Source organism: Frankia sp. R82, assembly GCF_023716925.1.
Taxonomy (GTDB): domain Bacteria; phylum Actinomycetota; class Actinomycetes; order Frankiales; family Frankiaceae; genus Frankia.
The window spans coordinates 1-49,165 of record NZ_JAMQQG010000024.1; the positions used below are offsets into that span (position 1 = coordinate 1).

Here is a 49,165-nt window from a genome sequence, read left to right on the forward strand (position 1 = left end):
CCCGCGCGGTGCGTACCAGCCCCGGCACGCTCGCGCCCGGTGACGACGTGACCGTCGACAGCTCCGGCGGCTCCAGCGGCTCTGACGCCGCCGACGCCGCGCAGGCGGCGGACGGGCCGCAGCGGCCATCGCGTGGCCGTCGGACCTGGACGCGACGTTTCGGCCAGCACCTGGGCCGGCAGCACGGGGTCGAGCGGGTGGGCCGGCTGGCGGCGCTGGGGGTGGCAGGGGTGCTGCTGCTCTGCGTCGGTGCGCGACTGACCCACTTTGACGATCTGATCGGCTGGCCGTTCCCGGCGGTCAACGCGTTCACCCCGCTGCTGTGCCTGCCGGCCTATCCGCTGATCGGCTATGCGCTGGTGCGCCGTTCACGACTGCTCGCCGCGGGCATGGTCGCCACCGCCGCGCTGCACCTGACCTGGACGGTGCCCGAATTCGTCCGGGTCGGCCAGGGGCACCATCTGATACCGCGGGCCGCCGAAGTCCGGTTGATGACCGCCAACGTCAACGGCTGGAACACCGGGGTGGCCCGGATCGCGACACAGCTCGACCAGGAGAAGCCGGCCGTGCTGCTGCTCGAGGAGTACACCCCGCTGATCGCCGGGCAGCTGCGCGCCGTTCCCGCGCTGCGCGACTTTCGGTACTCCGTCCTGCGTCCGTCGTATGAGCCGTTCGGCTACGCGGTCTACTCCCGCTATCCGCTGACGACGGCGCCCGACCTGCACGCGGCCGGCTTTCCGTTCGGTCGGATGACCGTCACCCTCCCGTCCGGAAACCGCTTCGAGCTGGTCGTCGTGCACACCCGTTCACCGGTGGGCGGGGCCTACACCCGACGCTGGGCCGACCAGCTGGATGCCCTGCGCACCGAGGTTTCCCGCGCCGAGGCCGCCCGCACCGGGGGCGCCGGGGCACGCATTCCGCTGGTGCTGGCGGGCGATTTCAACGCGACCCGCGACCATCGGCCGTTCCGACGGTTGCTGGGTGCCGGGCTGCGCGACGCGCACGACGTGGCGGGGGCCGGCTGGTCACCCACCTGGAGCGCGACCGCCCGGTGGAAGGAAACCACCCGCATCGACCACATTCTGGTCTCTTCCGACGTCACCGTGGACCGCTACCACCGTGGTGCTCCGTTCGGCAGCGACCATCTTCCGATCTCAGCCGACCTGCAGCTGTGAGAACACCTGTGCGTATGGAGAGGCGAGCATGGACCAACGACTTCCCGCCCGCGACCGGCTCGAACTCGGCACGGTTTCGATGATGGGCTTCGGCCCGGTCCGAATGCCGTCCGTGGCGGCGGTGCGCCGCGTGGTCTGGAACCTGGCGGCACTCGACCCGGGCAACCGGCTGCTGCGCCGGGTGGATCTGGTGAACGGCCGGCTGCTCACCATTCCACCGAGCGCGCGGGAGCGGCATCTGCACGAGGTGATCCGCGAGTTCGACGACGATCCCGCGACGATCGGCGATCCGACGCAGGACGCGGGCCCGATCGGCGCCTGGATGGCCGCGCGGTACGCCGAAGGTCTCGGGCAGCTGCCGTTCCGGTTCTGGGTGGGCCGGAAGTACTCGATGCTCGAGATGTCGCACGCGGTCGGCGACGCCACGCTTTTCATGACCACCTGGACGAGCCTGCTGCAGCATGCGCAGGACGAGCAGCTGCCGTCGGAGCTGATCGAGACCTCGGTGCGCTACCCGCTGCTGCGCGCCCTGTGGAGGACCTTCGGGACCGGCCTCGGCCCGTCCCGCGACCTGGTCACCCAGTACCGCGCCTCCCGCCGAGCCCGCGAGGCCACCCCACCCCCGTCGCCCGCCTTCTCGCCCCCGACCACGTCCCCGGCCCCGGCCCCGGCCGGCGGCGCGATCCCGGCGCAGGGCGTCTCCACGGCCCGGGGTGAATCTGCTTCCCGGCTGGTCAGTGTCTGCGCGACGTCGGATGCCGAGCTGACCGCGCGGGTGCGGCAGTGGCGGGAACGGCATGCGCCGGCGGCGTCCGCGAACGGGGTGCTCTACGCGGCGGCGGTCGTCGCACTGGAATGTTCCCGGTTGCCGCGTCGCCAGCCCGGACTCACCGTGCTTTTCGATGCCCGCCGGTATCTGACGGGCGGCAACGCCATTGTCGGGAACTTTGTGGGATGCGTCGGTATCACCCCCGAGGACCCGACCTCGCCGGATTCAATCACCACGGAGGTGCGCCGGGTCATCGGCTGCGGTCGCCCGCTGGTGTCCATCGGCGCCGCGCTGGTCGCCCAGGCCATCCCGATCCCGCGGCGGCCGGGGTCCTCGCAGCCGTCGAACGGCACCCGGCCCAGCCCCGAGCTGACCGTCACCTCATTGGGCATGCTGCCGCTGCTGCCCCACGTCAAGGCGCTGGTCGCGCCGGAGCGGACGTGGCTGCAGGGCATGGTGACGACCGCCGGCTCCGACGCGCTCACCTGCTCGTTCACCACGGTCGCCGGTGCGATCAACGTCTCCATCAGCTTCGACGCCCACCGGTTCGACCCCGGCGCCGTCCAGGAGCTCGCCCGCACGCTGGCCGATGATCCGCTCGCGCTGCTGGACGCGCAGGCCGCCGCCAGCCGCGACACACTGACCCTGACAACCCACTGAACCCCACAACTCACCGACGGTGACCATTCAATCGGAAAGGCGGCCGGAGATGGCAGCGGTATCACCCGGGAAGACGGCGTACGCCGGGCCGCCGGTCGTCCAGGTGGGCGGTTTCTACCCGCCGCATCTCGGCGGGTTGGAGAACGTCATGCGCTCGATCGCCGAGGGCGTCGCCGCGTCGTCGGACGTCGAGGTGATCACCTCGGACTGCGGGGCGGCCGGGGTGCCCCGCCGGGAACAGGTCGGTCGGCTGCGCATCCGCCGGCTACGCGGGGTCGAGGTCGCCCACACGCCCCTGGCGCCCGGTTTCCTGCCGCGGATCCTCGCGATCTCCCGCCGGCACGTCGTCCACCTGCACATGGGCCACGCGCTGCTCCCGGAGATCGTGCTGCTCGCCGCCGCCGTCCGCCGCTTCCCCTATGTGGCGCACTTCCACATCGACGCCGACAGGTCCGGCCGGATGGGCATCCTGCTGCCGCTGTACAAGGCCCTGCTGCTGCGCCCCGCCATCCAGCGCGCCGCCTGCGTGATCGCCCTGTCCGACAGGGTCGCCGCAGACATGGCCCGCGAATACGCCATCCCGCTCGAACGTGTCCTCGTCATGAGCAACGGCGTCGCCCCCGAGTTCTTCGCCGCCCGCCCGGATCCCACACCCGAACCGCCCCAGGCGGCGGACCGCCCGCTGCGCCTGCTGTTCGTCGGACGGCTGACCCGGCAGAAGAACGTGCCGCGTCTGCTGGAAGCGCTGGGTTCGGTGAACGCCCCGGTGGAGCTGGTCGTCGTCGGCGACGGTGAGGACCGCGAGGCGCTCGAGGCCCAGGTCACCCAGCTCGGCCTGGGCAACGCCCGGCTCGTGGGCCCGAAGACCGGCGAGGAGCTCGCCCGCTGGCACCGCTGGGCCGACGTCTTCGTCCTGTCCTCCGACATCGAGGGCGGCCTCCCCCTGGTCGTGCTGGAGGCGATGGCCGGCGGCCTGCCCATCATCGCCACCGATGTCGCCGGCGTCAGCGACACCTTCGGCGACGCCGGCATCCTCGCCGCCCCGAACGCCCGCTCCCTGGCAACCGCGATCGACCGCATGGCCGCCGACCCGGACCTCCGCGCCAAGGCCAGCGCCCGCAACCGCGAACGCGCCGAATCCTTCTCCTGGACCCGGCGCATCACCGTCCTGCTCGACCTCTACCGCCAGGTCCACCCCGACCACCCGGACCAGCTCGACGTCGCCGCCCTGCGCCAGCTCCGCAAGGACGCCTGACCAGCTGCTCCGCCGATGACGGTTGGTACTTATTCGGCAGCCCCCGGCAGCTTGTTCTTCTTTGATGCAGCCAAAGAAATTTCCTGTCCGCCGACCGTGTGGACCGGACAGAAAAATCCCAGGATAACTGGGGGACTGTCCGCGTGATGTGGGACGGGCTGTCACGTGAGCGAACAACCGCCGATCAGTAGGCCCCTTCTCGGCGCAGCACGGCGAAGACCGTGCGCCACAGGATGTAGAAGTCCATGGGCAGCGACCAGTTCTGGACATAGCGCAGGTCAAGGGCCACGGACTCGTCCCATTCGAGGTCCGAGCGGCCGCTGATCTGCCACAGGCCGGTCAGGCCCGGCTTGACCATCAGGCGGCGGTGTACGTCGTCCTCGTACTGTTCGACCTCGCTGGGCAGTGGCGGGCGCGGGCCGACCAGTGACATCGTGCCGCCGGCGATGTTGAACAGCTGCGGCAGCTCGTCGAGGGACCATTTACGCAGGACCTTGCCGACCCGGGTGACCCGGGGGTCGTCGCGCATCTTGAACAGCAGGCCCTCGGCGCGTTCGTTGCTGTCGGCGAGCTCGGCCTTGCGGGCCTCCGCATCGATGTACATCGAGCGGAACTTGTACATGGTGAAGGGACGACCGTCCTGGCCGACCCGGGTCTGGCGGAAGATGGCCGGGCCGCGGCTGGTCAGCCGCACGGCGAGCGCAACGGACAGCAGAACCGGCGAGGCGAGCAGCAGCACGGTGAGCGCGACGCTGCGGTCGAACAGGCCCTTGACCGCCCGGCGGGCTCCGGTGAGCTCGGGTTCCTCGATGTGCAGCAGTGGGAGACCCGCCACCGGGCGGATCGTGATGCGTGGGCCGGTCACGTCGGTCAGGGCCGAGGAGATCAGCACGTCGACGTCGCTGCCCTCCAACGTCCACAGCACCCGACGCAGCGTCTCGCCGTCCATCTGCGGGCAGATCGCCACCGTGGTCGCGTGGGTGGCGCTGATCGCGGTGTGCAGGGAGTCGGACGTGCCGACGATCGGGACGCCGAGCAGGTCGAAGCCGCTGCGGTCCGAGTAGTCGTGGCTGTGGCGGCCGGGCTGGCGGTCGAGCACGATGCCGACGACCGTCCAGCCGGCGGTCGGGTCGCGCCGCGCGAGCCGGACGAGCGACGCCGCCGCATCACCGGAGCCGACCACCAGCACCCGGTGCAGGCCGCGGCCGGCGCGGCGCATCCGGTGCAGGTAGCCGCGGGCCGCACAGCGGCCGAGCACGGTGAGCAGGATCGCCGCCGGGAACGCGATCAGGACATAGGCGCGGGCGAGCTCCGCCTTCGTCGCATAGGACAGCACCGCCACGAGGGCGGTGAAATGCGCCGCGGCGTTCAGGACCCGGCGGAACTCCTCCGAACCGTTGCCGAGGAACCGACTCTCGTAGGACCGGCCGAGGAACATCGCCAGCACCCAGGCGATCGGCAGCACGACCGACATCACCAGGTACGGCCGCACCGACACCGGCTTCAGATCGAACTCGACGAACCCGCCGAACCGCACCAGGTAGGCGACCGCCGCGGCGACGACGCAGGCGGATGCGTCCAGCCCGACGAGCAGCAGGCCGTACCGACGTTCCCAGGGCAACCGGGCCCGGTAACGCTCGAGTACGGCCCGGCTGTCCGCCTCGGCGGCGCCGTTCTGCGTGGCGGTGCTCTGCTCGGCGCCGTCCGACCGCGACCGTTCGCCGGCCGGACCGATGCCAGAATCCGGGCCTGGGTTCGGGTTCGGGTTCGGGTGTAAGTGTGGCGTGGGTGCGTGGATCCGCTGGGCAGGCACGAGCCGATCGGCCTCCACCTGTACGCCGGGGTCGTCCGTGCTCGTTGTATCGAGCTCGCTCCCCGACTGTGTCTGGAAAATACTGATCATCGCGTCCGTCACCTCCCAGACCCCCGATGACCGATCGACCGGGGCGGGACAGACGGGGGCTGCACGGACGATCTCATGGACCCACCGAGAGCCGAATACGACGAAAGCACATCTGCCGAGCCACATGACGATGCCCGACAGCAAACACGACAAAAGACGCCTTCACAGCCGAGCCCCCCGAACCCGACGAGATCACCAGCCGCGCGGGACGCAAATCCAGTCGGCTTGGTGCGTACCCGACCACCCTAGCGAACCGCTCATTCCCGATCTACCGAGGTAACAGTCATCGCACGTCAGTGTGATCTGCGTCGCAGGCGATCCGCCCTCGCGGTTGGCCTACGCGGTGAGGTAGCTGCGCAGCAGGCGTTCGCCCTCGTCGATGGCGGCCAGTTCGACGTACTCGTCGCGGGTGTGGGCGAGGTTGGGGTCGCCGGGGCCGTAGTTGAGGGCGGGGATGCCGAGTGCGGCGAAGCGGGCGACGTCCGTCCAGCCGTACTTGGCGACGGGGGTACGTCCGGTGGCGGCGATGAACGCGGCGGCGGGGGCGGCGGTCAGGCCGGGCGGGGCGCCACCGGACAGGTCGGTGACCTCGAGGTCGTAACCGGCCAGCACCTCGCGGACGTGGGCGACCGCGCCCTCGGGCGTGCGGTCGGGGGCGAAACGGAAGTTCACCGTGACGGCGCACGCGTCGGGGATGACGTTGCCGGCGACCCCGCCGTCGATGCGCACCGCGGACAGGCCCTCCCGGTAGGTGCAGCCGTCCAGGGTGACGCTGCGCGGCTCGTACGCGGCCAGGCGGCGCAGCAGGTCGCCGGCCTTGTGGATGGCGTTGTCGCCGAGCCAGGACCGGGCCGAGTGCGCGCGGCGGCCGGCCAGGCGGGCGATGACCCGCAGGGTGCCCTGACAGCCGGCCTCGACCTCGCCGGACGTCGGCTCCATCAGGATCGCGAGGTCACCGTCGAGCCAGTCGCGGTGCTTTTCGGCGAGGCGACGCAGCCCGTTGCGCGCCGCCTCGACCTCCTCGTGGTCGTAGCAGATCCAGGTGATGTCGTGGCGCAGCATGCCCGGCTCGGTCAGCGGCAGGGTCGCCGCCAGATGCAGGGCGATCGCCACCCCGGCCTTCATGTCGGACGTCCCACAGCCGTAGAGCCGACCGCCGTCCACCCGCGAGGGCAGGTTGTCGGCGATCGGCACCGTGTCGAGATGGCCGGCGAGCACGATCCGCGAGGCCAGACCGAGCGAGGTGCGGGCGACGACGGCATCGCCGTCCCGCTCGACGCGCAGCCCGCCGATCCGACCGAGGGCCGCCTGCACGGCGTCGGCGAGGGCCGCCTCGTCGCCGCTGACCGACGGCACGTCGACGAGGCGCCGGGTGAGTTCCCCGACCGGCGCGCGAAGGTCCAGATCCATGCCGCCGACCCTACGACCTGACGGCGTCCGGCCAGGGCGCCGACGGCCCGCCCGCCTGCGTCAGCCGCCGGCGACGCCGTGTTCGCGCAGGACGTCGTTGAGGGCCAGCTTGTCGTGGATCTCGCCCTCGTCGAGGGTGCGCAATACCAGGATGCAGGGCATCCCGAAGTCGCCAGCGGGGAACGAGCGGATACGGGTCGAACCCACCGCGACGGCGCGCTCGGGGATCTCGCCGCGCGGGTACTCCTCGCCGGTGGTCGCGTCGAACACGTGGGTGGACGCGGTCAGGATCGCCCCGGCGCCGAGCTTGGCCCCGCGGCGCACCCGGGCGCCGTCGACGACCATGCAGCGGCTACCGACGAAGGCGTCGTCCTCGACGACGACCGGAACGGCGTTCGGCGGTTCGAGCACACCGCCGAGGCCGACACCGCCGGACAGGTGCACCCGCTCACCGACCTGGGCGCAGGAGCCGACGGTCGCCCAGGTGTCGACCAGGGTGCCGGCGCCGACGAACCCGCCGATGTTGGTGTAGCTGGGCATCAGGATCGCACCGGGGGCGATGTGCGCGCCCCAGCGAACGATCGCTCCCGGGACCACCCGCACGCCGTCGAAGCGGGTCTTGAGTGGCATGCGGTCGTGGTAGTGAAAGTCGCCGGCGGACGACTCCACCATGTCCAGGACCTTGAACGACAGCAGGATGGCCCGCTTGGCCCGCTCGTCGACGACGATCGTGTCGTCGGCGGCGACCCGGGCGACACGGGCCTCGCCGGCGTCGATGGCGTCGATGGCGGCGACAACGCTCTTGCGCGCGTCCGCGTCGCTGGGGGTCAGCTCGCCGCGACGGTCCCACAGCTCGTCGATGACGGGATCGATCACGGAAGCGGCGCCCGAGGCGGCGCCGGCCGGCAGGTCAGCAGAGGAGTTGGAGGTGCTCACGGGCCTGACCTTACGAGGTTCCCGCCGCCCCGGACGGCGGGACCGTCGTAGACCACGCAGCTGCCGCCGGCCGCAGGCGGCAGGTCAGCGGATGTCGGGCTCGCCGTTCCACGGGCGAGGGGAACCATCGGCGTCGTCGCCTTGGCCGTCGTACCGGGGGTCCGCCTCACCCTGGTAGCCGGCGGGCCCACCGGGCACGCGGGGCGGCACCCGTCGTCCGGTGTACGCCCCGGGACGTCCCGGCTGGCCGCCGGAATGAATCGGGTAGCCGCCGGTGTGGGTGTCGGGCTCCGGGCGCGGCGGGTAGCCGGAGCGGTCGTCGTAACCGCCGCCGTATTCCGGCCGGGATGGCGGATAACCGCCCCCGCGCGGATCGGGGTAGCCGCTCCGGTCCCTGTCCCGTTCGCCGGGGAAGGCATCGCGCGGGTCGCGGTAGCCGCCGTCGGCGGGGGCGGGATAGCCGGCCGCGGCTGGCGGGTAGCCGTCCGCAGCCTGCGGGTAGCCGTCCGCAGCCTGCGGGTAGCCGCCGGGCTGCTCGGCGTACCGGTTCGGGGCGTCGGTATACCGATCCGGCGACTCGCCATACTGGTTCGGCGCCTCGACGTGACGGCCCGGCGGCTCGGCGTACCGGTTCGGTGGTGCCCCGTAACCGTCCCCGGCGTAACCGCCGGCGCCGTACCCGGCCGGCGGGCTCGTCGGCTGCGGGTTCGCCACTGGCGGGATCATGGCCATCCGCTCGGGCACGGTGGCGACCTGCGAATCCGGCGCGGTGAGGGCAACCCGGACGTGGTGCCGGCCCGCCTCGCCGTAGAACGTGCCGGGAGCGACCAGAACGCCGACGCCGGCCAGCGCGTCCAGGGTGGACCACGCGTCCTCGCCGCGGGTCGCCCACAGGTACAGACCGGCCTCGCTGTGGTCGATGGTGAACCCGGCCACCGACAGTGCCGCCGCGAGCACGGCCCGCCGGTTGGCATACCGGGCCCGCTGGTCGGCGACGTGCAGGTCATCCGCGTAGGCGGCGGCCATCGCCGCCTGCACCGGGGTCGGCATCATGAACCCGGCGTGCTTGCGCACCCCCAGCAGACCCTCGACGAGCACCGGATCCCCGGTGACGAAACCGGCCCGGTAGCCCGCCAGATTCGATCGCTTCGACAGCGAGTGCACCGCGAGCAGGCCCTCGTGTGACCCACCACACACATCCGGGTGCAGCACCGAGACCGGCCGGCTCTCCCAGCCGAGCTCGATGTAGCACTCGTCGCTGGCGACGATCACACCCCGCTCGCGGGCCCAGCCCACGACCGCACGCATCTCGTCGACCGTGAGCACCCGACCGGTCGGGTTGCCCGGCGAGTTCAGCCAGACGAGGGTCACCCCGTCCGCCGGACCCAGGACCGGCTCGCAGCGCGCCAGCAGCGCCCCGACCTCGTAGGTCGGGTACGCGGGCGTGGGCACCCACACCCGGTCGCCGGGCTCGAGCCCCAGCTGACCGGGCAGCTGGGCGACCAGCTCCTTGGTACCGAGCACGGGCAGGACTGCACCCGGATCGACGAGGACGCCGAGCCGGCGGGCCAGCCAGCCCGCCGCGGCCTCCCGCAGATCCGGGGTACCCGCCGTCTGCGGATAGCCCGGGGCGTCCGCGGCGCCGGCCAGCGCCTGTTGGACGACGGCCGGCGTTGCGTCCACCGGTGTCCCGACCGAGAGATCAACCAGCCCGTAGGGGTGTGTGCGGGCCTTCTCCTTGTAGGACGCGATCTGGTCCCAGGGGAAGTCGGGCAGCCGCACACGGGAACGAGCCGGTGATCTCAGGACCCCCGAGGTGTTGCCCGACCTCCCAGGGCCGCTCAGGACTCACCCTGGGGAGCCAGCGCGGCGACGGCCGGCGGGTCGAAGTCCAACGCGCCGACCTTCGAGGCGCCACCGGGCGACCCGAGCTCCTCGAAGAAGTTCGCGTTGGTGTCGGTGAACCCCTTCCACTGATCGGGGACGTCGTCCTCGTAGTAGATGGCCTCGACCGGGCAGACGGGCTCACATGCTCCGCAGTCGACGCACTCGTCGGGCTGGATGTAGAGCATCCGCCCGCCCTCGTAGATGCAGTCGACCGGGCACTCTTCGATGCAAGCCCTGTCCTTGACATCGACACAGGGCTCCGCGATGACGTAGGTCACCGGATGTTCCTCCTCGGGCTCACGGGCGACTGAGTCCCTAGTATCGACATGGACGGTTCCATGTCGACAGCAAGGGCGTGCGCTGGTGGTGTATGTCGTCCGCATCACTCGGGCCGACATCGGCGCGCGAGTCATGATCCGGCGGCGCATCCCCGGGCCAATACCTCTCAGTGATGTCCTGGGAACGCTTCGGTCATGGTCGTCGCGCGTACTGACGGTCGAAACGGCGGAAGGTGCTGCTGTTCAGATTACCGAGGATGACCTCGTCGCGGCACGCGTTGTCCCCGCCAGACCCCCCGCGCGGCGTTCACGGGACGTAGCCGGAACACCTGACGACGGGCCTGGCAGCGATACCCGGACGAACACGGACCTACCAGATTCTGGCACCATCGTTCGAACCCGGTCAGTCGCAGGCGCGACACTTTCGTCCATGACACACGCGACCACGGATGCCGGGCCGGGGAGCTCCGAGCCCGGCCACGACCAGGGGGCGCAGGGCAGGTGAGCAGCCGCAGTCACAGCCGGGACAGGTTCGCCGAGGTCGTCCGCCGGGAACCGATCGATCTGGCCGTGGCCTGCCACCTGCTCGCCGTCGAGGCGGACATCGAGTCCGGCCGCACCGCCCGACCCGCCGGTCCCGCCGGTCCGGCTGATCCGGCTGATCCCGCCCGTCACACCGCCGCCACAAATCCGACAGATCGCGCCAATCACGCAAATTTTGCCAATCTGGCAGATTCGGCCGGCCCGGCCGATCCGGTCGACCCGTCAGCCACCCTGGCGGCGCTGAACATGCTCGCCGCCCGGGCCCGTCCGTTGTTCGCCGCCCGGGCCACCCCGGCCCGCCCCTTTCCCCGCGTCGAGCACGGCAGAACCGCCGGGGCGGGGCCGGGCGGCGGATTCGGGTGGCTCGAGCCGCGGATCGCCGCCGAGGCGTTACACGAGGCGCTCGGGCTGGACGCCGGGTTCGCCGGCTCCGCGGACGACTATGACGATCTGCGCTCCTCGCTGCTGCCCGACGTGCTGCGCCGCCGCCGCGGGCTGCCGATCCTGCTGTCGGTGATCTGGGTGGAGGTGGCACGCCGGCTCGGCGTCACCGCCTACCCGGTGGGCCTGCCCAGCCATGTCGTCGTCGCGGTCGGCTCGCCGCAGGACTTCGTCCTCGTCGACCCGTTCGATGCCGGCCGGCTGATGACCATTCACGATGCGGCCGCGAAGGTCCGCGCGGCCGGCGCGGCGTTCAACCGGGCCCACCTCGCGCCGATGGACACCGCCGACGTCCTGTCCCGCATCCTCGGCAACATCCGCGTGCTGGCCGCCCGTACCGACGCCCCGCGCACCCGACTGTGGGCGGTCGAGCTGTCGCTGCTGCTCCCCCACCATCCAGCCAGCCTGCGTCGCGAGCGCGGCGAACTGCGCATTCGGCTCGGTGACTTCCTCGGCGGTGCGCAGGACCTCACGTCCTTCGCCGACACCGTCGCCACCGTGGAGCCAACCGCCGCCGCCGCCGCCCGCCAGGCCGCCGTCACCGCCCGCGCCCGACTGAACTAGCCGGCCGCGGGCCCGCTCGGCGGCACACCCGGACGGCACGCACCGATCCGGCTCGTCCGGATGGACACTCCCGTCGCGAGGCGCCCGACCGCCCCGCCACACTCACCCGCGTCCAGGGGCGCCCGGACGGCGGACCGGCCAGGCCGATCCAAGCCGGGCCGGGCCGGGGGTGTCATCGGCGCGGGGGCAGCGCGGTCAGCCCACGCCGCGCCCGGCCAAGAACCGTCACCACCACCGGGCTCAGCCCCCCCAGCAGCAGGAACGCGTACGCGTTGCCGCTGGAGGTCAGCATCAGATCCCCCTCCGGCCGGGTACTCGCCAGCAGCAGCACCACCGGCGTCCATCCGATCAGGACGGTCATCGGCCCCAACCGCGTCCCCGTCAACCAGCGCAGCAGCAGCGCCGCGGCGCTGTTCCCGAACAGCGCCAGGCCCAGCCCGTACGACAGCAGCACGTCCCCCGGGCGCGGGCCGTCCGCCAGGAAGACCACCCCGTACAGACCGAGCCCGATCCCAAGCACAACGCCCAGCGCGTACGCACCGCCGAGAAAGACCCGCCCGGGCTCCGTCTCTTCCACTCCCACTCCCACCCGCACGCCGGCACCCGCCGAGCCGGTGGGCGCCGCCGAGCCGGTGGGGCTTGTGTCCCGGGCGGAGTGTCCCGCGGAACCCGCCGGGCCGCCCGCTGACGACGTCGGCCGCGATGACGTCGACCGCGATGACGTCGGCCGCGAACGCGTGGACCGCGGCGGCGTAGGACGAGGACCGGAACTGCGGCTGGGCATGTGTCGACAGTAGGACATGCCAGGTCCCACCTGACATCCGTCGAACACCCACGGGCCGACGGGACGGGCGCAACGCGACGTTCGGATCAGGCCGTCACGAGTTCCCGGGGCACCACGACGACGTCGACGAGCGCCCCGCGCCGCCACACGGTGAGCTCCACCGGCCGCCCGATCGTCTCCTGCGACAGCAGTCGCTGCAGATCGCCAGGCGTGACGACCGGGGTACCCGCCAGCGACAACACAAGATCACCTGTGAACAGACCCGCCACCCCCGCCGCGCTCCCCACGACCACTTCGGCGAGGCGCACCCCGAACTGCTGTCCGGTGAGCCGGACCACCGCCGGCGGCAGCGCAACCCGCATCCCGGCCACCCCGAGATAGGCACGCCGCACCCGACCATCCCGCATCAGCGCCGCAAGGATCGCCCGGGTCGTCGCGTTCACCGGGACGGCAAGCCCCAACCCGATCCCGGCCACGGCCGTGTTCACCCCGACCACCCGACCATCCGCCGTGGCCAGCGCCCCACCGGAGTTACCGGGGTTGAGCGCCGCATCCGTCTGGATCACCTCGTCCACCACCCGCGCCGCCAGGCCCGACCGTGTGGGCAGCGACCGTCCAAGCGCACTGACCACCCCCGCCGTCACACTCCCGGTAAGTCCGAGCGGATTGCCCACCGCGACCACCAGCTGCCCGACCTGCAGGCTCGCCGCATCCCCAAGGACGGCTGCCGGCGGCGTACCCCCCCGTGCCCGCAGCACCGCCAGATCGGACAGCGGATCGGCGCCGACCACGTCGAACTCCCGTTCCGTCCCGTCGGCAAACTGCGCAATCCCGACCGCGGACCCCGACGACCCACCGCCGCGCCCCGGCACGCTGGGCGCCGGCGTGCTGTGCCCCTCAACGACATGCGCCGAGGTGAGCAGAAACCCGTCGTCGGTGAACACCACCGCCGACCCCGCCCCCACACCACGCCTGGTCCGCACCCGCAGACTCGCGACCGACGGCGTCAGCGCCGCAGCCACCCTGGTCACCACCGCCGAGTACGCGTCCAACGGCTCCACACCCCGCCCACCGTCGCCGCGTCGGTCGTCGTTGCGTCCGTCGTCGTTGCGTCCGTCGTCGTTGCGTCGGTCGTCGCGCGCGCCGTCGTATCTGCGGTCGCCGCGTCCGCCCTCGTTGCGCCTGCTGCCGAACATCCGACCTCCCGGGCCAGACACCCCTGATTTGCAGGGATTACAGCATTACAGACGCCTCTCGGCCCGCGGGGATTCCCCGCACTCCCCGATCGGGCACCCAGATGGTGGCCGTCCGCGCCAACAGCACAAGACGACACACGCTCAGCAACACATCAGGCACACCATGGCGTCGCATCGCGCTCCGCATGCAGCCTTCGAGGTCGCAACCCTTCACGATCAGCGTAGGTGGCACCCAAGCCCTCGACGTCACAGCACAAGGTTCGCGAGCAGGGGTCCCATCCACCGGGCGGCGCAGAAGATCACCCCGGACGACCGCGTCGCCGAGCAACCCGCGCCTCGGCAGGACGCGATCACGCCCTTGTCCACGGCCCGACGGGGGTGCCAGGACGGTTACGGACGTCCGCCCGCGGCGCCGGAAGTCGAGCCTGGACCTCAGATCACGACCCGAAACAGCAGGACAGCACTTCGTCCTGCGCTCCACCAGCAACCGCCTCACCTGGACGCGGGTGTCCCGGGAGGCGGCAGATCACCTGATCAGAGGTTGAGGCCGGCGAGGAGGTCCTGCTCACGACCGTCCGAACCGGTGCCGGGGCCGCGCTGGCCGGCGGCGAGGACGAAGTACTCGGTGCCCCAGGCGTGCTGGCCGATGCCGTCGGCGAGGGCGAAGAAGAAACCGTCGACGGCCATCTGGGTGCGATGGGAGCGCATCGCGTCGATCTTGGCCTCGAGGAAGCGGCCGGGGGCGGTGATCTCGGCGGTGACGGCGTCGTCCTCGACGAAACGGACGGGGAGCTCCTCCACGGAGGTGAGGCCGGCGTAGGGGTTGCCGGGCGTGTCCACGTTACGGAAGTGCTCGAAGCCGGCGACCGCTTGGGAGCGGGGCATGGCGGTCTCGTAGCGTTTGGCGGGCTGCCAGGGTGCGCCGGCGCCGGGGGCGAAGGAGGAGTCGGCGGCGTCGGTGAAGGCGCGGGCGGTGAGCTGGTGGGCGCGGATGTGATCGGGATGGCCGTAGCCGCCGAACGAGTCGTAGCTGACGAGCACGTGCGGACGGACGTCACGCACGATGCGGACCAGCTCCGCGGTGGCCTCGTCGAGGTCGGCCTGCCACAGGCTGCGGGGATGGTCGTTCGGGGGGGTGCCCATCATGCCGCTGTCGCGGAAACGGCCGGGGCCGCCGAGGAAGCGGTGGTCGGTGACGCCGAGCGCGGCACAGGAACCGGCGAGCTCGCCGATGCGATAGCCACCGAGCTGGTCGCCGAGATCGGCGCGCAGGTGGACCAGCTCCGGCACCAGGACCTCGCCCTCCTCGCCGAGCGTGCAGGTCACCAACGTGACCGACGTATCCGGCGCGGCGGCGTAGGAGGCGATCGCAATACCGGTGGAGATGACCTCGTCATCCGGATGCGCGTGCACGAACATCAGCCGACGGGTGGCGCCGACGCCCGGGGTCGCCGGCGCATCCGAGGCCGCCGACACACCCGGGACCGCCGACACACCCGGAGAAGCCGACGCGGCATCACGCGGTCTGGTGGAGGACGGCGGTACGGCAGAAGACGTCACGGTTAGGACCCTACGACCCGCCTCCGACAGAACCACGCCGACGGTGGGCAGTCATCCGCGGCCGAGGACCGGCCCCACCCGGGCCGGCCCCCTGCCGCACCGCGGTGCGGTCAGCGGCGGCGGGAGCGCAGCTTCTCGCGCTCGCCGGCGGTGAGAGCGACCTTGCGCAGCCGGACGAAGCCGGGGGTGACCTCGACACACTCGTCCTCGCGGCAGAACTCCAGCGCCTGCTCGAGGGTGAGGACACGGTGCGGGGTGAGGCGCACCAGCTCGTCACCGGTGGACGAGCGCATGTTCGTGAGCTTCTTCTCCTTGGTGGGGTTGACGTCCATGTCGTCCGCCCGGGAGTTCTCGCCGACGATCATGCCCTCATAGACCTCGATCGTCGGGCCGACGAACATCGTGCCGCGCTCCTGCAGGTTGAACAGGGCGTAGGCGGTGGTGGGACCGCTGCGGTCGGCGACCATGGAGCCGGTGGCGCGGGTGCGCAGCTCACCGAACCACGGCTCGTAACCCTCGAAGACGTGGTGCAGCAGGCCGGTGCCGCGGGTCTCGGTGAGGAACTCGGTGCGGAACCCGATCAGCCCGCGGGCGGGGACCAGGTACTCCAGCCGGATCCAGCCGGTGCCGTGATTGATCATCTGCTCGACCCGGCCCTTGCGCAGGGCGAGCAGCTGGGTGAGGGTGCCGAGGAACTCCTCGGGGGCGTCGATGGTCAGGCGCTCGACCGGCTCGTGCACCTTCCCGTCGACCACCCGGGTGACGACCTGCGGCTTGCCGACGGTGAGCTCGAACTCCTCGCGGCGCATCAGCTCGACGAGCACGGCCAGCTGCAGCTCACCACGGCCCTGCACCTCCCAGGTGTCAGGACGCTCGGTCGGCAGCACGCGGATGGACACGTTGCCGACGAGCTCGGCGTCCAGGCGGTTCTTGACCAGACGGGCGGTGAGCTTCTTGCCGGACTTCCCGGCCAGCGGCGAGGTGTTGATGCCGATCGTCATGCTGATGGACGGCTCGTCCACGGTGATGACGGGCAGCGGACGGGGATCCTCGACGTCGGCCAGGGTCTCACCGATGGTGATGTCGGGAATGCCGGCGACGGCGATGATGTCGCCGGGCCCGGCCTCCTCCGCCGGGACCCGCTCGAGCGCCCGGGTGATCAGCATCTCGCTGATCTTCACTCGCTGCTGGGTGCCGTCGGCACGGCACAGCATGGCCTGCTGGCCGCGGCGGATCGTCCCGTTGTGTACCCGGCACAGCGCGAGGCGGCCCAGGTACGGGGACGCGTCGAGGTTGGTGACCAGCGCCTGCAGCGGTGCGTCCGGATCGAACGACGGCGCCGGGACGGTGTCGAGCAGCACGTCGAACAGCGGCTTGAGGTCGGGTGAGTCGGGGCTCGCACCGTCTTCGGGACGGGTCGTCGAGGCCCGGCCGGCCTTGGCGTTGCAGTAGACGATCGGGAAGTCGATCTGCTCCTCGTCGGCGTCGAGGTCGAGGAAGAGCTCGTAGGTCTCGTCGACGACCTCGGCGATCCGGGCGTCCGAGCGGTCGACCTTGTTGATGACCAGGACGACCGGCAGTCGCTTGGCAAGCGCCTTGCGCAGCACGAAGCGGGTCTGCGGCAGTGGGCCTTCGCTTGCGTCCACCAGCAGGACGACCCCGTCGACCATGGACAGGCCGCGCTCGACCTCACCACCGAAGTCGGCGTGGCCGGGGGTGTCGATGATGTTGACGGTGATGTCGCCGTAGCGGACCGCGGTGTTCTTCGCGAGAATGGTGATGCCCTTCTCGCGCTCCAGGTCCATCGAGTCCATCACCCGATCGGTGAGCTCGGCATGCTCGCCAAAGGCGCCGGACTGACGCAGCATGGCATCGACGAGCGTGGTTTTGCCGTGGTCAACATGGGCGATGATGGCCACGTTACGAAGATCGGCACGTGTGGACACGGTGGGACGCTCCGGGGCGGACATGGGGCTCTCAACCCCGCAACAGAAGGACGGCGGCGCGCACGCAGGGCGACACCACATGGGACGGCCCGGCGCACACACTCCCGCACTCGGGTGGCGGCGACAGCCGTACCACTCCCCATGGTACGGACCCGGGCGCCCATCCATGTCCACCCCACCACCGACCACCCACACCTGCCACCGCACGCCCACCATCCGTACACCGGACGGCCACCTCACCCCTGCCATCCACCCGCCGAACGCGCGCCTGCCCACCGACAAGTCCCGCCACCAACCCGGCCAACCCGCACCGTCCCGGCCAACCCGGCCAACCCCACCGTCCCGGCCAACCCGCACCGGCGATCCTGGCCCGTCGAGACGCAGGCCTACCATCACGTTCCGCGCAGACATGCCGGAGAGTGACCGTCCCAGGGGCCGGTGGACGTTCCACCAGCACACCCCCGCCCCCATCCACCCCCGACACCCACCAACCGGCACCCTCCGTGCCACCCACACCACTTCCTGCAACGAAACCGGCTCGGTCACGGATGACCGAAAGCCATGATCCGTTCCTGCCGAGGCTTGGTGAAGGATCTGCGGGCCGGAACCTTCACTCCGCCTCGGCAGGAATCCGTGACTTGGCGTACTGGTCGCCGGCCACGGCGGACACGGCGGGACGGAAGCACAGAAGGGGCGGAAGCACGGAAGCACGGACGGGACGGACCGGACGGACCGGACGGACCGGACGGACCGGACGGCTGACCGGGCGAGGGAGGAGCCACACGGGTCACAGCCGGGGGGCGTGTCCGATTTGCCCCCACGGCAACCCGCGAGGGCGAATCTTTCTTCGCGGCAGACCGCGTGGAGTAGCAGACGACAGGCCTCGGGAGGTGGACGGTCAGCGAGCAGGCGGCCAGGTGGGCAGCAGTCCAGGGGTGGTGAGGACCTCGCGCAGGCGCTCGACCAGGGGACCGTCCGCGGGCATCCAGGGGACGTCGTCGAGTTCGGCGGCGCTCAGCCAGCGCAGCGCGTCATGGGCCACCAGCCGCGGTTGCCCCTGCGTGATCCGGCCGAACCAGACCCGCAGCACCCACCCGGGACTGGCCAGGCCCACCTCACCCAGGGACGGCCCGATCTCGATCCCGACATCGAGCTCCTCGCGACACTCCCGGGCCAGCGCCTCGTGCTCGCTCTCCCCCGGTTCCACCTTGCCGCCCGGGAACTCCCACATTCCCGCATAGGCCGACGGTTCCTGACGCCGCGCGGCCAGCACCCGCGGCCCAGGGCCGGACCCCACGCCGACGGGGTGGGGGGCCGCGGGGTGGGGTTCGACATCGAGCAGCGCGACGGCGACGACCAGGCGTCCCATCGCCGGCGGGTGGGGGGCGCAGGCACCCGGACCGCGCGCATCCACATTCATGCTGCCGGACTCTCCCAGACTCCCACCGATTTCGGGCGCAGTCCCCACGGTTGGAGGCCCCCGAGGTACGCAGACCACCGGGAATCACAGCCTTCGGCGGTTCGACGCGGTACGGCCGGGGGAACCCCTCCGAAACCGATCATCGGATGCGCTCGCCGCACCGGCGGGCCCGAGCGCGCGGTCCGTCGGCCGGATCGCGCCGCCGGGCGGACGGTGCGGCACCCCGCCGGACCACTATCAACGTGTTCGACTGGGCACACCCTGACGTCATTCCCCGTCGACGGCCGTTCGGACCGCCGGCCCCCCTGCCAGGAGGATAATGATGCCGACAAAGCCAACCAAACTGGACGACTCCGAGGTTGCCGCCGCATTGTCGGCCCTGCCCGGCTGGCTCGGTGATGCCGACCGGATCCAGCTCGAGATCCTCGTCGACAGTGACGAGGCCGACGCGATCAGCGCCGAGGTGCTGCGCGCCGCCGACGAGCTGGACCACCACCCGGTGATCGACCGAGGCCCCGGCACGGTGACCTTCACCGTCTGGACCCACTCGGTCGGCGGCGTCACCGATCTCGACATCACCCTTGCCCGCCGCATCTCCCACCTGCTCAGCTCCGCCGGCATCGCCTACTGACCGCCGGCGGCGGACGGCTCGTGGCCACGGCCGCAGCCACGCCTGCGACCGTGCGCCGATGGGTCACCAGGCCGATGGTCACCAGATGGTGGCCGGCATGCGGAAGGTGCCGTCCCGCTCCGGCGGGAACGGCACCACCACCGCTACAGCCCCGGCATCGATCGGGCCGTAAAGGTGCGGAAAACGGGTGTCGGCCGCCGCCGGCCCGGTTCGGGCAGCGACGGCCGCCGATGCCGGCGGCGCCGGCGGTTCCCAGCGCAACGGGGCGGTCAGTCGCCGTGGGTCGACCACGACGAGCAGCAGGTCGTCCCGCCCGCGGTAGTACCGGTTGGCGGTGGCGACCACCTGTGCCGGGGTGGAGAAGTGGATGAACCCCTCGGCCCCGAGGCTCGCCGGCCGGTAGGCCGCCGCCCCCATCGACCAGGCCGAACGTTCGACCAGATGGCAGATCACCTGCTCGTCCGGTGCCGGCTTCTCGTCGACTGTCACCTGCACCAGCCTCCTCACCGACTCCGCGCCCCTACCTGGCGTCGTACCCCGTGCGGACCCTGCGCCCAACGGGTCGACGGACCCACCGCGAACGGCGACAGCCGATCCCGCCGGGCTCCGACCAGCTGGGCCGCTGGCGGCTGGCGGTCACGCAGGTCCCATCCGCACCACTACCCCACGCCACGTCCGAGGCGGCACAGGGGAACTGGAGCGCCGTCACGGTGTTGCGGGTCGTCTGGCCGAGATGACGCCGGACGTGGTCAGACGTTGAAGCGAAACTCGACGACGTCGCCGTCGGCCATGACGTAGTCCTTGCCCTCCATGCGGACCTTGCCGGCGGCGCGGGCGGCGGCCATGGAGCCGGCGGCCATCAGGTCGCCGTAGGAGACGATCTCGGCCTTGATGAAGCCACGCTGGAAGTCGGTGTGGATGACGCCGGCGGCCTCGGGGGCGGTGGAACCGGCCGTGATCGTCCAGGCGCGGGCCTCCTTCGGCCCCGCCGTGAGGTAGGTCTGCAGGCCGAGGGTGTGGAAGCCGATCCGGGCGAGCTGGGCAAGGCCGCTCTCGCTCTGGCCGAGGGACTCCAGCAGCTCGGCGGCGTCGGCGTCGTCCAGTTCGGCGAGCTCGGACTCGACCTTGGCGCACAGCACGATCGCGTCGGCCGGGGCGACCGAGTCCACGAGTTCCTTGTGTCGACCCGGGTCGGCGAGGACGTCCTCGTCGACGTTGAACACGTACAGGAACGGTTTGGCCGTCAGCAGGAACAGTTCCCGTAGCACCTCACGGTCGATCGACGGCTCGGACGACAGCGTCCGCCCGGCGTCGAGCACCTCACGGGCGGCCTTCACCGCGGCGAGCAGGGGCTGCTTGGACCTGTCCGCGCGGGCTTCCTTCTCGAGCTTGGGCAGCCGCGCGTCGAGGGTCTGCAGATCGGCGAGGATGAGCTCGGTGTTGATCGTCTCGATGTCACTGGGCGGGTCGACCCTGCCCTCGACGTGGACGACGTCGGGGTCGGAGAACACCCGCACGACCTGGCACACCGCATCGGACTCGCGGATGTTCGCCAGGAACCGGTTTCCCAGGCCCTGCCCCTCGGACGCGCCCCGCACGAGCCCGGCGATGTCGACGAAGCTCACCGTCGCCGCGACCACCCGGGCGCTGTCGTAGAGCTTGGCGAGCTCGTCCAGACGCGGGTCGGGGACGCCGACCACGCCGACGTTCGGCTCGATCGTCGCGAACGGATAGTTCGCGGCGAGCACCTCGTTGCGGGTCAGGGCGTTGAACAACGTGGACTTGCCGACGTTGGGCAACCCCACGATTCCGATCGACAGGCCCATGGCGGATCAGTCTACGGGCCGCGCCACCCCGGCCCGCCCGCCGGTCGGACCCCTGCCCGGACCACCGGAGACCGAACTGTCGGACGGGCGTGATTGCCTTGCGGTGTGGACACGACCAGCGCGCTGCTGACCCTCGTCGGGCTGGTGCTCGGTGCCGTCGGTGGCTTCCTCGCCGCCCGGGCGCTGGCCGATCCGCGCCATGCCGCGCTCGCCGCCGCGCACACCACGGTGCTGCGCGAGCGGGACGAGGCCCGCTCGGCGAACACGGCCGCACTGGAACGCGCCCAGCTCGCCGAGGCGGACGTGTCGGGTCTGCGCACGGCGCTGGAGTACGAGAAACGTTCGGCGGGCGAGCGGGTCGCCCTGGTCGAGCAGAGCCAGCAGCGGCTCGCCGAGAGCTTCCAGGCCCTGTCCGCCCAGGCACTGGCCGGGGCGAGTCAGCAGCTCGTCGAGCTCGCCACCGCCCGGTTCGACGAGGCCGGCGCCCGGGCCCGGGGCGATCTCGATGCCCGCCGTGCCGCGGTCGAGAGCATGGTCAGCCCGCTGGCCGACGCGCTCGGCCGGATGGAGGGGCGGCTACGCGAGCTGGAGACGGCCCGTACCGAGGCGTATGCGTCGCTGGTCGAACAGGTCCGCTTCGCCCGGGAGGCGTCGGAGCACCTGCGCACGCAGACGGCTGCGCTGGTCACCGTGCTGCGCCGGCCGCAGGCCCGGGGGGCGTGGGGGGAGATGCAGCTGCGCCGGGTCGCCGAGGTGGCCGGCATGCTCAACCGCTGCGACTTCACCGAGCAGCTGACCGTCCAGGGCGACGACGGGCCCCTGCGGCCCGACATGGTGGTGCACCTGGCCGGCGGACGCAACGTCGTCGTCGACGCGAAGGTGCCGCTGGCCGCGTTCCTCGATGCCGCGGAGAGCAGCGACGAGCAGTTCCGTGCCGGGCGGATGGCCGCACATGCCCGCCATCTGCGCGCCCACGTCGACGGGCTCGCCGCCAAGTCGTACTGGCGGGCACTGCCCTCCTCGCCGGAGTTCGTCGTGCTGTTCGTGCCGGCGGAGGCGTTCCTCGCCCCCGCCCTCGATCATGATCCGGGCCTGCTGGAGCACGCGGCCACCCGCAAGGTCATCATCGCCACGCCGACGACGCTGATCGCGATGCTGCGGACGATCGCCTACGCCTGGACGCAGGAGGCTCTCACCGCCCGCACCCGGGAGATCTTCGAGCTCGGCCGGGATCTCTACACCCGGCTCGGAACTCTCGGTGAACACCTCGACCGGCTCGGCCGCTCCCTGGGCCGGGCGGTCGGGGAGTTCAACGCCACCGTGGGCTCGCTGGAAAGCCGCGTGCTGACTCCCGCTCGCCGCCTGGCCGCCATGAACGTCGTCGAGGGCACGCTGCCCAGCCCCGATCCGGTGGCGACCGGGGTGCGCCCGTTGTCCGCCGCCGAGCTCCTGTCCGACGCACGCCGACCCGACAGCCCGCCGCCCGCCGATAACCAGCAGCTGGCGGATACCGGACGGGTGACAGAACCCGAAACGGAGGACATCAAGGGCAAACAACCAGAAAAGTCATCAGATTACGACGCAAAGCAGTGGTCTGAACACAGATAGCTCCGACACGCTCGTCGCGACCGTCGTCGGATCCATCGTCCTGACGCACAGGAAATCCACGGGCGGTACCTTGCGTTCGTGAGTGTGCCGCCACATCGGCAGTCAGCCAGGCCACCGGGCAGGTCCGGGCGTGCCGACCGGTTCGACGATCCGTATGTCCGCGGTTCGCGTGGCCGTTCGGGTGCACCGCCGCCCACGCTGGTCACGGGAAGCCGCCGCGGGCTGACCGCTCTCGGCACCGCACTGGTCGTTCTGGTCCTCGGCGGGATCGGCGCGGCGATCGACACCGCCGCCTTCGGCTCGTTGAAGTACGCCTTCGGCGTGCTGTTCATCGGCGCCTGCGTCCTGGCCGCCCTGCGCGTCCACACAGACGACCTGATCGGCGTCGTGATCATGCCGCCACTGGTGTTCGCGCTCATCACGATCGGCGTGGGCTACCTGCACCCGTCCACCGGCAACGGCAGTTCCGGGCTGCGGGACAAGGCCATCGACGTCGCCTCGGAGTTGATTCTGCACGCGCCGATCCTGCTGGCGGCTTTCCTCCTGGTCGTCCTGATCGCACTGTTTCGTGGCCGGCGAGCCCAGATCGCCCGGCGGGAACGTCTGCGCGCCTCCGCCGCACACCCCGGCGAACGCCGGGGCCGGCCCGCCCAGTGATGGCGGGGCGTCCGTCGGTGAGCTCGTCCTGGTGGGACCGGTGCCGCTGCGGTCACAGCCGGAGCGATCACCGGCACTACCGCAAAGGCAGCGACTGCGCCCGCTGCCCCTGCCCGGGCTTCACCCACCTGCGACCCAGAGACCAACCCGCAGACCGGTCCGCCCCACCCGACAAGGGCACCTCCCAGGGCACCCCGGGGACCCCCGGAGCCTGAAGCACCCGGTCACCCGCGGTTCAGCCGCAGTCTGGCTCGCGGCCAGGCCACAGGCCCGTACGCACAATTTCCACCCCACAGGTGCACGCCCGATGCCCTATTTCGATGACGCTGGTTAACCGGAAAAAGTCCAGATAAGTAAAAACAGTGCCCGGATGACGGGTACGCGGTGTCGGCCGGATGCTTGCTGCTGGCGCATCACTTGCCTTTGCAGCTGCGCGTGCTACATTCCATCCCCATCACACCATGGCCATCACGGATCCGCCCCTCGGACGCACTTCTGTGTCGTTCACCTGTGCCGCGTCCACGGCCGCGGCGCCCGCAGGGAGGTCTGCTTGTCGTTCGCACCGAGGACATCCACCGGGGCGATATCAGCCTTCCCGCGATGTCGCGGGACCAGCCCATGGTGACCGCCGGTCAGCACCCGCCCGGCCGCGGGCACCTGGTCCCGATTCTGCGGTACCGCTCCTTTGACCCGCACACCACTCGCGGCGCCCCGCGCCGTCCGATGCCGCTGGCCACCTTCGCCCGGCACTGTCAGCTGATCGCGGCATCCGGCCGGCAGACAATGAGCCTTTCGGGCCACATGAGCATGATCGGAAACGCCGCGGCGCCCCGCCGGCCGCTCGTCATCACGATTGACGACGGCGGCGGGATGACAATGACCGCGCTGCGTCTGCTGGTCGAGTTCGGGCTGACCGCAACCGTGTTCGTCACCAGTTCCCGAGTAGGAGATCCGGGCTATTTCCACCGGACAGACCTTCATCGCATCCGTGGTCTGGGAATCGAGATCGGCGGTTCCGGGCATACCGGCCGGCCACTCAACGAGCTGGCTCGCACCGATGTCATCACCGAGCTGACCCTTTCCCGGCGGCGGCTGGCCGGCGCGGTCGGCGACGAACCGCGCACCTTCGCCTATCCGGGTGGCGGGTACGACCTGTCCGTCCGGCAGCTGGTGATCTCCGCCGGCTACAGTTCGGCCTGTGCGGTGCGTGACGTGCTGTCCCACCCCAACGACGATCGGTTCGCCCTTGCCCGGCTGACCGTCGACGCCGCCACTCCCGACAGCCGGCTGGTGGCCTGGCTCGGTGGATTCGGGCACAGCGAGCCGCGCCATCCCGTGCTGGCCACCGACCGCCTGCTGCGCCTGCGCCGCATCGGTCGAGCCGTCGGCCCCTTCCGCCCCCGACTCGGCCGCACCATCCTTGGCTCTCCCGCCCGCGGCCTTGACGATCTCGACGATCTTGGTCTTGCGGAGGCTGCGGCTTCGGTCGATCCGGGGGCCACCGGCGCCCCCGCCGGTTCCGCGGAACCGGCGGAGTTGCAGACCGTCGGCGACCTGGACCGAGGTTGACCGTCGACGCAGCCATCCGACCGCGATGGATCACTGGTGGGCAGGAGACAGGTCCACGGCGTCACGGCGGGGATTCGTCCGTAGAGCAAGATCACCAAGTGGGCTGGTGACACCGAGCCAATACCGTTCGTTACGGTAATGGTGCATTCTGTGCCCGCGCCACAGGGCGCGGTAGTACCGCGAGCGCGGTGGGACGCGAGTGTGCAGCAGAAAATGCGTCCAGTCGTAGGCGAGGACGCCGGCCGCGGCGCACAGCATGCCGGTGGCCATCCAGACCGGGCCGAGGGCGGCCGGCACCACCGCAAGCGCGGTGCCGGTGATCACCTCGCGGGGGCGCAGGAACATCGTGTCCAGGTTCGTCGGATCCTGGTGGTGCTGCCCGTGGCCATATCCGGCGAGCTGGTAGCCGATCGCCCCGAACCGCGTCCCGGGGCTCGCGTGCAGCAGCAGGCGGTGCACACCCCATTCGACGAACGGCTGGGCCACCACCGCGCCCAGGACGACGGCGCCGTCACGCCCCGGCCGCCACGGCCCGCGGCTGGCCCGCAGCGCGGCCAGGGTGCCCACGCAACCGAGCAGGACCGGGGGCCGCGGATGACGCGCAAAACGCCCGAAGGCCGCCCGCAGCGTACGAATCTCGGCCGCGCTGCCATGCGGTCCCGGCCGATCAAGCCGATCGAACAGCCAGGCCTGCGGGGAAACCCGGCCCTGCGGCCCGCGATGCCGGGAGGCCAGCAGGCTCCGCACGGACTGCGGGCCAGGCGGCGGGGAGGTGGCCGGTGGCATCACGCGTTCGCCTCCCCCCGCTGGCGCTAGAACGGAACGGTGGAGTATGCCTGCAGCTTGGTGAGCTGGTGCTGGCTGTCCACCCGCCGGATGGTGCCCGACCGCGACCGCATGACCAGTGAGGACGTGCTGGCGCCACCTGGGCGGTACCGTACCCCGGCCAGCAGCTCGCCATCCGTGATTCCGGTGGCGACGAAGAAGACGTTGTCGCTGGCCACGAGGTCCCGGGTGGACAGCACCTGGGTCGGGTCCTGGCCGGCGTCGAGGACCTTCTGGCGCTCCGCGTCGTCCCGCGGCCACAGCCGGCCCTGGATCACACCACCGAGGCAGGTCACCGCGCAGGCGGTGATGATCCCCTCGGGCGTGCCGCCGATGCCGAGCAGCAGGTCGACGCCGGTGCCGGCGCTGGCGGCCATCACGGCGCCGGCCACGTCTCCGTCGGAGATCAGCTTGACCCGGGCGCCGGCCGCGCGGATCTCGGCGACCAGCTCGGCGTGCCGCGGCCGGTCCAGCACGACGACCGTGACGTCGCGGGGATGGATGGCCTTCGCCTTGGCGACGGCGCGCACGTTGTCCTCGACGGAGGCGGTGATGTCGACCACGTCGGCCGCCTCCGGGCCGGTGACCAGCTTCTCCATGTAGAAGCAGGCGGTCGCGTCGTACATCGAGCCACGCTCGCTGACGGCCATGACCGACACAGCGTTGTTCATGCCCTTGGCCGTCAGGGTCGTGCCGTCCACCGGGTCGACGGCGACGTCGCAGTCGGGGCCCTCGCCCGAGCCGACCTGCTCGCCGTTGAACAGCATCGGGGCTTCGTCCTTCTCCCCTTCGCCGATGACGACCACGCCGCGCATTGACACCGTGCCGACCAGCCGGCGCATCGCGTCGACCGCGGCACCGTCCGCCCCGTTCTTGTCGCCACGGCCGACCCAGCGCGCGGCGGCGAGCGCAGCGGCCTCGGTGACCCGGACGAGTTCGAGCGCGAGGTTGCGGTCCGGGGCCTGTCCCTCCACGGCCAGCGGGTCGGGAACCGCGTTGGCCTCGGACCTGGCGGCGGCCTGCGACCCTGCGGCGGAGCCGGTGGCATGGCTGGCGGCGGTGGCGTGAGCGTCGGAAGGCACGATGCTGAGCCTAGTTCGGCCATCCCCGGGACGCCTGCGATAGCCGTCCGTCAGGGCGGCTCCACGTCCGGTCAGCGCACCGGGCACAACCGGCCGAACCTGGCCGGAGCGGCCGGCCGGAGTGTTGCGCGGACCACACCCACATCACCCGGAATCCGGCGCAACCTTCGGGCCGCACCCGGCGTCAAACGCTTCGGATCGGGCGGGCGTCACGCGGAGGGGGCGTGACGGCCGCCCGACAGTGTTTTCGGCCCGTGCCGCGTCGGATCAGGACCCGGCCTGGCCCGGATGTGGTCCGCGCGGCCGGTCCCGCCGCCCCGTTTGGCGGCTGGTACCTGGAAGATGGGGTCGTGGCACAACGACAGCGACGCGGCCAGGAAACGGTCCGCGACATGGTTCTCTCCCTCGGCGTGGTCATGGCCGGCGTCGTGATCTTTGTGATCTTCGTGATGCCCCGGGGCAGTGACGAGCGGACGGTCAAGGTCGTCGAGACGACCCAGGCCATGGCGGCGTTCGCCCGCCAGTCCCCCTACACCCCGGTGACCCCCGCGGGACTGCCCGCGGACGTGTGGAAACCGACCTCACTGCGGGTGGTGGTGCCCGTCGGCGGCTCCTCCGGCGACACCACCGCCGAGGCCACGATCGGCTACGTCATCGACCGCCCCGGTCACCGCGCCTTCGCCCGGCTGCGGCAGACCAACGCGCCGGACGGCGTGCAACACCTGCTCGGCGACCGACCGACCAGCGGCACGGTGGACGTCGACGGGGAAACCTGGCAGTCCCGCCCGGACGACGACGGCCATGTGGCCATCACTCATACCGAGCAGGGCGTCTCGATCGTCCTCGATGACGGCGACGGCAAGGGCGGCGGCGCATCCCAGACCGACCTGATCACGCTTGCCCGCTCGCTTCGCCCGGTGCAGCCCACCACCACGAGCTGATCCTCGGCGGCCTGTTTTTGCTCGAAAGCTCGGTGTTGTGGCCCGATTCGGCCCATTGTCGCGCGACGACGACGAAAACCGCCGACTGATTCTGCCTGCGGTCATGCCCGCCCGGCCGAGGCCATTGATGGGTGGCCGGCCCCGCCGCGACGAAAACGACGGTCAGTGCTGGGCGACGCCGGCGGCGACGGGCGGCGGGCTGCCGGGGTGACCGTCATGCCCGTCGTTCACCGCGGTGGCAACGGGAAGGAGCACGGCCAGGCCGAGGACGAGGCCCGCCGCGCGCCGGACGAGTGGCCGTGCGGCGCGCGGCGACCGCAGCGGGCCCGCCGGTGCGACGGTCGGTGTGGCAGCCGAGGACCGGCCGTGGGAATGGAAGCCACCGACGGCCTGGCGTCGGGACGTCGGACGTGCGCCGGGCATGCGTGTTACCTCCGAACCGCCCGCGACGGAGCGGTCAGTCAGACGAGGCCGGTGCCTACCGGACCACCGTCAATCGGAAACGTCTCGCGGTGACCTCGTACTGCGATGGCCCTGTACTGCGATGGCCCTGACCCTGCACTATGGATCTTTCCCAGGCCATCCCACTTCGACCATTATTGTCCTGCGCTTGGTACCACGTTGCGCCGGGTGGCAGTGGGATTTCGCTGGCCGGACCCGCCACCCGGGTGCCACGGATCGCGTCGGCAATACTGGTGGGCGGGCCGACAGGAATGCGTCCGGCCACGCCGGACGCGCCGCAGCAGCACGATCGGGCCCGGGGCCCGGACCAACAAGGAACCGCTCATTAGACGGCCCGGAGGTGGCGATGCCGGAAAGTTCCCGGAGCACGACGACAAGTGACATCGACGACACCGGACCCGCTGACGCTTCCCCGCGGCGCAACAACGCACCGTCACCATCTGAGGCTCCCGCACCGGGCACCCGATCGACTCCCGGCAGCTACGAGCAGGCCCGGGCGGAGCTGGAGGAGGTCGTCCACCAGCTGGAGGCCGGTGGGGTGACCCTGGAGCAGTCGCTGGCTCTGTGGGAGCGCGGCGAGCAGCTCGCCCATGCCTGTCAGGCCTTCCTCGACGGCGCCCGGGCCCGCCTGGCTGCCACCGACCCCGCTGCTTCCGCCACCCCGCAGCGACCACAGACGGCCTAGCCACGGCCAGTGGCTACCTGAACACGGCTTTTGGTGTCCGGCGGCGCCGGCACGAGTCAGCCATCGGCGACCACAGCGCGTAGCTGACCGCCCGTCAGGCGCACGGCCAGTTCGTCACCCACCGTGACCTCGCCGGGTTTCCGCAGGACCGCCCCGTCGGATGCTCGCTGGACCACGGCGTAGCCCCGCTCGAGCGTCGCCGCCGGGGACAACGCCCGCATCCGCGCCCGGGTCGCCACGACATCACGATCGGCAACCTCGAGGGCATGACGGACGCAGCGACGCGCGCGGGCCAGCAGCGCCGCCACGTCCTGCTGGCGGCGATCGAGCTCACCCCAGGGGGCGGCAAGGACGGGCCGGCGGCGCAGATCCGTGAGCCGACGCTCCTCCCGGTCGAGCCGGTGGCCGAGCGCACGGCGCCCACGGGCCCGCAGTTGGGCGACCGCCGCCGACTGCTCGCCGACGTCGGGCACGACCCGTTTGGCCGCGTCGGTCGGCGTGGAGGCCCGGACATCCGCCACGAAGTCGAGCAGTGGAGCATCCTGCTCGTGTCCGATGGCCGACACCACCGGGGTCCGCGTGGCCGCCACCGCCCGCAGCAGCGCCTCGTCCGAGAAGGGCAGCAGGTCCTCCAACGAGCCGCCGCCGCGCGCGACAACGATCACCTCGACCTCCGGCTGCGCGTCCAGCTCCCGCAGTGCCTCGATCACCTGGCCGACGGCCAGTGGCCCCTGGACGGCGACCTCCCGCAGTTCGATGCGTACCGCCGGCCAGCGCCGCCGCGCGTTCTCCACGACATCACGCTCGGCCGCACTGGCCCGCCCGGTGATCAGCCCGACCGCCGCCGGCAGGAACGGCAGGCGCCGCTTGCGGGCCGCCGCGAACAACCCCTCGGCGGCGAGCGTGGCCCGCAGCTGTTCGAGGCGGGCCAGCAGCGCCCCGGCCCCGAGCGGACGAATCTCCGTCACCGCAAGGGAAAGCGTGCCCCGGCCCGGGTGGAACGACGGCTTGCCCCACACGATCACCCGCGCCCCGTCCACCAGCGCGGGACCCACCGCATCGCAGACCGCACGCGGGCAGGTGACCCGCAAGGAGATATCCGCCACGGGGTCCCGCAGGGTGAGGAAAACAGTGCCCATTCCAGGCCTGCGCACCACCTGCGTCACCTGCCCCTCCACCCACACCCGACCGAGCCGGTGGATCCAGTCCCCGACCGCGCGCGAGACGGTGCGCACCGGCAAGGGCTGCTCGGGTGTCGAGGTCAGGGCCATACGGGGCACCGTAGCGGGGACGTCCGACAACGTCTGCGACGGTCGCGAGGACAGCCGTCGCGACGACGAACGGCCCTTGTCCGGACCGGTCAGGACGCTCTCGCCATCGGGTGACGCATCCCTCGAGCCTCTTGGCGCACGGCCCTGACCGCGTAGACTGCCCTGCATGGGCCGGGTCCTTCTTGCCAAGCCGCGCGGCTACTGCGCCGGTGTCGATCGAGCTGTCGTGACCGTGGAGAAGGCGCTGGAGCTCTACGGCTCACCTGTCTATGTGCGCAAGCAGATCGTGCACAACCTGCACGTCGTGAAGACGTTGGAGGCCAAGGGCGCAATCTTCGTCGAGGAGACGGAAGAAGTGCCCGAAGGTGCCACCGTTGTCTTCTCCGCGCATGGTGTCGCACCGACGGTGCACGAGGAGGCCGCCGCGCGCCAGCTACGCACCATCGACGCGACGTGCCCCCTGGTCACCAAGGTCCACTCCGAGGCGCGCCGTTTCGCCCGGGAGGACTACGACATCCTCCTCATCGGCCATGAGGGCCACGAGGAGGTCGTGGGTACCACCGGGCAGGCGCCCGAGCGTATCCACCTGGTCGACGGTCCGGAGGACGCCGCTCGCGTCGTCGTCCGCAACCCCGAGCACGTCGCCTTCCTCTCGCAGACCACCCTGTCCGTCGACGAGACGATGACCACGGTGAACGCCCTGCGGGAGCGTTTTCCGCACCTGCAGGGTCCGCCGAACTCGGACATCTGCTACGCCACCCAGAACCGCCAGGTCGCCGTCAAGGACATCGCCGACAAGGTCGAGCTCCTGATCGTCGTCGGCTCGGCCAACTCCTCGAACTCCGTCCGCCTCGTCGAGGTCGCCCTCGACGCCGGCGCCCCCGCCTCCTACCTGGTGGACGACTCCACCGAGGTCCAGGACAGCTGGCTTGACGGCGTCGAGACCGTCGGCGTCACCTCCGGCGCGTCCGTCCCCGAGGAACTCGTCACCGGCGTCATGGCCTGGCTCGCCGAGCGCGGCTTCGCCGACGTCGAGGAGGTCACCTCCGCCGACGAGCACCTCCTGTTCGCGCTTCCCCCCGAGCTCCGTCGCGACATGCGCGCCCGCGAGCGCGAGACCGCCGCTTCCTAGTGATGCGTTAGGCCGGGGGGACCAGGCAGCGGCCAGCCGCGCTGCCGACCTTCCCGGTCTGCCACGTCGCCTCGGCTCGATCCGCACCACCACCCACCCGACCCTCCACGCCGCGGCACCCACCACGTCTGGCACCGATCTCTCGCAGGTCGGTGGCGGCCCCCGGGTGCCGCGGCGTCGTCGTTGTTCCCGCCCGTCCCACCCCGCGCCCGTCGGCACAGCGCCCTGTCTTACGGCCGACCCGTCCGTCACGGTCGACCGCCGGTGGCAACCGACCGTCTCGATTCTCGATACTGGCGGATTTCGATACTGACGGACTCCGTGCCGACACGACCTGCCGAGATCCAGTTGGACTCCAGTGCCAAGGCCAGCACCAGTCGCCGGGCAGGCGGCGGGGGGCCGCCTGTTCCCGTCCCGGGGGCGAACGCCGGCCAGATGTGGCGGCCGAACCCACGCCACGGTCCAGCTCCCTGTGCAGCGTCGCGAAACGCGGCGTCGAGAACAGTCCTGCACCACCGCCGCGTCACCCTGCCCGCCCGCGAGGCTTTGGACCGTGTTCGCACCTGGACCGGCCCGCGATCAGGCTGCGGCAGCAGCCACCCGCGTCGCGCAAGCCGCCGGTGAATTATCCTGCCACCACCGGTGCAGCGCAGGGGGAGTCAATTGTCCGCAGTTTTATGGAACATCACTGTCGGTCTTGTCACAAGCGTCCTCAGCGGCGGAACGGTCTGGCTTTGGCAGCGGGCGAAAAACGCTCGCGTTCTGCAGCGCAGAGCAGCTTTTTTTGGCGTGAGTCCCAGCGGAACCTGCCTCATTGTCATGAACAACAAATGGAGCAAGCCGGGCTCCATGGACCATCAGGACGTTCAGGCTCTCCTTGAGGTAGCCGTACTTGTGCACCAGCTCCGAGCGAGATCCTCTGTTCGAGCATGCGACGAGCTGAGAGAGAGCAACGGGGATCGCACCGAGTTCTGCCTGGGCGGCCCCTGGGGCGGATCAAACCCTAGAACGGGTGGACATCTGGCCGCCCATCTGCCGGGAGTCGCCCTCCTCGCCGGAACCCCGGGATCAGCCAGGACAAACGCGTTCCGCATCGGCGGCGAGAGCTTCTCCTGGAGCGAAGAACACCAGTACGCACTCGTGGCAAAGTTCACACCGCCCACGGCGACGCGTCCCGTGATCCTGATATGCGGACAGACCGCCATTGCAAACCGCGCGGCAGTTCACCTACTCAAACGAGATTACCGTGAACTCACGGAAACCCTGCAGTCCGTCGACCGGTTCTGTCTCGTCCTTCGGGTTGAGTCGACAGCCGTGTACGGCCATGAGGCGGTCAATGTCGAGCGAGACGTCACTGAGCTGGCATTTCGCCGGCTGGAAGCGTGACACTCTCGCCTCCTCGCACTGGCCCTCGGCGTCCCACCGGCGCAGGCAGCACGGCTCAAGCGGTGCAGCGGTGCAGCGGTCGCGGCTCGGGGAACGGGGGCCAAGGCCGCTGCGGTGACGTTGTGATGCGAGGCCGGGCGCACGGTCGTGGGGGGACCGTACGCGTCAGATGTCCTAGGGTCGGCGGTGGGATCGGCGTACACGCGCGTACTGCGCGCTGTCCCGCTCGCGTGCTGCGCACTGGGCCCCACGCGGGTGGCGAGGCGCCGGTCGCCGGGCTGGTCGGTCGGGTCGATGGCGACGGAACATCGGGAGAACGGGCGCATGAGCGAGCAGGAATACCGCATCGAGCACGACAGCATGGGCGACGTCCGGGTACCGGCGTCGGCCCGGTGGCGGGCGCAGACGCAGCGGGCGGTGGAGAACTTCCCCGTTTCGGGTCAGCGGATCTCGCGGGCGCACATCCAGGCGCTGGCGCGGATCAAGGCGGCGGCGGCGACGGTGAACGCCAAGCTCGGGGTGCTGGACGGCGACATCGCCGAGGCGATCCGGGACTCGGCGGCCGAGGTGGCGCGCGGCGACTGGGACGAGCACTTCCCGCTGGACGTGTTCCAGACCGGTAGCGGCACGTCGTCGAACATGAACACCAACGAGGTGCTGGCGTCGCTGGCGTCCGAGCGTCTGGGCCGTCCGGTGCATCCGAACGACCACGTCAACGCGTCCCAGTCGTCCAACGACGTGTTCCCGTCGTCCATCCACGTGGCGGCCACGCAGGGGATCGTGCAGGAGCTGATCCCGGCGCTGGAGCACCTGGCGGCGTCGCTGGGTCGCAAGGAGACCGAGTTCGCCGAGGTGGTGAAGTCGGGACGTACCCACCTGATGGACGCGACCCCGGTCACGCTCGGTCAGGAGTTCGGTGGGTATGCGGCGGCGGTGCGACTCGGGGTGGAGCGCCTGAACGTGGCGCTGCCGCGGATCGGCGAGCTGCCGCTTGGTGGTACCGCGGTGGGTACCGGAATCAACACGCCGCCCGGGTTCTCCGCCGCCGTCATCGAGGAACTGGCCGCGAACACCGGGCTGCCGCTGACGGAGGCCCGCAACCACTTCGAGGCGCAGGCGTCCCGGGACGGGCTGGTCGAGGCGTCCGGTGTCCTGCGGGTCATCGCGATCTCGCTCTACAAGATTGCCAACGACCTGCGCTGGGCGTCGTCGGGGCCGCGGGCGGGGCTCGGCGAAATCAGCCTGCCGGACCTGCAGCCGGGCTCGTCGATCATGCCGGGCAAGGTCAACCCGGTCATCCCGGAGGCGGTCTGCCAGGTCGTCGCGCAGGTCGTCGGCAACGACGCGGCGGTCGCGTTCGGCGGGTCGGCCGGCAACTTCGAGCTCAACGTGATGCTGCCGGTGATCGCCCGCAACCTGCTCGAGTCGATCCACATCCTGTCCACGATCAGCGTCCTGCTGGCCGACCGGTGCGTGGACGGGATCAAGGCGAACGTGGAGAAGTGCCGGCGGTTCGCCGAGTCGTCGCCGTCCATCGTGACGCCGCTGAACAAGTACATCGGGTACGAGGAGGCGGCGAAGGTCGCCAAGCTGTCGCTCGCCGAGGAGAAGACGATCCGCGAGGTCGTGCTCGAGCGCGGCTACATCGAGGCCGGCAAACTCACCGAGGCCCAGCTCGACGCGGCCCTCGACGTCCTGTCGATGACCCACCCGTAAGCACGGCGCCGCCACGGCACCGCGCGGCGCCAAGGCCGGGCTGGGCTGGCTGGGCCGGCTCCGGAGCGCGTCCGCTCCGGAGCCGGCGGCCGGCCGTCGCGTCCCTGGCCTGCCATCCCTCCCGTACGCCGGCCAGTGCGACCAGGCGCCCGTCCCGACAGTGATGGTCGGCTCGACGGCGGCGGGAGTCGTGGAAGACCCCCCAGACAGCCTCCACGACCCCCGCGACCTGTCTAACGAGACCGCCGGCCGTCCGTTACGGGCAACCTGCCAAAAATTCTTGGGTGATCCCGCACCATGGGCGTGTTGCCTGTTTGCCGGACCCTTTCGAACCGTTTCGAGATCTGTGCCACACTGGCCACCATGAAAGGCGTCCTGTTTGGTCACGGGACCGACATCACGGGCGGCGGTCAGCTGACGCCGCCCACCCCGCCGCCGGTCAGGGCCGTGCTCCACGACAGCGAGGGGCTGGCCCACCAGGGCGCGAGGGCGGCCGACCACCCGCCGGACCGTTCACACCCAAACATGATCACAAAGGGGATGAGCGAGTGGCTCAGCTAACACGGAACCGCCCATCTCGGGTATGACGGAGAGACCCGGATTGCCTACTTTATGTGATATTGCGTGGCTGAAACGCCCCGGGGAAAGCGTCTGGAAGAAATAAACGTAAAAAGCCGGTGCAACATCGCTTCGGGCGTCGTCCCGACAGATAGCCTCTGGTTCACCGGGAGCCGGAAAGAATGCGGGGAGGTGCCGGTGTTCGACTATGACGTCCTCGTCATCGGGTCCGGGCCCGGCGGGCAGAAGGCTGCGATCGCGGCAGCCAAGCTTGGCCGGCGGGTCGCGATTGTGGACAAGCGGGAGATGATCGGCGGGGTCAGTATCAACACTGGCACGATCCCGTCGAAGACCCTGCGCGAAGCTGTTATCTACCTCACGGGCATGTCGCAACGTGAGCTGTATGGCTCGAGCTATCGAGTCAAGGACGATATCACTGTCGGTGACCTGTCGGCACGAACCCGACATGTCATCAGCCGCGAGATCGACGTCATCCGCAACCAGCTCAGCCGCAACCACGTCACGCTGCTGACGGGCCTGGCGAGCTTCATCGACCCGCACACGGTGAGCGTGCGGGCCGCGGGTGACATCGAGGACCGGCGGGTCCATGCCGAGCGGATCATCATCGCGACCGGCACCAGGCCCGCGCGGCCCGACACGGTCGACTTCGACGGCCGCACGGTCGTCGACAGCGACCAGATCCTCGCGTTGGAGAAGCTGCCGCGATCGATGGTCGTCGTCGGCGCCGGGGTGATCGGCATCGAGTACGCCTCGATGTTCGCCGCGCTCGGCTCGAAGGTCACAGTCGTCGAGCGGCGGGACCGTATGCTCGACTTCTGCGACGTCGAGATCGTCGAGGCACTGAAATACCAGCTGCGGGATCTTGCCGTGACGTTCCGTTTCCGCGAGTCGGTCGTCTCGGTGGAACGGCACAACGGCGGCACGCTCACCCTGCTCGAAAGCGGCAAGAAGCTCCCAGCGGACACGGTGATGTACTCCGCCGGGCGCCAGGGCCTCACCGACATCCTCAACCTGCCGGCGGCGGGCCTGTCCGCGGACAGTCGTGGGCGGATCAAGGTCGGCTCCGACTTCCGCACGGAGGTCGAGCACATCTACGCCGTCGGCGACGTCATCGGCTTCCCGGCACTGGCCGCGACGTCGATGGAGCAGGGCCGGCTGGCCGCCTACGCCGCCTGCGGCGAGGAGGTCAACGCGCTGCGTGCCGAGCTCATGCCGATCGGGATCTACACCATCCCGGAGATCTCCTACGTCGGGCGCACCGAGGACGAGCTGACCGAACAGGCCATCCCGTTCGAGGTGGGCATCGCCCGCTACCGCGAGCTTGCCCGCGGCGCGATCCTCGGCGACTCGTACGGCATGCTGAAGCTGCTGGTCAGCCCGCAGGACCGACGCCTGCTCGGCGTGCACGTGTTCGGCACGGGCGCCACCGAGCTCGTCCACATCGGGCAGACCGTGATGGGCTGCGGCGGTACGGTCGACTACCTCGTCGACAGTGTCTTCAACTATCCGACGCTGGCCGAGTCGTACAAGGTCGCGGCGCTCGACGCGATGAACAAGATGCGCGCCGTCGCCCGCTTCAGCGGCTGACACATCCGCTCCGAGGTGGCCCGGTCACCGCCACGCCACCTCGGAGCGGTCCCGCGGGACCGCTCGAGCCGTACGGGTCCCGTGCGCGGTTGCGCGCAACCGCGTGCGACTCAGCCACCCAGCGTCAGCCAGCCAGCGGCGGCGAGGCGGCGGTCGCGTTCCAGGCCAGGGCGGACAGCCCCTGCACGGTGTCGATACCGGAGCGCATGCTCGGGCCGTCCTTCGAGTAGACCGCCATCACATAGTCCCGGCCGGCGCCGTGGACGTGCGCCAGGCTGGTGATCACCCAGCCGTCGGTCCGCGGCAGCCAGCCGTTCTTCAGCTCCACCGCCACACCGGACGGCACCCCGCCGGTCAGGCCCCAGCGCTGCGCGGGAATCACGGTCTGCAACAGGCTGGTGATCACCACTCGCTGCGCGGCGGTCAGGATTCCCGGGTAGGAGATCGCGCGCAGCACGGCGAGCTGATCGGCCGCGGTCGTCCGGGTCAGGCCCCAGTGCCCGTTCGGGTCGACGCTGGTGGCCGCCATACCCAGCTGGGCGAAGAAGGTGCTCATACCGGCGCCGGCACCGGCGTCCTGCCACAGGGCGAGGGCGGCGTCGTTGTCACTCACCGAGATCATCTTTCGAGCCAGGATGCGCTGCCGGGCGGTGAGGGTGCCGGCCGGTCCGGCGCTGCGGACCAGCGCGGTCAGGATGTCGAGCTTCACCGTGCTCGCCATCTCGTAGCCGACCACCGTCGGATCGGTGACCGCGACCGTCGTCCCGGCCACCGCGTCGTACACGGCGACGCTGACATGCCCGGGCCGCCCGGCAAGGTACGCCCGCACCTGAGCCTCCAGGCCCGCCGGTACCGGCGCCGCCGGTGGTGGGGTGGCGGTACCGGCTACCGCGCTGGCCACCGGGCTGGTCGCGACGACCGGCACGATCGTCAGCGCGGCCCCGGTGGACGCGGACAGGTTCACTGTCAGTACGGGCGTCACACCCACCGCCGCCCCCAGCACCCTGCCGGACGACTGTTCGGCCGAGCGCAACAGCGACAACGGCACTCCCGCCGTGGGCGCTGCCGGCGCGACGGCGGACGCCCGCTTCGCCTCGACGGTCCGGCTCGAGGTGACCTCGTCGGTCGCATGGGGCTGCAGGCCGCCGCACAGACCGGCAGCCACCAGGACCGTTCCCGCGCTCCACCGGAGCGTCGACAGTTGCCACACACAATCTGTGTAGCTATTTCGAACATCCATAAGAAGAGCACGGAGCACTTTGGTTCCCAGCTTTTACCGCGTCGACCAGACGGACGGCGATGTAACACCGGGATGTTTCCATCCCGATGTTCCGGATGCTTGCGGACAAGGGTTTATCCGGCTGTCAGCAGAGTGCCCCATCGGCGTCATCGCGTAGCGAAGGAAACGCACGCGAAGGTATGCCCCACCGGAATATTCGCCAGTGGGCGCACACTGTGTCGCCAGCCCGCTCCGCGGCCGGACACGGCGCGCCGGCGCAACGAGAATGGTCGGGTGACCGATCAGCCACCGAGCCCGGCCGGCAAGCCGACCGGCGTTCACCCCCGCGAACGAACCGCCATCCCGGAGCCACCGCAGCGCGTCAGGGAGGCGTCGCCGTTGGGATTGTTCATCGGCCTGACCACGTACGACACGATCTACCAGGTGCGGCACCCACCGCACGCGGACGAGAAGATCGTGGCCACCCAGCTCACGACGGCAGCCGGCGGCCCGGCCACCGGCGCGGCGGTGACCTTCGCGCACCTGGGCGGTCGGGCGGTGCTGTTGAGCGCCGTCGGCACCGGCCCCCTGGCACAGGCGGTGCGCGCGGATCTGGCCACCGCCGAGGTCACCCATCTCGACCTGCGCCCGGGCGAGGCGATCCTGCCCGTCTCGGCCATCATGGTCAGCTCACCCTCCGGCCAGCGTGCCGTGGTCTCCGCACATGCCCCGCAGCCGGACGCCCCGCCGCTTGACCGGCCACCGGTGGCGGTCACCGTCACGCCCGCATGCGAGGCGGCGAAAGCCCTGCTCTCGCAGGCATCCGTCGTTCTGGTCGACGGCCACCAGCCCGCTGCCGCGCTCGAGGTGCTGACCGCCCTGGCCGACGACCGGGCAACGCCCGGCGCCGGACGGCGCCCGCCGGTCATCCTCGACGCCGGCTCCTGGAAACCCGGCACCGACCTGTTGCTCTCCCACCTCGACGTCGCGATCGCCGGCGCTACCTTCCGCCCGCCCGGCGCTGCCAGCGGCAGCCCGCCGACAGCCCCGGCCGACGGCGAGGATGTGGTTGCGGACACCCTGCGATACCTGCTGACGCGCGGGCCGTCGTTCGCCGCGGTCACCGCCGGTTCCGATCCCATCCGCTGGGCGGACGGCGCGGGCAGCGGGGCGATCCACCCGCCCGCCGTTCAGGCGGTGGACACTCTTGGCGCCGGGGACGTGCTGCACGGGGCGTTCGCCTGGGCGCTCGCCCGTGCGGCCACCTCGGCGCACGCAAGCGGGGGTGCGGGCGCCACGGGCAGCGCCGACCTGGTCGCGGCACTGACCGTTGCGGCGCAGGTCGCCAGCACATCGGTCACCAGCTTCGGGACCCGAGCCTGGATGCGCCGTCCGACGCCGTCCACCTGACGCCGTCCACCTGACGCCGTCCGACGGCGGCCGACGGCGGCCGGGCATCGAGGTCAGCGCACCAGCCGGGCCTGGCGGGACAGCAGTGAGAGCTTGGTGCCCAGGCGACCGGGGATCCGTCCCGGGTCGACCCAGCGCACGGCATGCGCCCGGGCCTCCGACACGGCGAGGTCACGGTCCTCGACGTGGAACAGGTAGGTCACCGCGTAGTGGACGTGTTCGGGCTCACCAAGCCCGGCCGCAGCCGGCGCGACCATGGCGTCCACGTCGAAGGCCACGATGCCGTCGGGGATCACCAGGTTCGGGTCGACGCCGCCATGTCGGGAGGCCAGTCTCAGCGATGCACCCAGCAGGGACACGTCGGCCGCGGCGAGGTGACCGGTCGGGAGCTGCCAGGTGGCGGACGAGGTGTCGACGACTTCCAGGACCCGCCAGTCGGGAGAGACCACGGCGGCCCGACAGGTCACGTGAGCCGGAGTGGTGCTGCGGGCTGTGATCGGCGGCCCATGCAGCGCCAGGACGATGAGAGACCGGACGAGGTCCACGTCATCCGGGTTCGCCTCGATGTAGCTGAGAGCAACACCGATGACCGCATTGTTGGTGACAGTCACGTTCAGTGAACGAGCGGAGGCTGGGTGCTCGCGACACAGCAGCTACGCCCAGAGACGTCGCACCTCGAGCTGTACATGCAACCTCACTTTATGTGTCGATGATGCTGATCTCACCGCAGGTGCACGACTGATCCACAATTGTCACGGACATCATCGTCCTACCGCCCTCGACCCACCACCCGGAGCCCGAGAGCCCCTGTGCACCGGGAGCACAGTCGAGGCAACAGTCAGGATGAGCGGTTACCCTAGCCCCATCATGGCTAAACATAACTAGTACGGCAAATCCGAAGTTTTGGCCGTCCTTAGGCCGACGGAGCCGTCTTCCCTGGTCGGCAGGCGCAACGGAGCCGCAGCCCACATCGGATGGGGGGCCACGCCTGGGCCGGTGGTCGTGACGTTCTGCCGACAGCGCCACCCGTGACACCCCCCACCCGGGCTAGGGTCGTGACGGGAAACACAGATCGGACACAGGCCCCCGGACACGACCCGGCTTTCCAGGAAGGACGCAGCATGCGGGACACCCAGCCCGACCTCGGCCCGGAGGCACAGCTACCCCGGCCGGCAGGGCTCCCCGGGTCGGTGCGGGGAGCCCGCATCCGAACGGGCCGCATCGTGGCGGGCATTGCGCTCGTGGGCATGGCCGCGCTCGCCAGCGGGTGCAACTCGGGTGGATCCGACGGCGTGGACGGCAGCGCCCCGTCGCCGAGCGCGAGCACGCAGCTGGGCCTGCCCACCGCGCTGCCGACCAGCCTGGCGTCCAGACTGCCCACCGCGTTGCCCAGTTCGGTCGGCGCCTCGATTCCCGGAGTGGGTCGCCTGGATGCCGTCACCGGCGCGGGCGCGCTGCACGGCACCAATGTGCCAGCCGATTTCCCGGTCCCGCCGAATGCAAAGGCCAAGGTCGGGACATCCGCCGGTGCCACCTCGACCGTGGCGCTGACCGGGGTGCCCACCGAAGAAATGGTCACCTTCTACCGCCGCGCCCTGCCGGCCGCCGGCTACACCATTACCTCGGATGTCGGCGTCGGCGGTGTCGCACATTCGATCAGCTTCACCGGACACGGCGTCAAGGGCGGGCTTGGCAGCGTCGGCGTCGGCGGATCCGGCGGCCTGGCAATCGTGTTCGCGAAGGCCTGACCGGTCAGAATCCGATCAGAAGGCGGCGGGGGCGAGTTCCGGGAGATCGAAGTATCCCCGGATCTCGGTCTGCACCGCTTTCGGTTCGCGCCGGGCGTCGACGACGGCGACGAACTCCTTGCGCTGGAAGATCTCCATCACCGGCAGCGTCTTCTCGTGGTAGTCCCGCAACCGCACCGCGAGCGCCTGCGGATTGTCGTCGGGCCGGCTCACCAGCGGTGCGCCGCATCCGTCGCAGGTGTCCGGGACGATCGGCCGGCTGGCGATCAGGTTGTAGTCCAGGCCGCAGCGGGAGCACAGCCGGCGGGCCAGCACCCGCCGGTAGACCTCCTCGTCCGGCAGATCCAGATAGATGACACCGTCGATGTCGTAGCTTTCCAGAAAGAACTCGGCCTGCCGGGCGTTACGCGGAAAACCGTCGATGATGAAACCGTAGTTCCAGTCGTGCTCGGCGAGCCGCGTACGCACGACCGCCTCGACCAGATCGTCACCCACCAGCCGGCCGGCCGCGACCGTCCGTTTCACCTGCGCGCCGAGTTTCGTGTGATTCTGGACGTTCCAGCGAAAAACGTCGCCGACGCTTATGTGGACGAGGTCGAAATCCCGCGCCAGCATCGTCGCCTGGGTTCCCTTGCCGCTGCCCTGCACTCCCATGATGACGAACTTGCGCACGAATCCCTCTCCCGCTCCGGCTCGAATCACAGGCCCACAGTTCGTCGGCTGCCCCACGGCCGGCCGCGCGTTCCCCGCCGGCGCCGTGCCCGCCCGTCGACCGTATCCGCCCAACGATTGACGACGCCGTCACCGACCTCGGCCGGACCGAGCGTGGGGAACACCACGCCCCCGCCGCGACAATCCGACCGGCCCACGGCGCGACCAGCCAGACGGCCCGGGAGACGGCCGCGCAGGCGCCGTCCCGGTACGGCGATGGCGGGACATCCGCCCCTTGCCACCCGCCCGGACCGACACCGAACGGCCACTCGACGAGACCCGTCTCACCACGCGGCACTGGCACCCCCGCGCCGCGCCGCACCACCCGCCGTCACCGCGCGCCGACGCGCCCACCCTCGGCGCCATACCGATGCCAGCCGGCCACCCGGGTCGGAGCAGGATGGTGTCGGGACCGGTGGGGTGGGGACGGCCACGTGGGTGGCGAGCCTGCCGGCTCCGAGAGGGGAAACGCGGTGTCCAGGGGACTGCGGCGGGTGCTCGCGGCGGTGGCGGCCACCGCCACGATGACGATGGGCCTCGCGGCCTGCAGCTCGGGCGACAAAAAGGTCGATCCACCCGCCGAGATCGTGGTGAACCGCGGGCAGAGCTCCGCCACGCCGTTTCGCACCGCCGCCGACGGCGAGGTCCTGCTGGACGTGACGACCGCCGCGCCCGGTGTGTCCTGGGGCTCCCCCGGCAGCGAGTCGGCCGTGGTGTCGCTGTTCGTCGACAACACCTACAGCACCGACATCGTCATTCCCGCCTCCTTCCCGATCCGGCGCAGCCTCGCCCTCGGCCACCTTGCCAAGGGCGACCACACCCTGCGGGTCGCGTTCGCCGCCGACCGCTCCGCCCAGGCCGCCACCTCGGCCCGGCTGACCAGCCTCACCTACCGCACCGTGGTCCCGCAGGACACCGCCTACCAGGCCCTCGCCCACGCGCCCGTCGTGTACGGCCGGACCGGGCCACCCGACGCCACAGCCCCGGCCGGAGCCACCGGCGGTCCGTTCCAGAACGCCGTGGACGACACGCCCCTGCTCGCCTTCCACTCCGAGGCGCCGACCGCCGTCGCCGGGCACCGGCTGCTGACCTACTCGATGGTGTGGAGCAACGAGGACGGTGGCAGCTCCACCGCAGAGCTCATGGCCCAGTGGGGCCGCACCGCCGACATCGAGTGGACCTACCAGGTGGAGATTGACGCCACGGGCGCCGCGGTCCCCGGCAGTGCCCTCATCCAGGGCCCGGAACACACCACGGTGCCGTTCACCGGACGCTACGAGGGCACCCATCCCGTGCTCGGCACCTGCACGGCCAACAACACCATGTGCCCGAACCCGGACGCCTCGATGCGCTTCGCGCTGTCCGCCGCCGACGCCCTCGACCCGAGCGCCGAGGCCCGCGAACGCCAACTGGATGCGAATCCCTGGACGTACTGGGTGATGGCGCAGGAGGTCCAGCGCGAAGGAAAGATCGACAACGACAAGGCGCCGAACTCCGCCACCAAGATCAGCGACCCGCGCAACTACGTTTACCTGATCATTCGCAAGACGACGGTGGGCCCGCCGAACACCGACGACAACTGGGTCGGAGTGTCCGTCGGCGTTCGCCTGTCCGGCAGCGCCCAGACCTACCGTTCGGCCAAGATCTATCCACTCTGGGCGCTGCGCCGCGACGTTCCCGCCGCGACCGCCGTCGAGCTGCCCGCCGGTACCGTCGCCGAGGACATCTCCTCGATCGAGGCGACCCGCGTCGTCGGCGCCGGCCGTGACCTCGGCGCCCGCATCCAGATCGAGTCGATCGAACGGGCCTTCCTGCTCGGCCCGAACGGCCTGCCGCAGCAGTCGTTCCTGTTCACCCCGTCGAAGGCCACCCTCACCCCGGCCGCTCCCACCGCCGTCCTGTTTCGCCGTCCCACCGGCGGATCCTGACGCCCGGGGGTCCACCCGAAGCGTGGTCCCCGTTCCGGGCGTCGCCGTGGACACCCGCCCGCCTCGGGTGCCGCCGCGGGCGGGCCTCCGGGCGGGGGTGGGTCCCCGCTCAGACACCCGGGCGCGGTCCGACTCGCCAGGGCGGTGGGATCAGCGGGGTGGGAGCTGGCCGTCGGCCGGAACGATCTGGGCCGGCGCGCCGATCTGCGCGGCGAGCCGGGCCCAGTGACCATCGGCGGTGTTGAGCTTTTCGGTGGTGCGCGCCAGCAGCACCGCGGGTGGGAGCGGCGTGCCGTCGAAGAGGTTGCCGCAGGTCGCGACCGCCGCGGCGTAGGCGGCGGCGCCCGCGTTCCAGGTCTGCCCCGCCGTACCGGTGCCGACTGGGGCGCCGGCGCCCGGGATGCGGCCGACGATCTCGGCGAGCTGCTGGCACGCTGGTCGTAGCGCAAGACCGTTGGCCGCCTGGATGTCTGCCCGGACCGTCCCCACCGCGGTCACGATCTCGCCGCGCAGCTGCGCCGTGCCGGCGTACCAGGCGGCAACCTGACCCTGATCTACCTGCGCCGATGCGACCGGAGCCGCCTGGCCGGGGCCCGTGCCGGCGGCGGCGGGCGCGGTTCTGGGCGGGATCGGGGCGCCGGCCGTGGCCCGCGTGCCTTCACCCCCCACGACGAGGTAGACCGCGATGACCGCGCCGACGCCGGCGACGGCGAGAATCGCCAGTCCACGACGGCGCTCCGGACCGGAGAGTTCCTCCCAGGTCCGGTACTGATGACGGCGGCGACGCACGGATCCCCCCGCGGTGAGAAGTAACGACAGAACAGACGCACGACCCGGTGTCGACGTTGCCCCCGCCATCATGATCGCGACTGCCTGAGCCCGGCCCCCGCGACGGGAGGCCCTCCCCCGTCCGGGCCAGACCGGACGGGTCAGGCCACGGTCCGCCCCCCTGGGTACGGACGCCTACCCCGCCCGGCCAGCTCACACTTTTCGGCCGGGCCCCCGGCCACATCCGCGCGTATGTCCGATGAACAGGAAAAAAACCATCCCACGCGCGACAGACGGACGATGTTGCGCAACGCGGAGGAACAGCCACACGGAATGTGGGGGAACGCATGATCGACGTGGCACCGGTCTGGTGGGAATCCCCTGCGCTGCCGGACCCGACCGGCAACGTCACGGCCGCAGCCTGGGCGGTGGTGGTGCTCGGCGGCTCCGGCGAACGGATCCGCGGGGTGGTGGGGCCGTTCCGGGCCCCGGAACACGCCCATCGCTACGCCAGCGACGAGGGACTGCGCCGGTGGCTCGTGGTCCCGGCGCTGTGCCTGATGTTGCCCGCCGGCCAGGTGGCGGCGGGAGTCGCCGTGTTGTGAGCCACCACCGCCCGAAGCCGGCGAACCGCGGACCGCAGGGCAGAATCAGGGTCCATGTCGGAACGACGAATCGAGAACTATCTCATCGACATGGACGGCGTTCTCGTCCACGAGGAACATCCCATTCCCGGCGCCGACGCCTTCATCGCCGGTATCACCGCCGCCGGCCTGGGCTTTCTCGTCCTGACGAACAACTCGATTTACACCGCGCGCGACCTGTCCGCCCGCCTGGCCCGCTCGGGCCTGGTCATCCCGGCCGAGCGAATCTGGACGTCGGCGCTGGCCACGGCACTGTTCCTGCACACCCAGCGGCCCGGCGGGTCCGCCTACGTCGTCGGTGAGGCGGGCCTGACCACCGCCCTGCACGAGGTCGGCTATGTCCTGAGCGACCGGTCACCGGACTACGTCGTGCTCGGCGAGACCCGCACCTACAGCTTCGAGGCGATCACCCGGGCGATCCGGCTGGTCCGGGGCGGCGCCCGCTTCATCGCGACCAACCCCGACCCGACCGGCCCGTCCGTCGAGGGTCTGCTCCCGGCGACCGGCGCCGTCGCCGCAATGATCACCAAGGCGACCGGCATCACCCCGTACTTCGTCGGCAAGCCGAACCCGCTGATGATGCGCAGCGCGCTGAACACGCTGTCCGCGCACAGCGAGACGACGGTGGTCATCGGCGACCGGATGGACACCGACGTCGTCGCCGGCCTCGAGGCCGGGATGGACACCGTCCTGGTGCTGTCCGGCATCACCGGCCGGGCCGACATCGAACGCTTCCCCTACCGCCCGACCGCGGTCGTCGACAGTGTCGCGAAGCTCCCCGTCGGCCGCGACGTCCACACCATCGACGGTGCCCTCACCCCCGCCGATCCGGCCTGATCAACGACCGGTCAGGACTCCGCGACCGCGACGCCGACGGGGCAGGAGACTCCGGTGCCACCGAGACCGCAGTAGCCATGCGGGTTCTTGGCGTCGGAGAGGTACTGCTGGTGGTACTCCTCGGCGTAGTAGAACGGGCCGGCCGGGGCGAGCTCGGTGGTGATCGCGCCGAACCCGGCCGCGGCGAGCACCTCGGCGAAGGCGTCGCGGCTCGCGGCGGCGGCCTTCGCCTGCGCGTCGGACGTGGTGTAGATCGCCGAACGGTACTGGGTGCCGACGTCGTTACCCTGGCGCATGCCCTGGGTCGGGTCGTGGCCCTCCCAGAACACCCGCAGCAGCTGCTCGTAGCTGACCTTCGTGGGATCGAACACGACGAGCACGGCCTCGGTGTGCCCGGTCAACCCCGAGCAGGTCTCCTCGTAGGTCGGGTTCGGCGTCGACCCGCCGGCGTAGCCGACGGCCGTCGTGTACACGCCGGGTACCTGCCAGAACGCACGCTCGGCGCCCCAGAAGCAGCCCAGCCCGAACACGGCCGTCTCCAGGCCCGCGGGGAACGGTCCGGTGACCGAGGTGCCGAGCACCGTGTGCCGAACCTCGCCGGCGAGGATGGGATGGTCCCGACCGGGCAGTGCCTGCTCCGGGGTGGGCAGGATGGTCTTGTGGCGACCGAAGATCATGCGGTGTCACCTCCGATGAAGGTCACCTGACACAACCACTCGCGCCGCCCGATCGTTCCCTGGACCCGGTGTCCCGCGGGACCGCCGGCGATGTGCCGCACGACGGTCCCGCGAGCCGGCCCACCGGACCGCGTTACAGGACGAGATCCTCCAACATCGTCGTCACCAGGGCGGCGATCGGCGATCGTTCGGACCGGGTCAGCGTGACGTGGGCGAACAGCGGATGGCCCTTCAGCGTCTCGATCACCGAGGCGACCCCGTCATGCCGGCCGACCCGCAGGTTGTCGCGCTGCGCGACGTCGTGGGTGAGCACCACCCGCGAGCCCTGCCCCAGCCGGGACAGCACGGTGAGCAGCACTCCGCGTTCCAGCGACTGCGCCTCGTCCACGATCACGAACGCGTCATGCAGGGAACGGCCACGGATGTGGGTCAGCGGCAGTACCTCGAGCATGCCGCGGTCGACGATCTCCTCGATCACCTCCGGGGAGACCAGCGCGCCGAGGGTGTCGAAGACGGCCTGCGCCCACGGGGCCATCTTCTCGTTCTCGCTGCCGGGCAGGTAGCCGAGCTCCTGCCCGCCGACCGCGTACAGCGGCCGGAAGACGACGACCTTGCGGTGCGCCCGGCGTTCCATCACCGCCTCGAGACCCGCGCACAGCGCGAGCGCCGACTTACCGGTGCCGGCCCGACCACCGAGCGAGACGATCCCGACGTCCGGGTCGAGCAGCAGATCGAGGGCGACCCGCTGTTCGGCGGAGCGGCCGTGCAGGCCGAAGGCGTCCCGGTCGCCGCGGACCAGGCGAACCTGCTTGTCCGCGGTGACCCTGGCCAGTGCCGAGGCGCTGCCACCCGACGTGGTGAGCACCAGACCGGTGTGGCACGGCAGGTCGGCCGCCGCCAGGATCTCGGTGTACTCGCGGGAGTAGAGGCGGTCCAGATCCTCCTGGTCGACGGTGAGCTCCGCCATCCCGGAGAACCCGGTGTCCACCGGCGACAGGGCCTGGTACTCCTCCGCCGGCAGGCCGAGCACCGAGGCCTTGACCCGCAGCGGAAGGTCCTTCGTGACCAGCACGACCTCGTGCCCCTCGGCGGCCAGGTTCATCGCCACGCACAGGATCCGGGAGTCGTTCGTGTCAACCCGGAACCCCGGTGGAAGTACGGCGGCGTCGGTGTGATTGAGTTCCACCCAAAGCGTTCCCCCATCCGCCAGTGGGATGGGCTGGTCGAGACGGCCATGCCGGATGCGCAGGTCGTCCAGGAGGCGTAGGGCTTCCCGGGCGAACCAGCCCAGTTCCGGATGGTTCCGCTTGCCTTCCAGCTCTCCTATGACGACGAGGGGGAGCACAACATTGTGCTCCGCGAACCGCAGCAGCGCGCCCGGATCAGAAAGCAGCACGCTTGTGTCGACGACATGCGTTCGTGGCACACGCCCACCCGCTTACTCGGAGGTAGTCCGGGACCAGCCCCATCAGGGACCGGGCACCGGCCTCCTGGTGTAGTCGCACCTGCGGCACCGAGGGGCCTCCCGAGAGGTCCGACACCATGCCGGACCTCGGCTTAGACGCTAGGGCTCTCACGGTAGCCGCCACCTCGGACGATGGCGACCCACTTTCAGCAACACGTTGTGTTAAGAACCGGAAACGTTTTACCCACCCGGCCACCCACAGCAGCCCCCCCGAAGCCACCGTGCACGGATCATGACCGCTGGCGGCACCCGTCCCACACCCGACGCTCCTCTCGTCGCCGCCCGCCGCGACCCCGCCACCTTCGTGCCGCTGCGCTGCCGTGTCCGCACCGCCGTGCCCCGGCAGCCGTGGTCCCGCGGGACCACGGGACCACGGCTGCCACCGGGCGTCGGGCGGCCCGGGGCGGGACGACGGCCAGCTCGACCGTCCGAAACATGGCCGCGACCGACCGCCGGGGCTCCGCCGGAGCCGAGCCGGCCGACGTATTCCTCGCGCCCCTGCGAGGTAAGGACGACCTGACCTGACGACCCGGCAGAAGCCGTGCCGGGACCCGTCAGGAAGAGACCGCGGATGGGGCCGCATGGGCGGGCGGACGCCGGCCTCGAGGTGCAGCCGGGCATGGCCGTCCGTCCTCCCGGGAAGGGAAACCCGGACGGAACAACCCGGGAAGGAAGTAACCCGTGGCCGACGACGGCGAAAAAGGAGATTTCCGCTGAGCAGCGGGCTACCAGACGAATTTTCCGGACCGGCGCCCCGACAGCGCGACCGCCCACAGAAATTCGGCCAGAAGATCTGGATGTTTCCTGGAGTCACGTCTTCATCCGGACGCCTCGCTTTGCACATACCCGACGCGGCCTGTGGTGGCTGCGGGAATGGTCAGCAGACGGTCGGGACGCGCACCCACGCCCGATACCGGTCACGAACAGTAACCACGACGGCGAACCCGAGCCGGCATGACGCGGCCCGGGGGGGGGGGGGGGGGGGGGGGGGGGGGGCGGGGCGGGGGGGGGGGGGGGGGGGGGGGGGGGGGGGGGGGGGGGGGGGGGGGGGGGGGGGGGGGGGGGGGGGGGGGG

Annotated in this window: 41 protein-coding genes; 19 read left to right on the plus strand and 22 right to left on the minus strand. The window is 70.9% G+C overall.

The features are described 5' to 3' along the window. From ND747_RS07170 to ND747_RS07180, 3 genes are all read left to right on the plus strand, one after another. A partial coding sequence (locus ND747_RS07170; protein WP_251732683.1) for an endonuclease/exonuclease/phosphatase family protein occupies nucleotides 1-1,175 on the plus strand: 1,175 nt, incomplete at its 5' end. 28 nt (nucleotides 1,176-1,203) lie between these two features. After that, complete coding sequence (locus ND747_RS07175) at nucleotides 1,204-2,604, plus strand: hypothetical protein (RefSeq protein ID WP_251732684.1); 1,401 nt, start codon at nucleotides 1,204-1,206, stop codon at nucleotides 2,602-2,604. 49 nt (nucleotides 2,605-2,653) lie between these two features. Beyond that, nucleotides 2,654-3,859, plus strand: coding sequence for a glycosyltransferase family 4 protein (locus tag ND747_RS07180; protein ID WP_251732685.1), 1,206 nt, complete (start codon nucleotides 2,654-2,656; stop codon nucleotides 3,857-3,859). A 184-nt stretch (nucleotides 3,860-4,043) separates the two neighbouring features. On the opposite strand, the gene ND747_RS07185 is transcribed toward ND747_RS07180, so the two are convergent. From ND747_RS07185 to fdxA, 5 genes are all read right to left on the minus strand, one after another. After that, complete coding sequence (locus ND747_RS07185; RefSeq protein ID WP_251732686.1) at nucleotides 4,044-5,774, minus strand: sugar transferase; 1,731 nt, start codon at nucleotides 5,772-5,774, stop codon at nucleotides 4,044-4,046. Between the two features lie 324 nt (nucleotides 5,775-6,098). Beyond that, nucleotides 6,099-7,172, minus strand: coding sequence for a succinyl-diaminopimelate desuccinylase (dapE, locus tag ND747_RS07190; RefSeq protein ID WP_251732687.1), 1,074 nt, complete (start codon nucleotides 7,170-7,172; stop codon nucleotides 6,099-6,101). Nucleotides 7,173-7,232: 60 nt separating this feature from the next. Continuing rightward, the gene (locus tag ND747_RS07195) at nucleotides 7,233-8,108 is read right to left on the minus strand and encodes a 2,3,4,5-tetrahydropyridine-2,6-dicarboxylate N-succinyltransferase (protein ID WP_374216170.1); all 876 of its coding nucleotides are present in this window, start codon (nucleotides 8,106-8,108) and stop codon (nucleotides 7,233-7,235) included. Between the two features lie 84 nt (nucleotides 8,109-8,192). After that, complete coding sequence (dapC, locus tag ND747_RS07200; RefSeq protein WP_251732688.1) at nucleotides 8,193-9,890, minus strand: succinyldiaminopimelate transaminase; 1,698 nt, start codon at nucleotides 9,888-9,890, stop codon at nucleotides 8,193-8,195. A 59-nt stretch (nucleotides 9,891-9,949) separates the two neighbouring features. After that, the gene (fdxA, locus tag ND747_RS07205; protein WP_251732689.1) at nucleotides 9,950-10,273 is read right to left on the minus strand and encodes a ferredoxin; all 324 of its coding nucleotides are present in this window, start codon (nucleotides 10,271-10,273) and stop codon (nucleotides 9,950-9,952) included. A gap of 501 nt (nucleotides 10,274-10,774) precedes the next feature. Between fdxA and ND747_RS07210 the strand changes: the two genes are divergently transcribed. Further along, nucleotides 10,775-11,821, plus strand: a complete 1,047-nt coding sequence (locus ND747_RS07210; RefSeq protein WP_251732690.1) for a transglutaminase-like domain-containing protein — start codon at nucleotides 10,775-10,777, stop codon at nucleotides 11,819-11,821. Nucleotides 11,822-11,993: 172 nt separating this feature from the next. Here the strand turns inward: ND747_RS07210 and ND747_RS07215 are convergent, their stop codons facing one another. The 5 genes from ND747_RS07215 to ND747_RS07235 all read right to left on the minus strand — a co-directional run bounded on the left by ND747_RS07215 (nucleotide 11,994) and on the right by ND747_RS07235 (nucleotide 18,727). After that, complete coding sequence (locus ND747_RS07215) at nucleotides 11,994-12,398, minus strand: DUF6113 family protein (RefSeq protein ID WP_308204576.1); 405 nt, start codon at nucleotides 12,396-12,398, stop codon at nucleotides 11,994-11,996. A gap of 293 nt (nucleotides 12,399-12,691) precedes the next feature. Further along, nucleotides 12,692-13,801 carry a S1C family serine protease gene (locus ND747_RS07220; protein ID WP_251732691.1) on the minus strand — a complete coding sequence of 370 codons (1,110 nt, stop codon included), beginning with the start codon at nucleotides 13,799-13,801 and terminating at the stop codon, nucleotides 12,692-12,694. A 534-nt stretch (nucleotides 13,802-14,335) separates the two neighbouring features. Continuing rightward, entirely contained in the window at nucleotides 14,336-15,220 is an 885-nt protein-coding gene (gene mshB, locus ND747_RS07225; RefSeq protein ID WP_251732718.1) for an N-acetyl-1-D-myo-inositol-2-amino-2-deoxy-alpha-D-glucopyranoside deacetylase, read from the minus strand. Between the two features lie 251 nt (nucleotides 15,221-15,471). Beyond that, nucleotides 15,472-17,307 (minus strand): translational GTPase TypA, encoded by a 1,836-nt coding sequence (gene typA, locus ND747_RS07230; protein ID WP_251732692.1) that lies wholly within the window; start codon nucleotides 17,305-17,307, stop codon nucleotides 15,472-15,474. 898 nt (nucleotides 17,308-18,205) lie between these two features. Beyond that, nucleotides 18,206-18,727, minus strand: a complete 522-nt coding sequence (locus ND747_RS07235) for a (deoxy)nucleoside triphosphate pyrophosphohydrolase (RefSeq protein WP_251732693.1) — start codon at nucleotides 18,725-18,727, stop codon at nucleotides 18,206-18,208. Between the two features lie 322 nt (nucleotides 18,728-19,049). Here ND747_RS07235 and ND747_RS07240 point away from each other — a divergent pair, with 322 nt between their 5' ends. Further along, nucleotides 19,050-19,358: a 4a-hydroxytetrahydrobiopterin dehydratase gene (locus tag ND747_RS07240; protein WP_251732694.1), complete on the plus strand. Its 309-nt coding sequence runs from the start codon at nucleotides 19,050-19,052 to the stop codon at nucleotides 19,356-19,358. A gap of 78 nt (nucleotides 19,359-19,436) precedes the next feature. Here ND747_RS07240 and ND747_RS07245 read toward each other — a convergent pair whose 3' ends face one another. Together ND747_RS07245 and ychF are read right to left on the minus strand one after the other, a co-directional pair. After that, nucleotides 19,437-19,811 (minus strand): DUF952 domain-containing protein, encoded by a 375-nt coding sequence (locus ND747_RS07245; protein ID WP_251732719.1) that lies wholly within the window; start codon nucleotides 19,809-19,811, stop codon nucleotides 19,437-19,439. 296 nt (nucleotides 19,812-20,107) lie between these two features. After that, on the minus strand, nucleotides 20,108-21,184 hold the full coding sequence (ychF, locus tag ND747_RS07250; RefSeq protein ID WP_251732695.1) for a redox-regulated ATPase YchF: 1,077 nt from the start codon (nucleotides 21,182-21,184) through the stop codon (nucleotides 20,108-20,110). 105 nt (nucleotides 21,185-21,289) lie between these two features. On the opposite strand from ychF, the gene rmuC reads away from it, so the two are divergent. From rmuC to ND747_RS07265, 3 genes are all read left to right on the plus strand, one after another. Beyond that, on the plus strand, nucleotides 21,290-22,792 hold the full coding sequence (rmuC, locus tag ND747_RS07255; RefSeq protein WP_251732696.1) for a DNA recombination protein RmuC: 1,503 nt from the start codon (nucleotides 21,290-21,292) through the stop codon (nucleotides 22,790-22,792). Between the two features lie 78 nt (nucleotides 22,793-22,870). Then, nucleotides 22,871-23,449, plus strand: coding sequence for a DUF6542 domain-containing protein (locus tag ND747_RS07260; RefSeq protein WP_374216171.1), 579 nt, complete (start codon nucleotides 22,871-22,873; stop codon nucleotides 23,447-23,449). 618 nt (nucleotides 23,450-24,067) lie between these two features. Beyond that, the gene (locus ND747_RS07265; protein WP_251732697.1) at nucleotides 24,068-25,018 is read left to right on the plus strand and encodes a polysaccharide deacetylase family protein; all 951 of its coding nucleotides are present in this window, start codon (nucleotides 24,068-24,070) and stop codon (nucleotides 25,016-25,018) included. A gap of 30 nt (nucleotides 25,019-25,048) precedes the next feature. Here ND747_RS07265 and ND747_RS07270 read toward each other — a convergent pair whose 3' ends face one another. Next, nucleotides 25,049-25,804, minus strand: coding sequence for a sterol desaturase family protein (locus tag ND747_RS07270; RefSeq protein ID WP_374216172.1), 756 nt, complete (start codon nucleotides 25,802-25,804; stop codon nucleotides 25,049-25,051). Between the two features lie 26 nt (nucleotides 25,805-25,830). Then, on the minus strand, nucleotides 25,831-26,817 hold the full coding sequence (gene glpX / locus ND747_RS07275) for a class II fructose-bisphosphatase (RefSeq protein WP_251732722.1): 987 nt from the start codon (nucleotides 26,815-26,817) through the stop codon (nucleotides 25,831-25,833). 458 nt (nucleotides 26,818-27,275) lie between these two features. On the opposite strand from glpX, the gene ND747_RS07280 reads away from it, so the two are divergent. Continuing rightward, nucleotides 27,276-27,866: a DUF4245 domain-containing protein gene (locus tag ND747_RS07280; RefSeq protein ID WP_308204579.1), complete on the plus strand. Its 591-nt coding sequence runs from the start codon at nucleotides 27,276-27,278 to the stop codon at nucleotides 27,864-27,866. Between the two features lie 162 nt (nucleotides 27,867-28,028). On the opposite strand, the gene ND747_RS07285 is transcribed toward ND747_RS07280, so the two are convergent. Next, on the minus strand, nucleotides 28,029-28,289 hold the full coding sequence (locus ND747_RS07285; RefSeq protein ID WP_251732698.1) for a hypothetical protein: 261 nt from the start codon (nucleotides 28,287-28,289) through the stop codon (nucleotides 28,029-28,031). Between the two features lie 385 nt (nucleotides 28,290-28,674). Between ND747_RS07285 and ND747_RS07290 the strand changes: the two genes are divergently transcribed. Beyond that, on the plus strand, nucleotides 28,675-29,013 hold the full coding sequence (locus ND747_RS07290) for an exodeoxyribonuclease VII small subunit (RefSeq protein ID WP_251732699.1): 339 nt from the start codon (nucleotides 28,675-28,677) through the stop codon (nucleotides 29,011-29,013). Nucleotides 29,014-29,069: 56 nt separating this feature from the next. Here ND747_RS07290 and xseA read toward each other — a convergent pair whose 3' ends face one another. Further along, nucleotides 29,070-30,284, minus strand: a complete 1,215-nt coding sequence (xseA, locus tag ND747_RS07295; protein ID WP_251732700.1) for an exodeoxyribonuclease VII large subunit — start codon at nucleotides 30,282-30,284, stop codon at nucleotides 29,070-29,072. Between the two features lie 166 nt (nucleotides 30,285-30,450). Between xseA and ND747_RS07300 the strand changes: the two genes are divergently transcribed. The 4 genes from ND747_RS07300 to sthA all read left to right on the plus strand — a co-directional run bounded on the left by ND747_RS07300 (nucleotide 30,451) and on the right by sthA (nucleotide 36,684). Beyond that, complete coding sequence (locus ND747_RS07300; protein WP_251732701.1) at nucleotides 30,451-31,416, plus strand: 4-hydroxy-3-methylbut-2-enyl diphosphate reductase; 966 nt, start codon at nucleotides 30,451-30,453, stop codon at nucleotides 31,414-31,416. Between the two features lie 849 nt (nucleotides 31,417-32,265). Then, nucleotides 32,266-32,802 carry a hypothetical protein gene (locus tag ND747_RS07305; RefSeq protein ID WP_251732702.1) on the plus strand — a complete coding sequence of 179 codons (537 nt, stop codon included), beginning with the start codon at nucleotides 32,266-32,268 and terminating at the stop codon, nucleotides 32,800-32,802. 324 nt (nucleotides 32,803-33,126) lie between these two features. Then, a complete protein-coding gene (locus ND747_RS07310) occupies nucleotides 33,127-34,518 on the plus strand; it encodes an aspartate ammonia-lyase (protein ID WP_251732703.1) in 1,392 nt (463 codons plus the stop codon). 756 nt (nucleotides 34,519-35,274) lie between these two features. After that, a complete protein-coding gene (gene sthA / locus ND747_RS07315) occupies nucleotides 35,275-36,684 on the plus strand; it encodes a Si-specific NAD(P)(+) transhydrogenase (RefSeq protein WP_251732704.1) in 1,410 nt (469 codons plus the stop codon). A gap of 124 nt (nucleotides 36,685-36,808) precedes the next feature. On the opposite strand, the gene ND747_RS07320 is transcribed toward sthA, so the two are convergent. Continuing rightward, nucleotides 36,809-37,849 (minus strand): serine hydrolase, encoded by a 1,041-nt coding sequence (locus ND747_RS07320; protein ID WP_251732705.1) that lies wholly within the window; start codon nucleotides 37,847-37,849, stop codon nucleotides 36,809-36,811. A 348-nt stretch (nucleotides 37,850-38,197) separates the two neighbouring features. Here ND747_RS07320 and ND747_RS07325 point away from each other — a divergent pair, with 348 nt between their 5' ends. Then, entirely contained in the window at nucleotides 38,198-39,313 is a 1,116-nt protein-coding gene (locus ND747_RS07325; RefSeq protein WP_251732706.1) for a PfkB family carbohydrate kinase, read from the plus strand. A gap of 53 nt (nucleotides 39,314-39,366) precedes the next feature. Here the strand turns inward: ND747_RS07325 and ND747_RS07330 are convergent, their stop codons facing one another. Continuing rightward, complete coding sequence (locus tag ND747_RS07330) at nucleotides 39,367-39,924, minus strand: NUDIX hydrolase (RefSeq protein ID WP_251732707.1); 558 nt, start codon at nucleotides 39,922-39,924, stop codon at nucleotides 39,367-39,369. A 510-nt stretch (nucleotides 39,925-40,434) separates the two neighbouring features. On the opposite strand from ND747_RS07330, the gene ND747_RS07335 reads away from it, so the two are divergent. Beyond that, the gene (locus ND747_RS07335) at nucleotides 40,435-41,061 is read left to right on the plus strand and encodes a hypothetical protein (protein WP_251732708.1); all 627 of its coding nucleotides are present in this window, start codon (nucleotides 40,435-40,437) and stop codon (nucleotides 41,059-41,061) included. Between the two features lie 15 nt (nucleotides 41,062-41,076). On the opposite strand, the gene ND747_RS07340 is transcribed toward ND747_RS07335, so the two are convergent. Next, nucleotides 41,077-41,733, minus strand: a complete 657-nt coding sequence (locus tag ND747_RS07340; protein ID WP_251732709.1) for a nucleoside monophosphate kinase — start codon at nucleotides 41,731-41,733, stop codon at nucleotides 41,077-41,079. A 512-nt stretch (nucleotides 41,734-42,245) separates the two neighbouring features. On the opposite strand from ND747_RS07340, the gene ND747_RS07345 reads away from it, so the two are divergent. Then, nucleotides 42,246-43,700, plus strand: a complete 1,455-nt coding sequence (locus ND747_RS07345) for a hypothetical protein (protein WP_251732710.1) — start codon at nucleotides 42,246-42,248, stop codon at nucleotides 43,698-43,700. 150 nt (nucleotides 43,701-43,850) lie between these two features. On the opposite strand, the gene ND747_RS07350 is transcribed toward ND747_RS07345, so the two are convergent. Beyond that, nucleotides 43,851-44,489: a hypothetical protein gene (locus ND747_RS07350; RefSeq protein ID WP_251732711.1), complete on the minus strand. Its 639-nt coding sequence runs from the start codon at nucleotides 44,487-44,489 to the stop codon at nucleotides 43,851-43,853. A 326-nt stretch (nucleotides 44,490-44,815) separates the two neighbouring features. Here ND747_RS07350 and ND747_RS07355 point away from each other — a divergent pair, with 326 nt between their 5' ends. Beyond that, nucleotides 44,816-45,073 carry a hypothetical protein gene (locus tag ND747_RS07355; RefSeq protein WP_251732712.1) on the plus strand — a complete coding sequence of 86 codons (258 nt, stop codon included), beginning with the start codon at nucleotides 44,816-44,818 and terminating at the stop codon, nucleotides 45,071-45,073. 54 nt (nucleotides 45,074-45,127) lie between these two features. Beyond that, entirely contained in the window at nucleotides 45,128-45,949 is an 822-nt protein-coding gene (locus ND747_RS07360; protein WP_251732713.1) for an HAD-IIA family hydrolase, read from the plus strand. Nucleotides 45,950-45,960: 11 nt separating this feature from the next. Here ND747_RS07360 and msrA read toward each other — a convergent pair whose 3' ends face one another. Continuing rightward, nucleotides 45,961-46,626 (minus strand): peptide-methionine (S)-S-oxide reductase MsrA, encoded by a 666-nt coding sequence (gene msrA, locus ND747_RS07365; protein ID WP_251732714.1) that lies wholly within the window; start codon nucleotides 46,624-46,626, stop codon nucleotides 45,961-45,963. A 133-nt stretch (nucleotides 46,627-46,759) separates the two neighbouring features. Next, nucleotides 46,760-48,052 (minus strand): PhoH family protein, encoded by a 1,293-nt coding sequence (locus ND747_RS29730; RefSeq protein ID WP_163550025.1) that lies wholly within the window; start codon nucleotides 48,050-48,052, stop codon nucleotides 46,760-46,762. Nucleotides 48,053-49,165 lie beyond the last annotated feature (1,113 nt).

Bases quoted from the DNA above. Each gene is read 5' to 3' on its own strand.
- ND747_RS07175 (WP_251732684.1), top strand. From the start codon at position 1,204: ATGGACCAACGACTTCCCGCCCGCGACCGGCTCGAACTCGGCACGGTT.
- ND747_RS07180 (WP_251732685.1), top strand. From the start codon at position 2,654: ATGGCAGCGGTATCACCCGGGAAGACGGCGTACGCCGGGCCGCCGGTC.
- dapE (WP_251732687.1), bottom strand. From the start codon at position 7,172: ATGGATCTGGACCTTCGCGCGCCGGTCGGGGAACTCACCCGGCGCCTC.
- ND747_RS07220 (WP_251732691.1), bottom strand. From the start codon at position 13,801: ATGTTCGGCAGCAGGCGCAACGAGGGCGGACGCGGCGACCGCAGATAC.
- mshB (WP_251732718.1), bottom strand. From the start codon at position 15,220: ATGTTCGTGCACGCGCATCCGGATGACGAGGTCATCTCCACCGGTATT.
- ND747_RS07235 (WP_251732693.1), bottom strand. From the start codon at position 18,727: ATGAATGTGGATGCGCGCGGTCCGGGTGCCTGCGCCCCCCACCCGCCG.
- ND747_RS07240 (WP_251732694.1), top strand. From the start codon at position 19,050: ATGCCGACAAAGCCAACCAAACTGGACGACTCCGAGGTTGCCGCCGCA.
- ychF (WP_251732695.1), bottom strand. From the start codon at position 21,184: ATGGGCCTGTCGATCGGAATCGTGGGGTTGCCCAACGTCGGCAAGTCC.
- ND747_RS07265 (WP_251732697.1), top strand. From the start codon at position 24,068: ATGGTGACCGCCGGTCAGCACCCGCCCGGCCGCGGGCACCTGGTCCCG.
- ND747_RS07270 (WP_374216172.1), bottom strand. From the start codon at position 25,804: ATGCCACCGGCCACCTCCCCGCCGCCTGGCCCGCAGTCCGTGCGGAGC.
- ND747_RS07285 (WP_251732698.1), bottom strand. From the start codon at position 28,289: ATGCCCGGCGCACGTCCGACGTCCCGACGCCAGGCCGTCGGTGGCTTC.
- ND747_RS07290 (WP_251732699.1), top strand. From the start codon at position 28,675: ATGCCGGAAAGTTCCCGGAGCACGACGACAAGTGACATCGACGACACC.
- xseA (WP_251732700.1), bottom strand. From the start codon at position 30,284: ATGGCCCTGACCTCGACACCCGAGCAGCCCTTGCCGGTGCGCACCGTC.
- ND747_RS07300 (WP_251732701.1), top strand. From the start codon at position 30,451: ATGGGCCGGGTCCTTCTTGCCAAGCCGCGCGGCTACTGCGCCGGTGTC.
- ND747_RS07305 (WP_251732702.1), top strand. From the start codon at position 32,266: ATGGACCATCAGGACGTTCAGGCTCTCCTTGAGGTAGCCGTACTTGTG.
- ND747_RS07310 (WP_251732703.1), top strand. From the start codon at position 33,127: ATGAGCGAGCAGGAATACCGCATCGAGCACGACAGCATGGGCGACGTC.
- ND747_RS07335 (WP_251732708.1), top strand. From the start codon at position 40,435: ATGCGGGACACCCAGCCCGACCTCGGCCCGGAGGCACAGCTACCCCGG.
- ND747_RS07355 (WP_251732712.1), top strand. From the start codon at position 44,816: ATGATCGACGTGGCACCGGTCTGGTGGGAATCCCCTGCGCTGCCGGAC.
- ND747_RS07360 (WP_251732713.1), top strand. From the start codon at position 45,128: ATGTCGGAACGACGAATCGAGAACTATCTCATCGACATGGACGGCGTT.
- msrA (WP_251732714.1), bottom strand. From the start codon at position 46,626: ATGATCTTCGGTCGCCACAAGACCATCCTGCCCACCCCGGAGCAGGCA.